Below are 49,495 nucleotides of genomic sequence, written 5' to 3'. Positions count from 1 at the left end.
ATACGACAACTACCTGTCCGAGTTTACCGGGACAAACTACCGTTGTAATTAATCCTTTAGCAGATGCTGGGAATGATGGAACATTGGATATTTGTTCTAATCAAAATGCTGTAGATTTATTTAATTCTTTGTTAGGAACACCTCAAGCCGGAGGAACTTGGTCACCAGCTTTAGCAAGTGGTAGTGGGACTTTTAATCCTGCAGTAGATCCTTCAGGGGTTTATACATATACAGTTGCAGGAATTGCACCTTGTGTTGATGATACAGCCACTGTTACAGTTGTAGTTACTCAAGGTCCTGAAGCCGGAAATGATAATTCACTTGTGATTTGTATAAACAATCCTGCTCAAGATTTATTTTTATTATTAGGTCCAAATGCTGAAGTAGGAGGAACATGGGTGCCAGCTATGGCGAGTGGATCAGGAGTTTTTGACCCAGCAGTTGATCCACAAGGGAATTATACCTATACTTTGTCTGGAACAGCACCTTGTTCAAATGACATTGCTACAATATCGGTAACAGTGAACCCAATTCCGGATGCTGGGACAGATGGAACTAAAACATTTTGCTCAAATGGTTCTCCCGAAGATTTATTTCTTTCTCTTGGAGGAACACCACAAACAGGTGGGATTTGGTCACCAGCTTTAGCCAGCGGAACCGGATTTTTTGATCCAACAATTGATACAGCCGGAACGTATACATATACCGTTGGAAGTACTTGTATTACACCTTCAGCCGCAACAGTAACTGTTTCTATAACTCAAGCACCAAATACAGGTGGAGTTGGACAAACATTAAACACTTGTGCGAATGTGACTTCTCTTGATTTATTTACTGGTTTAGATGGAACTCAGGATGCCGGAAACTGGAGTGATGATGATGCTACCGGTGCATTGATAAACAATTTTTTTAACCCATCGGCAGTTGGTGTTGGAACCTATCATTTCACTTATACAGTATTGGGAACTTCTCCTTGTGCAGACGGAACTTCAACGGTAACTGTGATTGTAAATCCGTTGCCAAATGCGGGTGATGCAGTTACAATTCCTCCGGTTTGTACTTCGGTTGGAACTATTGATTTGAATACTTTATTAACAGGTCAGGATGCCGGAGGCACTTGGTCTGCAACTACACCAGTAGATATTTCTGCTTTTGTTGCCGGAACTTATACCTATACTTATTCGGTAACAAATTCATGTGGAACTGATACACAAGATGTACAGTTTACAGTGTTGCCAAATCCGATAATAGCTTCTTCTAATATTACCATTTCTCCGATTTGTATTGGTTTAGATGTGACCGTGAATTTAACCGGAATGGTAGATGGTACATACACTTTGAACTATGATTTAAGCGGAAGCAATACACTTGCAAATCAGAACGTAACGGTAGTAGTTTCTGGTGGAAATGGTAGCTTTACTATTCCTGCAGCCAACGTTCCTAATATCGGTACAACCACAATTACATTCAATACTATTCAAGATCTAACAACGACTTGTTTAATAGCTTTGAGCAATGCGGTTGGAACAATTGTTATCAATCCGATAGTTCAAATTGATAATGCCAATATTGCGGTTTCTACTATTTGTATTGGAAGTGTAGCAACCGTTGTAATATCAAATGCAACGAATCTTCCGGATGGTGTTTATCAATTCAATTACAGCATTCCGACAGGAACTCCAGCAACAGGTAACTCAGGAGACATTACCATAACAGGTGGAAATGGTCAGTTCACAATTCCGGCTTCGGTTTTTGCAACAGTTGGAAGTTATACAATTACTATTAGCAGCATTACCACCACAACAGGTTGTTCTAATATGAATGAAGATGCGAACATTACATTTGCCGTAGTTGCTCCATTAACAGCAGGAACATTTACAGGTTTAACATCTGTTTGTCCATCAGTCGGAATAATTGATTTAGCCGCACTTTTAAATGGTGAAGATGCTGGTGGAGTTTGGACAGATAGTGCTTCTGTGGTAGTAACTTCACCGATAAACATCAGCGGTTTTTCGGCAGGAACTTACACTTATACTTATAGAGTAGACAATGCCTGCGGTCCGGATACGGAACAGGTGCAATTTACAGTTTATGCTAATCCACAATTAACAACACTGAACATTTCGACATCACCAACTTGTATTGGAACTAATGCTATTGTGAATCTGAACGGAATGGTTGATGGAACCTACACTTTAAATTATGATTTGAGCGGAAGCAACACTTTAGCAGGTCAATCTGTAATAGTTACCATTGCTGCCGGTATCGGAAACTTTACGATTCCAACAGCATCAATTCCGAATGTAGGAACAACAGTAATTTCATTTACCAGTATCACTAACAATGCAACAACTTGTACCAACATACTAGTAAACGTTGCTATACAATTAATTATAAGACCATTAGCAGATATCGATAATGCAAATCTAAGTATTGCCAATGTTTGTCTTGGAAATGGTATAACAGTGAATATAAACGGTGCTATAAACTTACCTGATGGAGTTTATCAATTTAATTATTCTATTCCGGGCGCAACTCCGGTAACAGGAAATTCGGGCGATGTTACTGTAACGTCAGGCGTTGGACAATTTGCGGTTCCGTCAACAGTATTTACTACTGCAGGAAATTATACGTTAACCGTTAACGGAATAATAGCCGCAACAGGTTGTACTAATGCTGGTGAGAATGCTACGGCTAATTTCACTATTAATCCAATTCCAAATGCCGGTACAGCTACTGTTTCAGCTCAGGATACTTGCCCTAATTCGGACAGTAATGTTACCATAACCGGAATTAGTAATTTACCTGATGGAACTTATTCATTGACTTATCAGTTATCAGGAGCAAATTCAGGAACAGCTACTATTTCGGTAACCTTTACCAATGGTGGTGCAACATTCATAATACCTGGTGCAAGCATACTAAATAACGGGCAGACAACAATTCAAATTACTGACCTAACTTCTCCGAGCAATACTTGTGGATTAAATGGAGCAGCTGCATTAGCAGGGAATTTCGATGTCGTATCAGACCCTGCACCGGTGTTAATTGATAGAGGAGAGCTTTTCTGCGGAACCAATGTCCCTGCGCCAACCATCGCCGACTTATCAGCAAATATTGTTGGAACGCCAACTATGATTTGGTATGATGCATTAACAGGCGGAACAGCTTACAATCCTTCTGACTTATTGATAAATGGAGTAACATATTATGGAGCAGTAGTTTCTGCAACCGGTTGTGAAAGCCTGCGTCTTTCGGTTACTGTTGATTTAACGGTTTGTGATGTTATCATTCCGGATGGTTTCTCTCCAAACAACGATGGTATAAACGACACATTTGAAATTCCGAATCTTGCTATTCTTTATCCAAATTTCAAATTGGAAATATACAATCGCTACGGAAGCTTAATCTATACAGGAAACAGAAATAAAGAGAATTGGGATGGAACAACCACGGAAGGCGGTTTGAATTTAGGCGATAAATTACTACCAACAGGAGTTTATTTCTACATCTTAGATTTCAGAGATGGAACAAGAAAAGCTATTCAAGGCAGATTATATCTAAACAGATAAAGTACAAATGAGTGCAACTATGAAACATAAAATTATTAAATACCTCTTAGTACTGCTTGTTGTTTTTTTAACATCAAAATTAAGTGCACAACAAGATCCGCAGTTTACTCACTATATGTATAATATGAGCGTCATGAATCCGGCTTATGCAACAGATAATGCTGATGTTATTAATATGGGAGGATTATATCGCGCACAATGGGTTGGAATAAAAGGCGCACCAACAACCCAAACCTTTTTTGCCCACAAACCTTTATCTAAGAGAGTAGAAATCGGTATCTCTGTTGTTCATGATGAAATTGGAGATGTTGTGAAAGAGAACAATATTTTTGCTGACTTTGCCTATGTTTTACCATTAGGAGAAACTACTAAACTTTCTTTCGGATTAAAAGCCGGAGTTACTTTGTTTGATACTAATTTCAACGGATTTGTACTTACTGATCCGGTTCCCGATCCTGCGTTTCAGAATAACATAAACCAAACGTTTCCGAATATTGGAGCCGGTACTTACCTGTTTGGCTCGAACTATTACCTTGGGTTTTCAGCACCAAACTTAATGACATCAAGGCATATTGAAACCATAAACGGTCACGCCGGAAGTGGTGTTGAATCGGTTCACTTTTTTATGACTGGTGGTTATGTGTTTACGTTTAACGGAAATGATAACTTCAAACTCAAACCTGCCTTTATGGCCAAAGGAGTTGAAGGCGCACCGGTTGCATTAGATTTGACAACCAATGTTTTAATCAACAATAAATTTGAAGCCGGAGTTGGATACCGAATGGGAGATTCGGTTAGCGGTTTAGCTAGTTTTTATGTAACGCCAACATTGAGAATAGGTTATTCTTATGATTATACGCTTTCCAATTTGGGAGCGTTTAATTCGGGTTCACACGAAGTTTTTGTACTATTTGATTTAGATTTAGGTAAACTCTCCGGTAAAGGTGCAGGTTACGATAAATCCCCACGATTCTTTTAAAAATGAAAATGATGAAAAAATACTACTACATACTTTTTGTTTTTTGCAGTATCACCACTCTTTTTGCCCAAAAGAAAGTCAGTGTTAAACAAGCCAATTCTTTGTTTGCAAGTAAGTCTTATGTCAAAGCTGCCGAAGCTTATGAACAAATTATTCAGACCAAACAAACCAAACAAGTGTTGCAAAATTTAGGCGATTGTTACTATTACAATTTCCAAATGACAAATGCCGTTCGAGCCTACGGACAACTATTTTTCACCTTTAAAGACAGTGTAAAAAAAGAAGTTTTTTTCAGATACGCTAATGCACTTAAAGGAACAAAAGATTTTGACAAAGGCGATGCAATCATGTCGGAGTATTTAGGTTTTGAGCAGAACACACCAAAATTCATGAAAAATGTAACGCGAAATACACCAAATAGTTTCAAGTTGCAAATCATGTCAAAAAACAAAACCAACGGCGATTTCGGAATTGCTTTTTATGGCGATAAAGTAACTTTTGCTTCCACCAGAAACGCCGCTGAAAAAGCTTATGGCTGGAATGATAAACCGTATTTGGATTTATTTTCGGCATCAGTCGACAGTCAAGGACAATTAGTAAGTGTTGAACCGTTTCCGCCAATTATCAATACTAAAAAACACGAAAGTTCGGCAACATTCAGCGCCGATGGAAAAACAATGTATTTCAACAGAAGCGGTGAAAAACAAGTTCAGATTGGCGACGAGAAAGTAGCTATGATTAAAATCTATAAAGCTGAATTTGTGGACGGGAAATGGACTAACATAACGATGCTGCCATTCTCAAGTGATTCGTATTCTGTCGAGCATCCATTCCTAACCAAAGACGGAAAAAAACTTTACTTCGCCAGCGATATGCCGGGAACAGTAGGTTCAATGGATATTTTTGTGGTCGATGTAAATGAAGACGGAACTTACGGCCAGCCAAAGAATTTAGGTGAAACGATTAACACAATCCATAGAGAACAGTTTCCTTTTTTAACCGAAGAAGGAACGCTTTATTTTGCTTCCGATGGTCATCAGGGTAATGGAAATTTAGATGTTTTCATGAGTTTAAAATTGAGTGATACCGAGTTTGATAAACCGCTCAACTTAGGCTCAACCATCAATAGCGAAATGGATGATTTCAATTTCATTTTGGATGAGAAAAACGACAAAGGTTATTTCGCTTCCAACCGAACCGGTGATGATAATTTATACACTTTCATTCAGGAAGAGAACAAATTGCAATACTTAGTTGAAGGTGAAGTACGGGATTTAAAGTCAACCGAACTTTTGCCCGGCGCAACCGTAAAATTATTTGATGACAAAGGCAATCTTCTTGAAGAAGTTTTGGTAGGTAAAGATGGTTCCTTCACTTTCAATACCGAGCCAAATAAGAAATACAAAATCATGGCTTTCAAGGATTTTTATATTCCTGCCGAAGCCGAGTTTGATACCAGTCAGAAAGGAAAAGTATACATAGATTTACAAATGAAAGTAGAGTCATACTATGATGCGGAAGATATTATCAATAAAAAAGATGACGGAACAGTTCTTATCGAGTTAGAAAATATCTATTTCGATTTGGATAAATGGAATATCAAACCACAAGCAGCACAAGTACTTGATGTCTTAGTAGGCTTGTTGAAAAAATATCCATACATGGAGATTCAGATTGGTTCACATACCGATTCACGTGCATCAGCAGTTTATAATTTAAGATTGTCAAACAAACGTGCAGCTTCAGCATTAGAATATTTGGTTCAAAACGGAATTGATAGAAAAAGACTGCGTTCTATAGGTTATGGCGAAACCAAACCATTAATTATTTGTCCTAAAAATGATTGTACCGAAGCAGAGCATGCCACAAATCGTAGATGTACATTTATGATTTTGAAATAGGAGTTAGTTGTTGTTAATAAATATTGGGATTTTTTAGCAAAATGCACACTTTAATCGGTGTGCATTTTTTTTGTAAACTATTCATCCCGAATCTGTATTTTTGTAATGCAATTTTATATTATGAAAAAGTTTCTTCCTCTCGTATTTCTGTTTCTTATTTCAAATTTAACCGCACAACAAAGGCCAAAACTTGTCGTTGGAATTGTAGTTGATCAGATGAAAACGGAATACCTCTATCGCTTTCAAAGTGATTTTTCTGAAAACGGTTTTAAGCGTTTGATGAATGAAGGCTACACTTTTTACAATATGCATTATAATTATATGCCAACGTATACAGCACCAGGACATGCTTCAATTTATACAGGAACAACTCCGGCAATGCACGGAATCGTAAGTAATGAATGGTTTAGTAGAAAAGCTGGAAAAGAAGTTTATTGTACAGATGATGCTTCGGTAAAAACACTTGGCGATGGTAGCAAAGAAGAAGGAGAAATGTCACCAAAGAATCTCCAAACAACAACCATAACAGACGAGCTTCGTTTGTCAACGAATTTTAAAGGGAAGGTGATTGGCATCAGTATGAAAGACAGAGGCGCTATTCTTCCTGCCGGACATTTTGCGAATTGGGCATTTTGGTACAGCAAAACCGGCAACTTTATTTCGAGTACTTTTTATGGAGAAAAAATGCCGGATTGGGCAGCCGATTTCAATGCGCAAAAAGGCTATATGAAGTATATTAATCAGGGTTGGAATTTATTAAAACCAATCGCAACCTATGATGAAAGTTTGCCAGATGATAATCCGTATGAAGGGAAATTATATAAAGTGGAGAGACCTGTTTTTCCGTATGATTTAAAAACAATGCTCGAAAAAAACAATCCGGGGATTTTGAGAGCAACACCTTTTGGGAATGATTATGTTGCCGATTTTGCTAAACTGGCCATCGAAAAAGAATCTTTAGGAAAAGACACTACTACCGATTTTTTAGCGGTTAGTTTTTCTTCAACCGATTATGTTGGACACATTCTTGGTCCACGTTCAATAGAGTTGCAGGATACCTATCTGCGTTTAGATTTGACGATTGCCGATTTTCTTAACTATCTTGATAAAACCGTTGGAAAAGGGAATTATTTAGTTTTCCTGACTGCTGATCATGCCGGAGCTGAAAATGTCCGTTTCTTAAATGATAACAAATACGACGTAACCAATATTGATAGTAAAGAAAGCAACAAGAATCTGAAGAAATTCTCAACGGATACTTTTGGAGAAGATTTGGTCTTGAACTACGAGAGTTTTAATTTGTTTTTTGATAAAGAAAAAATTAAAGCAAAAGGCTTGGATTTGGTTAAGGTAAAACAAGCTTTCAAAGACTTCTTAATGACACAAAACTATGTAAAACGAGTTTATACGGAAGAAGAAATTTTAGCCAATTCAGGTGCAGATTATCATTTGAATTGCATAGCGAAAGGATACGACGTAACGCAAAACGGCGATATGATTGTACTTGATAAACCGGGTTATATCGAATACGGTCCAACCGGAACATCACACGGAACGACTTATAGTTATGATACTCATGTGCCGTTATTGTTTTATGGATGGAATATCAAAAAAGGAGAATCTCACGATAGAAAGGTAATCACTGAGATTGCGCCAACACTTTCCCAAAAACTTAAAATATCCTTACCGAACGGAACCGAAAGCGAAGTGCTTTTAGAGATTCTAGAGAAATAACTTTTTACTTAACGTTTGGCACTATTCGTTTCTGTCTAATTTTTTCAATTGTTTTAGCAACAAAATTGTTTAATAGTAACGAAAATCCTATCAATGCTATAGTATAAGTTAAGCCTAATACAAAACCTGTTGAAATATTCAGTGCTTTTACTATAGTTACTATCAATATATGAGATATGTAAATTGGATATGACAATTCACCAATGTATGCATCTTTTTTCCAGTTTTTTGTTAAAATAAAAATAAACGGTAAGGCAATAAAGAATCCGGCCAGATATAAAGAATCTTTACATGGTATCGGAAGAAAGTTATGAAATATAGTAACTCCCAGAACGCTAAACCAGATAAGTTTCAGATGTGTTTTTTTTATTGATAGGTTTTGTAATTTTTTGTATCCATGATAAGAAACAATTCCTAAAAGAAAAAATACCAATTCTGTTGGAAAAAAACGATAAGTCCACGGATCGTAATTTAAGTTAAAATAGTAGTATAGTATTGCTCTCAGCATCAAGGAAAGCAAAATTAAAAGAATGATGATTTTGAGTTTTCTTCGTACAAGAAAGGGTGCGATTAAATAAAAAGTTATTTCAATTCCAACTGTCCATGCTTGTGGTATAATTAAAAAAGTATAAAGTTCAGGAGTATTGTTACGAAAATTGGAAGTAAAAAAAAGATGTCCGTCACTTGTATCCAATCCTAAAAACATAATGGTGTCCTGCAGAAAAAGGAATACATTGGTAAACACTAAGTAAATAAAACTACCCAAACTCATAACATTCCAATACGCTGCATAGCATGCAAAACTCCCTAAATCATTCCCATTCGTATGAATTGATAGAAAGACAGAATATGAAATTGTTAGGAGAAGTACAATCCAGTAAATTGGAAACAATCTCAAAAGTCTGTTGGTTATGAATAATTTATAGGAACTGTTTATTCCAATATATTTTTCATTAAGGATTAAGGCCATATAAAACCCGGAAATTATATAAAAGGACTTTACGGCAAGCTCTGTATCAAAAAGATGAAATCCAAAAATTGAACTGGAATGAGCAAGTGCAACTGATATTGCCAAAAGAAACCTTAATAAACCCATATGTTTTTATGGTAATAGTGTTACGACGCTACTAATATACAATTCTACTAAAAGAGATGGTAATTATTAATAAAAAAATCCCACCAAAGCGGGATTCTATATTACAACTCAACCTGATTAGGCTAACTTTGTCGTTACTTCCCAATCACCAGTTGAACAGTATAAAGCACCCTAACAATTTGGTCCTTTATTTTTCCGGGATTCCATTTTGGCAGGTTTTCTAATATTCGGATTAATTCCTTGGCTTTATCAGCATCAACGCCACGAAGGATTTTCACATCGCTAAGCGAACCATCTTTTTCTATCACAAATATGGCATATACTTTTCCTTTTATTTCTGCCGGATATGTTTTTAAGTAGCTTTCATTTACAAGCGATTTTAATTTATCCAATCCTCCGGGAAATTCTGGTTTCGTATTGAGTCCGGCGGTGTTGTAAATGTTGTTGTCCTCAACCTTTTTTACAGTTTGCGAAAAGTTATCAATGGAATAAAATAGAAGAAGTAAGGTGATTATTTTTTTCATGGTTGTTTCTTTGTTTTTTCTAATTGTAGAAGCTCTGACTTTTTTATATCAAGTTCCTTTACTAAGCTATCATTTTTCTTTGTTAAGTCCTTGTTTTCAAAAAGTAAATCGATTTTTTCTTTGTCAAATCTATTTTCACCGAAGTATTTTCCAAGATAAAAAGAACCGCCAATAAGAGTTAAAATTATACCTCCAAGCGCAAAATAATTTATTCTTTCCCACAGACTTTTCTTTGCCTTAACGGCATTGAGTTCTTCTGTTAGTTCATTTATTCTTTTATAATCTTCAACTTGAACTATCTTTTCAACTATTTGAACGTTCTGACTTTTCTCTTTTGGCTTAACTGAAATTAATTTTGCTTCTTCGATTCTTGTATCAAGCAAATTAATCAGCTCTTGGTTTCCACGTTTCCATGCGTCAATGTTTGGCTGATTGCCCATGCCAGACACGTAAAATGACGGATAAAAAGATATTCTATCAACTTCTCCAGCGTAAGTGAATTTGCCAGGAAATATTTTTTCTAAATATAACTTAGTTTTACGTTGTATATCGTCAAGTTCATTCTTGTCATTATACATTAGTTTTTCAGCTCTACTTTTTAAATCCTCTAATTTTTCTATCACGATTTTGTAGTTTTATAATTTCGCATAACGAGCAGCAGCTTGTAGCAGCTGCGATAAATTTAACACTAACCTTTCCAAGTACAAAACTCCTTTTGAAAATCCGCAGGATTTTCCAGAGAAGCCCAAACCAAGCAGTTGCTACAAACTGCTGTTATGGGCTGCCCTAGTTCATTTAGTTAAAATTCGTCTTTATTTTGCTTAACAAATTCTATGTTCAGATTATTTAAATCGTCCTCGTAAGCATAGAATCTTTGATCAAGTTTTTCCCAAATAAGGTCTGCAGAATCTTGAATCTTTTCCAAAATATTTTGCCTTTCTGTCCAATCTTGAGGAACATTCCCGTTTGGAAATTGGTCAATAGCATTTTGTAAAATTTCTGCGGTTTTGTTTGCTCGAATTGCAAGTAAGGATTGAACTGTCAGATGAGCATAGTTTCCACTTGAATTAAAGAAATATTGATTAAAACCACCATTACTTATTTCTCTCTCTAAGCATTGATTATAGTAAAATTGTATTTGAGGCTCGGTAAGTTTATTCATTTCGTTTCCATATGAGCATAATGCACCAATATAGTTGTCAAGTTCGATTATGCTACTGTTTATGTCTTCAGATAAAAGTAATTTTTCAATATCGAACTTTTTATTCTCCGCGATGTTTTCTGATTTTTCAGAAAGGCCAAATAATTTTCTAAATATGCTCATTTGTTGTTTCGTTCTAGGGTTGCCCATAACTCACATATATCCGCAAGTCACATTTTTCAAAATCTAATTTACTAAAAAAACCACGTTACATACAATTCTCACAATAAAACTTACAAACAATAAAAATCCCGCCGAAGCGGGATTCTATATTACAACTCAACCAAAATCTGATTTTGCAATAAATCATCAAAGGTTTCTCGTTCTCTTATCAAATGACCTTTGCCGTTTTTCCATAACACTTCGGCTGGTTTAAAGCGTGAATTATAGTTGGAAGCCATAGAGAAACAATAAGCACCTGCGTTTCTGAAACAAAGAATATCGCCTTCATGAATTTCAGGAATTCTTCGGTTGTTGGCAAAGGTATCGGTTTCGCAGATATAACCCACAACAGTATAAAAACGCTCTTTTCCTTTTGGGTTTGAAATGTTTTCAATATTGTGTTGTGAACCGTAAAACATCGGACGAATCAAATGGTTAAAGCCACTGTCAATTCCGGCAAAAACGGTCGATGTGGTTTGTTTTACTACATTCACTTTTGCCAAAAAATGACCGGCTTCACTAACCAAAAATTTTCCCGGTTCAAATGCCAATGTCAGTTCGCGACCATATTCCTTTTCGAAAGCCAGAAATCGCTTGGTTAACTTTCTTCCTAATTCTTCAATATTAGTTTCGATATCACCTTTTTTATAAGGCACTTTAAATCCGGAACCAAAATCAAGGAACTCTAAATTTTTAAATTGTTTCGCAGTATCAAACAAGATTTCCGAAGCATACAAAAACACTTCAATATCCAAAATATCAGAACCGGTATGCATATGAATTCCGTTGATATTCATCTTGGTATTCTCAACAATGCGCAGCACATGGGGAATCTGATAAATAGAAATCCCAAATTTACTATCAATATGACCCACAGAAATATTCTCATTTCCACCAGCCATTACATGAGGATTGATGCGAATGCAAACCGGAACTTTAGGATGTTTGGCGCCAAAATGCTCCAAAACGGAAAGGTTATCAATGTTGATTTGAACACCCATTTCGGCCACTTCTTCAATCTCTTCAAAAGAAACACCGTTTGGTGTAAAAATAATTTTATCCGGAGTAAAACCGGCATGAAGTCCAAGCTGTACTTCCTGAATAGAAACAGTATCCAATCCGGAACCCAAATTCTTCAGTAGTTTTAGAATTGAAATATTAGACAAGGCTTTCATCGCATAGTTGATGCGAAGCTTTTCAACTTTAAAAGCATTCGTCAAACGGTTGTACTGAAATTCAATTTTTTCAGCATCATAAACATATAACGGATTTCCGAATTGTTCTGCTAAGTCTAGTAATTCTTTGGGTTGCATGGTTTTAATTTTTTGGCAAAGATAGTCTATGATGTCAGTAATGACAATAGTTTTATGATTTTATGTGAATGTTGATATGATTACAAACTAGGTAAATCGCCATTTCCTTTGGTTGGTAAATTGGTGTAACCCATCAAATAATTATCAACCTCTCTAGCGGCTTCTCTTCCTTCTGAAATGGCCCAAACAATTAGAGATTGTCCGCGTCGCATATCGCCGGCAGTAAAAATATTCGGAATGTTGGTTTGATAATTTTTGGCTTTGTAATTGTTTCTGGCATCAATTTCAATTCCTAATTGGTCACTCAACGTCTTTTCAGGACCTGTAAAACCAAGTGCTAATAAAGCCAATTCACAAGGCCATATTTTTTCTGAACCTTCTTTTTCGATGAGTTCAGGGCGTTGTCCCGGAGTCATTTTCCAAGCCACTTCAACCGTTTTTAATCCGGTTAATTCTCCTTTGTCATTAGAAATAAACTCTTTGGTGTTGATAAGCCAGTTTCTGTCACAGCCTTCCTCGTGTGAAGAAGATGTTTTTAATTGTAAAGGCCAAAATGGCCACGGTGTTGTTTCACTTCTATATTCAGGTGGCTTTGGTAAGATTTCAAAATTGGTAACCGATTTTGCACCTTGTCTGTTTGATGTTCCAATACAGTCAGAACCTGTATCGCCACCACCAATTACAATAACATTTTTACCGGTTGCTGTTATTTGATTTGGAATAGTTTCTCCGTATAATACTTTGGTTTGTTGCGTCAAAAACGTCATGGCTTGCACAACGCCTTTGCTTTCGATACCTCTTGTTGGCAAACTTCTTTTATCGGTTGCCCCACCACATAAAACAACCGCGTCAAAAGAATTAAGTTGTTTTATACTGTAATTTACGCCCACATTGACATTCGTTTTAAACACAATTCCTTCGGCTTCAAGAATAGCGATGCGTCTGTCGATGATGGCTTTTTCCAGTTTAAAATTTGGAATTCCATAACGAAGCAAGCCGCCAATAGCATTATCTCTTTCAAAAACGGTAACCAAATGACCGGCGCGGTTTAATTGCTGAGCTGCTGCTAATCCGGCTGGACCGGAACCAATTACGGCTACTGTTTTTCCGGTTCTTATGGCTGGTGGTTGTGGTTTTATCCAACCTTCGGCAAAACCTCTTTCCACTATGTTTTTTTCAATATTTTCAATGGCAACAGGTTCGCTGATAATGCCTAAGACACATGATTTTTCGCATGGCGCAGGGCATAATCTTCCTGTAAATTCAGGGAAATTATTGGTTGATTGCAAAATTTCTAAAGCACTTTGCCATTCTTCCTGGTGCACCATGTCGTTAAAATCGGGGATTAAATTCCCTAACGGACATGAGCTATGACAGAATGGAATACCACAATCCATACATCTTGAACCTTGCTCTTTTATTTTTTGCCTGCTTAACGGAATTGTAAATTCGTTATAGTTTGAAACACGTTCCTTAACGACCAAATTGCTTTCGTCGGCTCTTTCGTATTCTTTAAATCCACCTAACTTTCCCATCTTAATTTGCTATTAATGCTGCTATTTGTTTTTCTTCTGATAATCTCTGCAATGCTTTTTTATAATCGGTTGGCATTACTTTGATAAAATGTTTCTGCTGATTTTCCCAATCGTCGAGCATCAGTTTCGCTAATGGACTATTGGTGAAAAGTGAATGTCGTTTTATTAATCTTTTAAGTTGAGTTAAATCATTTTCATCCAATGTCTCGAGTGCAACCATTTCCATATTGCACAATCCTTTTTCAAATTGCTTTTTCTTGTCGAAAACATAGGCAACACCACCGCTCATTCCGGCAGCAAAATTACGTCCTGTTTTTCCTAAGACAACGACAGTTCCGCCAGTCATATATTCACAACCATGATCTCCAACGCCTTCGACAACAGCAGTTGCTCCTGAATTTCTAACACAAAAACGCTCACCTGCCATTCCGTTTATATAAGCTTCGCCGGTAATAGCGCCATAAAGTGCTACATTTCCAATTATGATATTTTCTTCGGGTTTGAATGTTGCTGTTGGTGGAACTTTGATAATCAGTTTTCCACCCGAAAGTCCTTTGCCTAAATAATCATTGCAGTTTCCGTGAATTTTAAACGACAGACCATTCGTAGCAAAAGCACCAAAACTTTGTCCGGCTGAACCTTCAAAATCTATTAAAATAGTGTCTTCGGGTAAGCCTTGTGCTCCATATATTTTTGAAATTTCATTACTTAATATGGCGCCAACAGAACGATCTGTATTTTTAATTTTGAAATTAATTCGGGTTCTTTCTTTTCTGTAAATTGAAGGAATTGCCGCTTTTATAATTTCAAAATCAAGCACATGTTCTAAATGATGGTCTTGCGATATTGTATTGTGATTTGGAACTTCTTTAGCTTTTTCAGGTTTGTAAAGTATGGTCGATAAATCTAAACCATTGGCTTTATAATGTTGGATGGCTTTGTTGACGTTCAGTTTTTGTGATTGTCCTACCATTTCTTTCAATGTTCTGAAACCTAATTGTGCCATGATTTCACGTAATTCTTCAGCAATGAAATACATAAAATTAATGACGTGCTCCGGAGTTCCTTTGAAGTTTTTACGCAATTCAGGATCTTGAGTTGCAATACCAACAGGACAAGTGTTCAAATGGCAGGCACGCATCATAATGCAACCCGAAGCTACTAAAGGCGCCGTAGCAAAACCAAATTCTTCTGCGCCAAGCAGAGCAGCAATGGCAACATCGCGTCCGGTTTTTAATTGCCCGTCACACTCAAGAACGACACGACTTCTCAAGTCATTCAGAATTAAAGTTTGTTGTGCTTCTGCCAACCCAAGTTCCCACGGAATTCCGGTATGTTGCAACGATGTTAATGGTGCGGCACCAGTTCCACCATCATAACCTGAAATCAGGATTACATCAGCTTTTGCTTTGGCAACTCCGGCAGCAATTGTTCCTACACCAACTTCGGAAACCAATTTTACATTAACTCGTGCTTCTCGATTGGCATTTTTTAAATCAAAAATCAGTTGTGATAAATCTTCAATCGAATATATGTCGTGATGTGGCGGTGGAGAAATCAATCCAACATAAGGTGTTGAATTTCGGGTTTCTGCAATCCAAGGCACTACTTTTTCGCCAGGCAATTGTCCACCTTCTCCAGGTTTTGCACCTTGAGCCATTTTGATTTGAATTTCTTTGGCATTGGTCAAATAATTGATTGAAACGCCAAATCTTCCTGAAGCTACTTGTTTGATAGCACTATTTCTGGAATCTCCGTTTTGATCTTTTTGATACCGTTTTGCATCTTCGCCGCCTTCACCTGAATTGCTTTTTCCGCCAATTCTATTCATGGCAATGGCTAAATTTTCATGTGCTTCCTGACTGATGGAACCATAAGACATAGCTCCGGTTTTGAATTTTTTTACGATTTCTGTCCAAGGTTCCACTTCATCAATCGGAATTGGGTCGTAATTGTTAAATTCAAATAAACCACGAATTGTCATGAGGTTTTCACTTTGTTCATTCACCATTTTAGAATATTCCTTATAACTTTCAGGACTATTCAGTCTAACGGCTTGCTGAAGTTTTGCAATGGTTGTTGGATTGAACATGTGTTTTTCACCATTTCTTCGCCAACGGTAAATGCCTCCAATTTCGAGCGGTAATAAATTTGATATTTCTGAATTTGGAAATGCTTTTTGGTATCTTTTTTTGATTTCTTTTTCCACTTCCATCAACCCAATTCCTTCAATTCGCGAAGGCGTATTTGGGAAATACTTTGAAGTGAAGGTTTTATTTAATCCCAAGATTTCAAAAATTTGCGCTGCTCTATACGAATGCAAGGTCGAAATCCCGATTTTATTCATGATTTTCAGTATTCCTTTGGCAATTGCTTTATTGTAATTTTTAATGGCATAGTCTGCTTTTACTTTGGTAATAAACCCTTGTGTTACCTGGTCATGAATAATTTCATTTACCATGTATGGATTTATCGCGCTGGCACCATAGCCAAACAAAAGCGCAAAATGATGTGGCTCTCTTGGTTCGGCTGATTCAATTAAAATTCCAAATTTAGAGCGTACTTTCAGAATGTTAAGTGAATGATGAATATAGGAACAAGCCAAAAGCATCGGAATTGGCGCCATTTTTTCGCTCACATTTCTATCCGAAAGAATTACAATATTGCAGCCTTCGGAAACCGCTTTGAAAGTGGCCTGCACGCATTTTTCTAAACCGCGTTCCAAACCATTGACACCTTTTTCAATTTCATACAAAGTTGAAATCGTAACCGATTTAAAATCGACATGATCGATATTTCTGATTTTATCCAAATCCTCGTTGGAAATAACCGGATTTTGTATTTTTAGTTTTTTGCAATGCTTTGGTTCAATGTCAAATATGTTGAAATCGCCACCAATGGCCAGACTAATATCGGTGATAATCTCTTCGCGTATTCCGTCTAAAGGCGGATTGGTAACCTGTGCAAATTGCTGTTTAAAGTAGTTGTATAATAATTGGGGCTGGTCTGATAAAACGGCCAGCGGCGTGTCATTCCCCATAGAACTAATGGCTTCTGCGCCGTCTTCTCCCATTGGGTTTATGATGGTTTTTAAATCTTCAATGGTGTATCCAAACAAGCGTTGTCGGGTTTCGAAAGCTACCGTTTCAACAGGAATAGGATTATTAGTGTATGGTATTTTAGCCAGTTGAAGCAAATTCTCGTTTAACCATTTTTTGTATGGACGTTTGGTAACTATCGCTTTTTTAACCTCTTCGTCTTCAATGATTCTGCCCTTATTCATGTCGACCAAGAACATTTTTCCGGGTTCTAATCTTCCGTGTTGTACCACGTCTTCCGGTTTTATATCGAGTACACCAATTTCTGATGACATAATTACAAAACCACTTTTGGTTACGGTATATCGTGATGGGCGCAAACCATTTCTGTCCAACAAGGCACCAATTACATTTCCATCGGTAAACGGAATGGATGCTGGTCCGTCCCAAGGTTCCATGATACACGAATTGTATTCATAGAATGCTTTTTTGTCTTCTGACATGGTTTGGTGCTTTTCCCAAGCTTCGGGTACAACCATCATCATAGCTTCGGGCAAAGAGCGACCTGTCATCAGTAATAATTCGATAACCATATCCATCGAAGCAGAATCTGATTTTCCTTCTAAGATTATTGGGAACAATTTCTTTATGTCGTCACCAAAAACATCACTTTTCATTAATTCTTCACGAGCACGCATACGGCTGATGTTCCCGCGAAGCGTGTTAATTTCTCCATTGTGACACATATAGCGAAATGGTTGCGCCAATTCCCATGACGGGAAAGTATTGGTCGAAAATCGTTGGTGCACCAAGGCAAGTCGGGTAACCAAATCGTCATCCTCTAAATCAGTATAATAGCGACTGATATCTTCAGGCATTAAAAGCCCTTTGTATATTATGGTTGTAGTTGATAAACTGGTAAAATAGAAGCGATGGCTTTCTGAAATTTTGGAATTTATAATGACGTGTTCGGCAATTTTTCTGGCAGCAAATAGTTTGGCATTGAATTGTTGCTCTGTCAGGTCTAAGTCATTTTTACTCACAAAAACCTGTTTGATTGTTGGTTCTTTTTCTGCGGCTATTTGCCCGAGATTGGAAACATCTACAGGAACATCGCGCCAGCCAATAATTTTTAGGTTTTGCTCGGCAATCGCATTTTCAAATGTAGTTTTACAAAAAGCAATCTGGTTGACACTTTTTGGTAAAAATACCATTCCTACCGCATATTCTCTAGGCTCAGGAATTTCAAAAGAACACACTTTTTTAAAGAAATCATGCGGGATATCAAACAAAATTCCGGCACCATCACCGGTTCTGCCATCTGAACTTACGGCACCGCGGTGTTCTAATTTTATTAGAATATCGAGTGCTTTGTGGATTATATCGTTTGTTTTTATTCCGTTTAAATTGCAAATAAATCCTGCGCCACAATTGTCATGCTCAAATTCGGGTAGGTAAAGGCCTTGTTCTTCGACTTTCATTATTGATAAATTTTTACTAAATTATCAAAATGATTAAATATAAAATAACAAATCTAAATAAAGTGTTAACTTTTATCAATATAATAATTAATTAGTTATAGAATTATTAATTATATATTTTTCGATTGTTATTTTGTCATTTACGCAAAACAGGGTAAAGGAAATTACTTAATAAACTAGAGAAGTGTTCTTGTCTAAACCTTACAGGTTTTTAAAACCTGTAAGGTGTAATAAAGATTATTTGGTGTATTATTGAAAGTATTAATACAAACTCGGAAATTTATCCGGTTTTGCTTCGTGCATAATTGCATAGACTTTTTCAAAGACATCCTCTACTGATGGTTTTGAGAAATAATCTCCATCTGTTCCGTATGCCGGACGATGTTCTTTTGAGGCAAGGGTTTGTGGTTGGCTATCCAGATATTGATATCCATTGTGTTCTTCTATAATTTGCTGCAAAATATAAGCAGATGCACCGCCGGGAACATCTTCATCAATTACTAATAAACGGTTAGTTTTCATAATTGATTTTACACAGTCTTTATTAATATCAAATGGTAATAACGATTGCGCATCGATAATTTCTACATCAATACCAACATCCAGTAGCTCTTTTGCTGCTTGTTCAACAATTCTGAGTGTTGAGCCATAAGAAACAATAGTAATGTCACTACCGGTTTTGATGGTTTCTACCACGCCAATCGGAGTTTTAAATTCACCAAAATTGGTTGGTTTTTTTTCTTTTAAGCGGTAACCGTTCAAACATTCTATAACCAAAGCAGGTTCATCAGTTTCTAATAGAGTGTTATAAAAACCAGCAGCTTTAGTCATATTTCTCGGCACCAAAACGTGAATACCGCGAACTGCATTGATGATCATTCCCATTGGTGAACCCGAATGCCAGATTCCTTCTAAACGATGTCCACGTGTTCTGATAATCAAAGGTGCTTTTTGTCGGCCTCGCGTTCTGTATTGTAGCGTTGCCAAATCATCACTCATGATTTGAATAGCATATAATAGATAATCTAAATATTGAATTTCGGCAATTGGGCGTAAGCCACGCATTGCCAGACCAATTCCTTGTCCGAGTATGGTTGCTTCACGAATTCCGGTATCGGCAACACGAAGTTCTCCGTATTTTTCCTGCATGCCTTCCAATCCTTGGTTTACGTCGCCAATGTTTCCGGCATCTTCACCAAAGACCAATAATTCAGGGTATTTATTAAATAGTGCGTCAAAGTTATCACGCAATAACAAACGCGCATCTACTTCTTCGTCAGTATCATAAGTTGCAGCAACTTCAAAAACACTTCGTACATTTTTATCCGATTGAGAATATAAATGAGAACTGAATTTTGGTTGAATTTTGTCCAAGTAATTTGTTATCCAGGTAGCCAATTCCTGTTTGCCTTTTTCATTAACTAGCAATCGCAAAGCTTTGCGGGCAACTGTTAAAATCTCTTTACGGATAGGTTCCTTTATTGCAGCTAAATCAACAGCTATTTTTTCGATGAAAATTTTATTTGTACTTGAACTTGCTACGCTGTTTAACACCGAAATTAATTCCAGTTGTTCTTCTCTCATTGGGGAAATGAACGCTGCCCATGCCACTTTTTTACCTTCTATAACTTCTTTTTTTGAGTTGGCTTGAATGGCATCTAATTCTTCGGCTGAAGCCAAATCATTTTGAAGTAACCAAGTTCTCATTTGAGCCACGCAATCAAACTCGGTTTCCCAAGCTAAACGGTAAGCGTCTTTATAACGTTCGTGTGAACCAGAAGTCGAATGTCCTTGCGGTTGCGTCAATTCCTGCACATGAATTAAAACCGGAACATGTTCTTCGCGGGCAATTTCAGCTGCTTTTTCGTAGGTAGCCACTAAAGAAGGATAATCCCAACCTTTGACAGTTAAAATTTCGTAGCCTTTAGTATTTTCATCTCGCTGAAAACCTTTCAAGATTTCGGAGATACTTTCTTTAGTAGTCTGATGTTTGGCATGAACTGAAATTCCATATTCATCATCCCAAACACTGATTACCATCGGAACTTGTAAAACGCCGGCTGCATTAATGGTTTCAAAAAACGGGCCTTCAGAAGAGGAAGCATTTCCAATGGTTCCCCAAGCAACTTCATTTCCATTGTTTGAGAAATTGGTAAAGTTTTCTAAACCTCGAACGTTTCTGTATATTTTTGACGCTTGTGCTAATCCCAATAATCTTGGCATTTGACCGGCAGTTGGAGAAATATCAGCACTTGAATTTTTTTGTAGGGTTAGGTTTTTCCAATTCCCATTTTCATCGATGGAATGTGTAGTAAAATGACCGCCCATTTGTCTTCCGGCACTCATTGGATCGTGCTCTAAATCGGCGTGACCATATAAACCGGCAAAAAATTGTTGAATAGTTAACTCACCAATCGCCATCATAAAAGTCTGATCGCGATAATAACCGGAGCGGAAATCACCGTTTTGAAATGCCTTTGCCATGGCTAATTGTGGCACTTCTTTTCCGTCACCAAAGATTCCGAATTTTGCTTTTCCTGTTAGTACTTCCTTTCGACCTAAAAGACTACATTCTCTACTTATTGTGGCAATTTTGTAATCATTTAAAACCTCTTGTTTGAAGTCTTCAAATGTAATTTCGGTTTTGGATGTTGTTTCAGACATAAATAAGGAACTATTTCGTGACGTAACAAATTTAAATAAAAAGAAGCAATAAATTGTATTATGACCCGAAAATATAATTTAATTATCTGTAATTTTTATGTTTTAAAAAGAAGTTTAGATGAGAAATATTTAACAAAAAATAGAATATTCAGATAAATATTCAATATAAGTTTGAGTCAACTTGTTTTTAAAACCATTTTCTGGTAAAAAGTGTAATCAGCGTTTCCGGTCTGAAAGCTACGATAAATCTGATTCTTTCTCCATAATTTTGTTGGCCAATTTCCCATCCGTTATTAGAATAAACCGGAAAATACAATTCGAAATAATCGGTTACCAAATTCAAACGTATTCCATTGTCATAAACAAATTTTGGTGCTGCATCAGCATTTTTTATAAAACCTATATCACCATACACTTCAATCCAGTTCCAAATGCTATATCCGGCATTAATGGTTGTCATCCAACGATTAGCAGTTCGGGTTTCGAGCATTGATTTGAAAAAACCATCAGAAATAATGGATTGCTGACTAAATAATCCTTTGGTTTCGGAACGACCTAAATATTCGCTTTCAAAAAGATAATCGGTTGGTCTGTCTAAGCCAAAATCAAAATAAGTTGATTTGGTTTTGTTGTGTAAAAAGGTTCCGGCAAATAAACGAACATTCAACGAACGATTATTATCAAAGAGTCTGCGGTATTGAATCTCTCCTGCAAGTTTTCCAAAATCGGGAGCATATTGAAAATCTCCCATAAAAGAAAGATGGTTGGTAACTTCTGTTTTTGTATTGATATATTTTGTGTTGAAAACCGCATAGTTTTCACTTTTATCTGCTACTGTAAATGCTGTTTTTTCCTTGCTGACAACAATTTCTTTTACAACAAATACTTCTTTTCTGTTGTCTCTTAAATCTTCTGGTCTGATGTTGAAAAATATTGTTGGCGCCAACTTAGTATAGTAAGCATCGGGAGCGTAATGCAGATAATGCCCACTCATCATATAGCGAATATGATACAAATTACTATTGCGATTGAATTGATTGTAATATAAAAAACCTTTACCTGAAAGACTATGAGCTTTGGTTGAAACTGTCGGATTTAAATCGAAAGTGAACGGTTTGTCTAAAATGGTTTTGTTGTGAAAGCGGATTCCCGGTAAAAACCCATCATATAAGTTGTACTCTAAAGTTGGAATATAAACAACTTGATTGTAGTATGGATCTTCTAGATCTTTAAAAAAAATGAATTTTATCGGACGATTGGTAACACGCAAACTGCTTAAGGAACGCCAATTATTTCTCAGATTATATTCGGGAACTTCATTTTTGTAATTGATGACAATTTTTTCAGCATCATTTCTCGAAATAGTATAAATGCTGTCTTTAGCAACAGTATCAAACCATTTTTTAAAAACAATATTTTTATCTTTTACACCATAAACAGCAATTGGAACATTGGTTTCGGTTTTGTTTTTTAATGAAAAACTAATACTGTCTTTAGTTCGGGAAACCTTATCGAATTTGAAATCAATAATGTCACGGGAATCGATTATTTTATCAAAAAACCAATCAATTTTTTTAGATGAATTACTCTTTACAATACTTTCAAAATCCTTACTGTTTGTTTGCTGTGTTTTATTTAGGACAATGAATTGTCTGATGCTGTTTTGAACACTATTGTTTTCCAAATAACTGTCAAGATATCTCAAACTCAATCCGGCTCTGTATTTAGAGGCAATTTTCTCGTTGAATTTTATCAAAGCGTTTTTTGGATTACTCAGCTTTTGGTCTAAGTTTTTTCGTGCCATCAGCATGTAGAAATAGCTGTACTGACCATTAAAATCAAGACTTACCAGATTATAGCCTTTCAGCAATTTTAACTTGGCAACACTTCCCATCATTTTGCTGTCCGGATGGTGCTCGTCTATATATTTCATCATGATATAGACCTGAATTCCGTCATAAATCCAGTTGTCTTTTCGCGGATCGAGCTGTAAAGTGTTGTGCAAATAATTGTTTAGATAGGTTTTAAGAAACTTAATTTCATACAAAAATTCATCGGGAAACGGACTGATAAAAAGGGGCAGCTGATTTAATCCGTAAAAAGGATTTCTGTCATAATCAGCCTGAGCAACAGTTACTTTTGATTGTGGAAATTTACCCAGATTTTCGGAAACATAATTCACAATTCTATCAATAACAATGGCTCTTTGAATATCGTTTAACCTATCGTCTTTTAAATTGGAAACGACTTCTATGTTGCCGTTTTTATAGATTTCGAAATCTTTTCTTTCATCCACAAACAGATTGAAATCCAATCGATTTTCACCTTTTAAATGATAGCTGTTTAAACCGTTTGCTGTTTCTCTTTGTGCTTCATTCAAATCTGAAAACAAATCAAATTTTTGAGGAACTTTTACAATAATATCATAGTCAGAAAGCGCGTTGGTACAATCGTCTAAATTTAAATTGTCATACTTGGCAAATACTTTATTTTCATATCGCGTCGGAATAAGAAAGCAGTTTTTGAGATACATTTTGCCGTTTTCGCCATAGCCATATTTTGTGAATTTATCGCTTGGAATTTTCACAGTATAACTAAGCACAAAGTTCGTTTTTTGATTGGGCAGCAATTTTTCTTTAAGCCGAATTTGTATGACGTCGGGATAGTTTTTATCTCTTTCCCAGGTCAACAAAGTTTGATTTCCATCACTGATAATAATATTACTGGTTCGGCCTCTTTCTTTTTCTTTTGCCAGATGAAAACTCCTTCCAAACTCATCTGAAAACCTTGCTGCTAAAGGCGTATTCTTTGATGTGTAACCATTCATCCAATCATTCAAAACGATATTAGTCAAAGTATCGTTGGTTTGATTGAAGTAGGTCAATTCCTGATTAACTGTCAATTCCTTCTTATCATTGTCGATTTCCACAATCATTTTGGAATGATGTTGTGCAAAAGAGATAAAGCTGAAAAGAAAAAATATGTAGTTTAGTTTTCTCAAGGTTTTGATTTGGGTTTAAAAAAGGCGTTGAAAACTACCTTAGTAAATTCAATCGCGCCGTCTTTGTTCATGTGTCCACAGGTTGAAAAATACTTATCTTCGGTTACGGCATTTTCAAACCGATGGATTTCAGGATATACCGAATTGATATGATTAAAATAATCCCTATTGATAGTACTCATGCACATTGGTGTTGTTATCGCAATTAAATTGATTTTATTCTTTTTGCAAATGACTTTGATTTCTTCGTAAGCTTTGTTTCTTTTTGGATAATATTTCGATAAATCAGCCGCTATCATTGGTCTTTGATTCTTTAGCAAAGCATTAAAACCATCGTTGTACAAAGCATTTGTCTCTTTATGAACAAGTGACGCGTACATTTCCCTAAATCCAACCCGAGAATCGTAATGCATATATCGGTAAAACGGAATAAAAAGCAACTTATTATACTCCGGAATTGCCGCATAATGTTGTCGAATTGTTTCCGATTGGTGAATATAAGGCATAAACAAAGAACGTATCGCTTCGGAATGATCATTTGTGTTAATATTCAAATCTACCTGCAGGATGAGATTTTTAATCTTATAGTTGCGTTCTATCATCAACTTTAACATTAATGCAGATTCTTCCAGTCGTGAACGCGTAATCCCGTAGTTGAATGTTTTATAGCCTTGGTCATTGAAAATTTTGGGAACAAAATGATTGTTTACTCTTGATGAACCAAGGAAAACCACATCGTATTGTTGGTTTTTGGTATTGAATAAAAAACTGATTTTATTTCGGTTATCGGTTTTTCTGTAAACCACAGTATAAAATACATCAAGCAGTATCATTGTGAGCAACAATACCGTCAGACCTTTTACTATGAATAGAAAAAACTGCTTCATCAGAATTGGAAATAAATAAATTCTTTATAATCCGAAAATACACCAAGTGCCAGTATCGCTGCCATACACAAACTTACTTTGAGCCAACTGTATTTCCCCGAAATCGGTTCTATTTTAGTTCGGCTGTTCCATTCGGTCAAAATGAAAATCAGCAGCAAACTCCACAATTCGAAATTATATCTCTCGATACTTAAATACTGTTCCGAAAAATGTAAATCAGTAAACATTCGTTTGATATATAAAATCGCATCGTTGATTGTTTTGGCTCTAAAAAATATCCAAGCCAAACAGGTAATTGTAAATGTTATTAGAATGTTGGAGAGAATCTGAAATGAATTCAGATTAAAAGAAAGTCTAAACGCATCAATATTGTTTCGGTTTCGGTTTAAAACCAATAACGGAATAAAATATAATGCATTAATCAAACCCCAAGCAATGAATGTCCAGCTCGCGCCATGCCAAAATCCACTGACCAAAAAGATGATGAATGTGTTTCTGATTTTCATCCATTTAGAACCTTTGCTACCACCTAACGGGATGTATAAATAATCTCTGAACCATGTCGTTAAGGAAATGTGCCAACGGCGCCAAAATTCGGCTATATCTCTTGAAAAATAAGGAAAATTGAAGTTTTTCAATAAATCAATTCCGAAGAGTTTTGAAGTCCCTAGGGCAATATCGGAATAACCGGAAAAGTCACCATAAATTTGGAAAGCAAAATAAATTGCGCCTAACATCAGCGACAGCGAATTCATAGAATTGTAATTGTCAAAAATGGTATTGGCATAAACAGCGCAAGTATCAGCAATAACCACTTTTTTGACCAAGCCCCAAATGATTTGGTAGATTCCTTCTTTGGCTTTCTCGAAATTGAATTTGCGTCTTTTTTTTAATTGAGGTAAAAGATGTGTCGCGCGTTCAATCGGTCCGGCAACAAGCAACGGGAAATAGCTTACGAATAAGGAGTAATCGACAAAGTTTTTCTCCGATTTTATTCGGCCATAATAAATATCAATGATGTACGATAAACCGTGAAACGTATAAAACGAAATCCCGACCGGCAATATTACATTCAGTAAAATCGGACTGGTATTAAAACCAAAGGATTGGAACAATTCGGCAAATGAATCCGCAAAAAAGTTATAGTATTTGAATACGCCTAAAAACCCTAAGTTAATAGAAATACAAAGCCATAACCAAAATTTTCGGGACTTTTGAGTGTCGCTTTTTTCAATTTGTATCGCCGATAAATAATCGAGCAGGGTGGAGAAAACCAACAAAAACAGAAAACGCCAATCCCAACAAGAATAGAAGTAATAACTCGCCAAAATCAAAATATAATTCTGATTGATCTTTGACTTATTGCCCACAAACCAATAGAACAGAAAAACTATTGGAAGGAAAATGGCAAATTGTAGCGAGTTAAAAAACATGGCAAATTAAAAATCAAAAATTAAATTCCAAATTCCAATTAAAGTTGTTTTGGAATTTGGAATTTCAGTATTGGAATTTTATTAAAAATTCGGACTTAAGTTGTATTTCTTGTAGAAATTATCCAAAGCTTCAACTACTTCGTCTTCGGTATCCACAATTTTAATCAGATTCATATCATCCGGATTGGCATTGTGTTCTTTCTCAATCATCACCGTTTTTATCCAATTGATTAATCCGGACCAATATTCAGAACCAACCAATATGATTGGGAATTTTCCAATTTTTTTAGTTTGGATAAGTGTTACCGCTTCAAATAATTCGTCCAAAGTTCCGAAACCGCCGGGCATCACAACAAAACCTTGCGAATATTTAACAAACATCACTTTGCGCACAAAGAAATAGTCAAAATTCAGGTTTTTATCTTTATCGATATACGGATTGTAATGTTGCTCAAAAGGCAATTCAATATTCAAACCAACCGATGTTCCTTCGCCATTATGCGCGCCTTTGTTTCCGGCTTCCATAATTCCGGGTCCGCCACCAGTGATAACGCCATAACCGGCTTTACTGATTTTGTACGCAATTTTTTCGGCTAATAAATAATACTTGTTATCAGGTTTTGTTCGGGCTGAACCGAAAATAGAAACGCAAGGTCCAATTCGAGCCATGGTTTCGTAGCCATTTACAAACTCGGACATGATTTTAAAAATCGCCCAAGAGTCGTTAGTTCTTATTTCATTCCAGGTTTTTTGTTTTAATTTTTCCTGAATTTTATCATCTTCATTTTGAAAATCGTCTCTCATTTTTTTGTCTTTTATTAGGAGCTTTTTCCGGCTTTCCATTACAATCTTTTCCAAAGTTTGCAACTGTGCAAAAGGATTTTCATTGCAATCCGGGCTAAAAATAGCGTGCTAAAGTAATTCTTTTTTATGATTTGGAGGTTAAAATTTTAGTCTTGGTTTTTCTCCCATTCCCATTTTAACAAGGAATAACATTCGGAGTCTTCGTTTTTTCCGTTTACAAGATAATCTTCGCGCATCGTTCCTTCTTTGGTAAATCCGTAGCGAAGTAATAATCGTAGTGATGGTTCGTTTTCGGCAGCAATCAAAGCCTCTATTCTGTGGAGGTTTAATTCGGTAAATCCAAATTTCAAAACGGCTTCCAGAGCTTCGGTCATATAGCCTTTTCTTTTGTCGGATTCATTTCTCAGAAGATAAAAAACTTCGGTTCGGTTGTGTGTTTTATTCCAAGTATGAAAACCGCAATCGCCAATTGGTAAACCTGTTTCCTTGTTTATCATCAAAAAAACAAACAAAGAAATTCGGTGGGTTTCCATTCCTTTTTCGTGCATTTCACGATGATGTTCCAATCCGTTTTCATCAAACCCAAAATAAGCCATGATTTCTTCATCCGATTTGGTGTTGAAAATCTCGTGAATGATAGCAGGCGTAATGCTTTTCAGAATTAACCTTGGTGTTGTGATTTCAATTTGGTTAGTCATAGCTGGTTTTTATGCTTACTCTAATTCCTTTTTTAAAAACAATGAAGTATAACTTTTTTTGTTTTTGATAATTTCTTCCGGAGTTCCTTCGACTACGACTTGTCCGCCGCCTTTTCCGCCTTCGGGACCAATATCGATAATATAATCCGCCAATTTGATAACATCCATATTATGCTCGATTATCAAAATAGTATTGCCTTTGTTTACCAATTTATTAATCACATCCATCAATACACGAATGTCTTCAAAATGTAAACCGGTTGTGGGTTCGTCCATGATATAGAAAGTGTTTCCGGTATCTTTTTTGGATAATTCAGTTGCGAGTTTAATTCGCTGTGCTTCACCACCTGAAAGCGTTGTGCTTTGTTGTCCGAGTGTGATATAACCCAAACCAACATCCTGAATCGTTTTTACTTTTCTATAAATTTTTGGAATGTTTTCAAAGAAAGGAACTGCTTCATCAATTGTCATATTCAATACATCCGAAATGGATTTTCCTTTGTATCGAATTTCTAAAGTTTCTCTGTTAAAACGTTTGCCCTGACAGGTTTCGCATTCTACATAAACATCAGGAAGAAAACTCATTTCAATCGTTCGCACACCCGAACCTTCGCAGGTTTCGCATCTTCCGCCCGAAACATTAAAACTAAAACGACCCGCTTTATAACCGCGAATCATCGCTTCCGGAGTTTGCGTATACAAACTTCTGATTTCCGAAAAAACATCAGTGTAAGTTGCCGGATTCGAACGTGGTGTTCTTCCAATCGGACTTTGGTCAATATCAATTACTTTGTCAATATGTTCTAAACCTTCAATTTTTTTATACGGTTGTGGTTTTTTAACACCGTTAAAATAATAGGCATTCAAAATAGGATACAGCGTTTCATTAATCAACGTCGATTTTCCGCTTCCCGAAACTCCGGTCACGCAAATCAGTTTTCCTAATGGTAATTCAATAGAAACATTTTTCAGGTTATTTCCGGTTGCACCAGTCAATTTCAGAAATTTTCCATTGCCTTCGCGACGTTTTTTTGGAACCTCAATTTTCTTTTCACCGTTCAGATACATTGCCGTCATGGTATGTTCTTTGTGCAATTCAGCCGGAGTTCCTTTGCTGATGATTTCGCCGCCAAATTTTCCGGCTTTTGGGCCTATGTCAATCACATAATCGGCACGTTCTATCATGTCTTTGTCGTGCTCAACCACTAAAACAGAATTTCCAATATCACGTAATTGTTCTAACGAATGAATCAGTTTTTCGTTGTCTCTTTGGTGTAAACCAATACTTGGTTCATCCAAAATATATAAAACGCCAACCAATTGCGAACCAATTTGTGTTGCCAAACGAATACGTTGTGCTTCACCTCCGGAAAGCGATTTTGAACTTCGGTTTATCGATAAATAATTCAAACCAACATTCACCAAAAAGCGCAACCGATCTTTGATTTCTTTGACGATTTCGGTGGCGATAATTTTTTGCTTTTCATTTAAATAATTGTCCAAATCCTCAAACCAAGCCGATAATTCTGAAATATCCATAGTCGATAAATCGAAAATGTTTTTCTCGTGAATTCGGAAATACATGGCTTCCTTTTTCAAACGAGAACCTTCACATTCCGGACAAGTTATTTCGTCCATAAATTCTTTTGCCCAACGTTTTATGGATGTTGACGGACTTTCGTCATACTGATTTTTAATGAAATGCGAGATGCCTTCAAACTCAATTTTGTATTCTTTGGTGATGCCTAATGTTTTTGATTCTACAGAGAATTTTTCTTTTCCGCCATGCAAAATGATTTCCATCGCTTCTTCAGAAATAGTTTCGACTGCATCGGTTAAGGCAAAGCCAAATTTTTCACCAATAATTTCCAATTGCTTGAAAATCCATGAACTTTTATATTCACCAAGCGGAGCAAAGCCACCATTTTTGACAGACAATTTTGGATTTGGAATAATCTTTTTCAGATTGATTTCGTGCACGGTTCCCAAACCTTTGCAGACTTCGCACGCACCTTTTGGTGAGTTGAATGAAAATAAATTCGGTTCCGGATTTTGATACGAAATTCCGGAAGTTGGACACATCAAATTCCGACTGAAATAGCGAACTTCATTAGTATCGTGATCTAATATCATCAACACATTTTCGCCATGATACATAGCAGTTTTGATGCTTTCGGTTAAGCGTTTTTCATTCTCTTCGGTATTCTCAATCACCATTCTATCGATGACAATTTCGATGTCGTGTGTCTTGTAACGATCGAGTTTCATTCCGGGAAGCAAGTCTTGAACTTCACCATTAACGCGTACTTTTACAAAACCTTGCTTGGTAATCTGCTGGAACAATTCGGCGTAATGACCTTTTCGGGCACGAATAATCGGGGCTAAAATATTGATGCGTTTTCCGGTAAAATTTTTAATAATCAATTCCTTGATTTGTTCATCGGAATAAGAAACCATTTTTTCGCCGGTAACATAACTATAGGCTTCGCCACCACGGGCATAAAGCAATCGCAGGAAATCATAAATTTCGGTAATGGTTCCAACGGTAGAACGTGGACTTTTACTGGTGGTTTTTTGTTCGATGGCAATTACGGGAGACAATCCATCAATTTTATCTACATCAGGACGTTCCAATCCGCCAAGGAATTGGCGCGCATAAGCCGAGAAGGTTTCGATGTATCGACGTTGTCCTTCGGCATAAATCGTATCAAATGCTAAAGACGATTTCCCCGAACCCGAAAGTCCGGTAATAACCACCAGTTTTTCCCTCGGAATAGTGATGTCTATATTTTTCAGATTGTGCACTCGTGCACCAAGAACTTCAATAGTATTTTCAGTATCTAGCATAGCATTTTTTGCAAAACGCAAAGATACAATTTTACAGGGAATTTTTAGGTAGAGAGTTGAGAAGTTATTGTTATAATAAACTAATCAATAATCATTTCTTTTAAACGCTGACGATAGTTTTCGAGCACATCGATTTTGGATAAGAAACCAACATATTTTCCTTTGTGAATAACCGGTAAAATAAGTGATTTGGATGTTTCGAACAGCGTCATTATTTTTTCGGGTTTGTCTTCAAAAAGAATTAACTCTTTGGGCTGGCTGATAATTTCAGTCATGCTCATAAATTTCACATGGTTCGGATTAAAAATAAAAGCTTTGACTTCATCAAAATCGATGAGACCAATAAGTACTTTATTTTCATCGACAATCGGAATTATTTTTTGGTCGGTGGAAGAAAAAATAGTTACCGCTTCTGCAGGTGAATCTTGTAGTGTGAGCGTTTTGTAATTCTGTTGTACCAAATTATAAAAATTGATGCTTTGCAAAATATTTTTGTCTTTATCACTTGTAAATACATCGCCTTTGTCGGCCAATGCTTTTACATCCATTGAATGTTTTTCGAACTGTTTGGAAACGGCATAACTCACAGAAGAAACTATCATCAATGGAACCATCAAATCATATCCGCCGGTAATTTCACCGATAAGGAAAATAGCAGTTAAAGGCGCGTGAAACAAACCACTCAGAATTCCCGCCATTCCTACAATGGTAAAATTGGCTATTGGCAAATGATGCGTGAAGTTAAGAAGATTAACTGTCTTGGCCACAAAAAAACCAAGATACGAACCCACAAACAGCGAAGGCGCAAAGTTACCGCCGTTACCACCACTACCTAAAGTTAGTCCGGTGGCAAATGCTTTTAGCAACATTGTTACACCAACAAACGCCAATAAAATCCATTCGCTGCTTTTGAATGGTTCGAGCATGGTGTTGTTTAATAAAATGTTTGGGTTTTTGGATGCCAGTGTTTTGATGCTTTCATAACCTTCACCAAACAATGTTGGAAAAAAGAAAATTAAAACTGCTAGGATAGTAGCACCAAATAAAGCTCTGCGATAGCCTTTGTTTTTAAAAGTGCCGAAAAACTTTTCTATCTTCTGGAAATTTCGGGCATGATAAATTGAAGCAAAGCCAGCCAATATTCCCAGTAAAATGTAATATGGTGTGTTGTGGTAATCAAATTTTAAGGTCTGTTCAAAATTTAGGATTGTGTCCGAACTCAATGTTACTTTCGAAATCAAAGCTCCGGTTGCTGCCGAAATAATAATGGGAATAAAAGCCGAAATCGAAACATCGGTCAGAACCACTTCAATAGCGAATAAAACTCCGGCAATCGGCGCATTAAAAGCTGCTCCAATTCCGGCTGCGACACCACAAGCTAAAAGTAAAATTCTATCCTTTTGCGACAAATGATATTTTTGCGCGAAGTTGGAACCAAATGCTGCACCGGTAATTACAATCGGACTTTCTAATCCGGCTGAGCCACCCAGACCAACGGTTAAGGAACTCGTTACAATTTGGGCATACATCTGTTTCTTAGGGACTATACCACCTTTTCGGGCAACGGCGTAAAGTATTTTGGAACTTCCTTTTTCCAAACTGTTGCCAAGGAAATTCCGAATTACAAAAACAGTCAGTAAAATTCCGGCAATTGGCAGTAAACTATTTATGTAGGGAAGTTTTAAAAACCCATTGATATTGTTAGCCCAAAGGAAAATATTGTGTGCAAAACTTTTAAGAATAATTACAGCTAATGAACACGTAATTGCTACAAGCACACTCGCCACGTAGATAAAATTCCGCTCGCTTAGTCTGTCTTTCAGAAGGTAAATTAAATTCTCAGCTCTTCTGAAAACACTTCTGAATATGATTTTAAAAAAGGAAGCTTTGCTCGTTGACATTTATTCAATCTTTGAATTTGCTAAAATACATCTTGAAATCGGTATTTTGTATCATTAAGCTCATAAATTATCTGTTTAACTCTTTTAATTTTTCCTTGCAATGCTGACGCAATTCTTCGAAAAACAGTTTGAATTCTGTTTCGAATTCGGTGTAATATTTATGCAGTTCAACTATCGATTCGTGCATGTCAACACGGTTTTTGGTGCGATGATCCATTTGAAACATTATCATTTCCAAACCGGCAATAGTCGAATAACTTACGAACCAGTTTCGGGCAATCATATAAGGCATCATTCCTTTTACTCTTTCGGTGAGTATATCGTAGTTTTCTTTTAGCAATAGATAGAAGTTTTCGGCATAATCCTGCAGGTTTTCACTCGAATAATCGCTCCAGTTTTTGGCCAAAAAATGATCATAAAAAATATCCATAATCACACCTGAATAATGGCCGTATTTTTCATGTAAACGATGTTTGCTTTGCCTATAAATGGGATGCATATCGGTAAAACTATCTATAGAACGATGCAGTAGAATTCCTTTTTGAATTTCCATTGGATATACATCATAACTATGTCCACGAATACTATCCGCCATAAAGTTCCCGATTTTTAACAAATCGTTGTCGCCTGAAAGATAGATGTGCGCTAGAAAGTTCATGTTTGTTTTTTAGGCGCTGAGGTTCTAAGGTTCTGAGGAACTAAGAATTGCTCTGTGTTGTTTTGTAAATATAGAAAAAGTTTGCCTTTTAAGCACAAGCATTTAAAAACTTAGCACCTTAGTACCTTAGTACCTTAGTAACTTTTTTATATTTGTACTCCTAAACAAAACACAAAATGACATTAATAAAATCTATATCGGGAATTCGCGGTACCATTGGCGGAAAAGTTGGTGATAATTTAACTCCGGTTGACGCAGTGAAATTTGCTTCGGCTTATGGAACTTTTTTAAAAAACAGCATCAATAGCAATGACAATAGAAAATTAAAAGTTGTAATTGGAAGGGATGCGCGTATATCGGGACCGATGATTCATAATTTGGTGGTAAATACTTTAGTCGGATTAGGAATTAATGTTATCGATTTGGGATTATCAACTACACCAACTGTTGAGATTGCCGTTCCAATGGAAAAGGCTGATGGTGGAATTATCCTTACGGCTTCGCACAATCCGAAACAATGGAATGCTTTGAAATTATTGAATGCCAAAGGCGAATTTTTAAGCGGAAAAGAAGGTGAATTGATTTTAGAAATAGCCGAATCAGAAGCTTTTGATTTTTCGGATGTGGATTCGTTGGGTGAAATTACGGTGAATGATGCCTATATGGATATTCATATTGATGAGGTTTTGGAATTGCCTTTGGTTGATGCTGAAGCTGTAGCCAAAAGAAAATTCAAGGTTGTTGTTGATGGGGTGAATTCTTCGGGTGGTATTATTATTCCGAAATTATTAGAGCAAATGGGAGTGGAGTGCGTGAAATTATACTGCGAACCAAACGGACATTTTCCACACAATCCGGAACCTTTGAAAGAGCATTTGGGTGATATCTGTAAATTGGTTGTAGAAGAAAAAGCCGATTTCGGAATTGTGGTTGACCCTGATGTTGACCGTTTGGCATTCATTTCAAATGATGGTGAAATGTTTGGCGAAGAATATACTTTGGTGGCTTGCGCCGATTATGTATTGAGTAAAACTCCCGGAAATACGGTTTCCAATATGTCATCTTCCCGAGCTTTGAGAGACATCACCAACAAACATAACGGAAGCTACCAGGCGAGTGCTGTTGGCGAAGTGAATGTTGTCGAATTAATGAAGAAAACTAATGCTATTATAGGTGGCGAAGGAAATGGTGGAATCATTTACCCTGAATCACATTACGGCAGAGATAGTTTGGTTGGTGTGGCTTTGTTTCTGACACATTTAGCAAATCTTGATATGACTGTAGCCGAATTAAGAGCATCGTATCCGCAATATTATATGAGCAAAAACAAAATTGAGTTGACGCCACAAATTGATGTTGACGCCATTTTGGTTGCGATGACAGAAAAATATAAAAATGAAGAAATCAATACCATTGACGGAGTGAAAATTGACTTTGCTGAAAATTGGGTTCATTTAAGAAAGTCAAATACAGAGCCAATTATTCGTATTTATACTGAAGCGGGAACGCAAACTGAAGCAGATAAGTTAGCATTGCGAATTATTGATGAGATAAAGGCTGTGGCCGGATTATAAAAACAAAACCCTTTCTAATTGGAAAGGGTTTTTTATTATTTCTTATTCATCTCCATATAATCCAAAACCAAATTGCAGGTTGCTTTTAGTCCGGTTTTAAAGGCGCTGTCATCTATTATGAATGAAGGAGTATGATGAGGACCTGCAGCTTTAACATCGGTTCCTTTTGGCATACCACCTATAAAAAAGTAGATGCCCGGCACTTTTTGTTGAAAGAAAGAGAAATCTTCAGCACCGGTAACGGCAGGGGCTAAATTGACATTTTCTTTGCCTGCAGCTTTTTGTAGTGAAGGCAACATAGCAGCCATTAATTTTTCGTTATTGAAAGTCACCGGATAGTAATGTTCGTATGGCAGAATAACTTCTGCAGTTGCTCCGGCTGCTTCTGCAGTTTTTTCGACAATTTGTCTGATTCGTGCATATACCAGTTTTTCATCATCTTCGGTAAAAGTTCTTACCGTGCCTAACATTTCAACATTTTCCGAAATGATATTATCTCTATTTCCTCCATGAATGGAAGCAATAGTAACCACAGCAGCGTTTTGTGTGATATTGACATTACGGCTAACAATAGTCTGCAGATTATTGATGATTTGTGCAGACACAACAATTGGATCAACGGAAAACCAAGGATAGGCGCCATGCGATGGTTTCCCTTTTACGGTTATTTTGACAGTGCCGACAGCTGCCATAAATCCACCGGGACGATAATTAATTTTACCTACTTCAGTTTGGGCGCTCATATGCAAGCCAAATATAACATCTACTTTTGGGTTTTCGAGTACGCCTTCTTTTATCATTAAAGCTGCGCCGCCTTCTTCTCCGGCTGGAACGCCTTCTTCGGCAGGTTGAAAGATGAATTTCACAGTACCTTTTAAATCTTTTTTCATACCCGAAAGCATTTCAGCAACACCCATTAATATCGCCACATGTGCATCGTGTCCGCAGGCATGCATTACGAAAGTTTCTTTACCGTTGTACATGGTTTTCACTTTGGAACAATAAGGCAAATTGTTTTTTTCTTCCACAGGCAACGCATCCATATCGGCGCGAAGTGCTACAACCGGTCCGGGTTTGTCTCCTTTTAAAATTCCGACTACACCAGTGATTCCAACTCCGGTTTTTACTTCAATACCCAATGATTGTATATGTTTGGCAATTAAAGCTGCAGTTCGAAATTCGCGATTTCCGAGTTCAGGATGTTCGTGAATATCGTGTCGCCAAGCAATAACTTTGGATTCGATTTTATCAGCAGCCGTGCTTATAGCAGTAGCATAGTTAGCTTTTTGAGCATTTATATTGGATAAGCAAATAAAGAGAAGTGCAAATAAAACAAGTTGGTTGGTTTTCATGGTTGTAAAGTTTTGTATGCTAATATATTAAAAAAAAGGCATTCCTTTCGAAATGCCTTTGTGGAACTTGTTTATTATTCTTATTTCTGTGGTGTTTCATCAAAGTTTATCATCCAATGAATACCAAACTTGTCAACGAACATTCCAAAATATGCTCCCCAAAATGTTTTTTCCATATCCATTATAATATGTCCGCCAGCTGAAAGTCCGTTGAAAAGTTTATCTGCTTCGGCTCTGCTGTCTGTGTTAAGCGACATCGAAACATTGGTTCCAATAACCACATCGCCGCTTTGTGACGTGCTGTCACTTCCCATCAAAATACTACCATTTCCGATGGGTAAGGAAACGTGCATGATTCTGTTAGCATCTTCTGCCGATGGTGGTGGACAGTTTGGATCTTCTGAAGGCGGCATGTCGCTGAATTTTCCAATATAAGGAAACTCGCCTCCAAATACAGATTTATAAAATAGGAATGCTGCTTCGCAGTTTCCGTTGAAAATTAAATAAGGGTTGATTGATGCCATTTTTATTAAGTTTAAAAGGTCATATTTTATTTAAGAGGGATAAGGGATAAGGCAAAAGGGATAAGTTATTTAAAACTTACTTATCCCTTATCTCTATTCCCTTATCCCTTATTTTCAAGATATTTTTTAAAGTTGTCTAATATAGATTGCCACCCACCTCTTTGTAGTTCGATGGAATGAATGTTTTCGGGTTCAAAGTTTTCGGTAACAATTACATGATTATCCAATACGTCAAACTTAACCGTTACTTTTCTTCCATCTGCAATGGTGTAAACGAATTTTTTCATTGGAATAACTTCTGAATAGGTTCCGGTAAAATCAAAACTCACTGAGCCATCTTTCGCGGCCATAGTTGCCGTAAATGTACCACCCACTTTTAAATCGTTTTCAGATTTTGGGCAATGCCAATCGTCTGAAGCATTGTTCCAGTTGACTATATGTTCCGGTTTTGTGAAATGATCCCAAACTTTTTCAAGATTTTCATTTGTAGAAATTCTGACTGTAATAGATTTTGTTTCGTTTTCTGCTATTTCTTTAAGTTTCTGTAAAGCTTTTGGAAAAGTTTCACTGAAATAATCGGCAAATTGTTCTACTACATCAATTGTTACAGTAACTGTTGTAATACCATTATTTTCACTTAAATCATAGCGCTCTTCTGAACCGGACCACGATTCTGATTCTTTAGTAATTGGAAGTTCCTTAAAATCCTTTATCTCGGTCATGTGCTTAAAGGACATGGTGTGAAAAGGTTTTTTGATACTGATTTTGGAGCTCATTCCACCGCTTCCACCTGGCCCTAAAAAATAAATCTTGCTTCCTTCATTCCAGTCAGAAATGGCATGCGAACCTTCGGAAAAAGCACTTGTCCAGTTTTGATAATTTTCGTCATCCCAAAGTGAGTACCATACTTTTTCTTTGGGAGCGTTGATGTCAATTGAAAAGTTTATTTTTTTCATTATTGTTAATATTATCTATTCTAACATTCTTTCACGAATATATTTCACAGGCGAACTACCAAAACTCAAGAATTTTTCATGAAAATCTTTCAGGCTGTATTTGTCGCCCATTTTCTTTTGATAATCATCTCTAAGCTGTTGAATGGCTGTAGCTCCGCTATAGTAAGAGCAAAGCTGCACCTGCGAAACGGTAGCTCTATGATACTTTTCTTCAACCTGTTGATCGGTTTGAAAACACTCTTTTGACAATAATTTTACGATGTCTTCTTTTGGTTTATTCAGACATTGAATATCATAATCGATAATCACATTAGCCAATTCGCGAAGTTTCCAAACACCTAAAGCCAATTCGATTTCAGGCTGGTGATTGCCCCAACCATTTTCTACCATCATGCCTTCAGTATATACAGCCCAGCCTTCAATCATGGCTCCGTTTTGGAATACTGAGCGCAATACATCGGGTGATTTTTTATTGTTGTAAATACCTTGTAAGCAATGTCCGGGAACAGCTTCGTGGATGGATAATATCTGCGATGAATACGTATTGGTTTCGCGTAAAGCACTTTCAGCTTTAGCCGGCGGATATTGCGTTAAGTCATCAATATTGTAATAAGTTGTTCCTTTTTTTTGATACGGCGGCACAAATTCGGCACTTGCCAATGCAAATCCTCTGGCGTATTCGGGCATGTATCTCACCTTGATTGGTGGAGAAACAGTATCAAAATCGAATAAGTCTTTTTCGATAATGAATTTTTTCAAATCGGTTACTTGTTTTTTTAACGTTGTATAAAAATTAGCCGGTGTAGCGTGATTGTCCTGCATTTTGCTCAATACCATCCGGATTACTTCTAAACTGTCTTTTGGTTTGGCTTGTGTTGGATAGTATTTTTTCCAAACTTTATCAGCTGTAACATACATCTTTTTGTGCCACATTTTTTTATCGGCTACAGCCTTATCATAAATCTGTTCCGGAGAAAAATCGGCAGCTATATCGTACTTGAATTTTTCGGCAAATAGTTTTTTACCAATTCGGAAATCCTTGAATTTAAAGTTTTTATCCTCGTCAATTTTTTCCAAACCAGTTACATAATCTTTCATGGCAGTAAGTGCTTTGACAATATTTTTTTCCAATGCATCTTTCTCAGCCTGGCTTAAATGTGAAGCTGCAATAGAATCGAAAATCGATTTGCCAAACAACTGCATTCCGCCTCTGTTTTGATTGATAGCCATTTCGATATGTTCTTTGGTTGGCTGCTTCAAATTTTCTAAAGCTGCTTTGTAATAGGCATCAGTATTCTCCAGATATTTAGTTAGGATTTTCAAACGTTCATCCAAAGGCGCATACGGCTGATTGATGATATAATCACAAGAGCCACTGATGTTATAAATCGATGCATCCCATTCCTGTTGTTTAAAAACGGTAGTGTACCAAATATCGCTTTCGAGTTGGTTTTTGATGATGTTGGAGCTTATCTTATTGTTATCGCTAAGTTGGTCATAATCCAAAGCATCTAAATCGGCCAACCATTTTTTGGAGAAAGCCACATTAGCTTCAAAAGTAGCAGCGTTTGGTATAACCAGTTTGTCATAATACTTTCCATAACCTTGAATAATGGAAAGTGATGGATATTGTTTCCAATAAGCATCTAAAAATTTGGTTTCAAATGATGCGAAGTTGGCGTCGGTGTTATCGTTGTTTTCTTTTTTATCAGATTTGCAACTAGTGATTGTAATGACTAGCAAAGCAACAAGTGCAACAAAGGATTTTTTCATGAGATTGGTTGGTTTATTTTTGGATAACGAATTTACAAAAAAAATCCGTTCTATTTATGCCGAAAAAATTAAAGCAACTTCACTTTTCCTAAAACATTTTTAATAACACTATTAATATCACCCGAAAGATTGGCTTTGTAAACCAACCCAACATATAGTATAGTGACTAATATTGATTTCAAGATGATATTGAGGATAGGGTGAAACGGGAAATCCCAATAATAAAAGCCGAAGAAACACAGTAACCCAATCAATAAAGCATATATGTTTTTTAAGGTAAAAGGGAATAGTTTCATCCGAATAACAACAAAAAGTAATTTTGCAAGACTATATAATGTAATCGAAATGAGTGTAGCAATTGCGGCACCGTTTATACCATAAATAGGGATGAAAATCTTGTTGAGTGTTATCGCAAAAAAAGCTAAAAACAATCCCAGAAACAATACCGCTCTATAGTATTTGGAATTGAAAATGATGGCATTGTTATTTCCTAAAACCAAGTCGAAATATTTAGACAATCCAATAAGAAAAACCACCGAAATACCACCTCGATAATTTTTGGGTAATAAAGTATATACTTCATCGATGTTGACCAAAATACCAACTAGCACCAATCCGCCAACGATTTGCAATGTAATAGAGGTTTTCTTGTATAAATCGTTTAGTTCGTCGTGTTTCCCTTCGGTCATTAGTTTTGCCGTAATAGGATAGGTAATTTGATGCATTGCACGACTTGGAACAGCAATAACCGTAGCAATAAATATTGCCACAGAATAGTAAGCTATGTTTTCAATTTTTACATATTGGTTAAGCATTGTTTTATCAATATCCAAAAGCATATTGGCAACACTGCCCGAAAGAATAATAAAACTAGAATAGATGAGTATGGCTTTAGAATTATGAGGGAATTTAAAATCAAAGGAAATAGCTTTTACTTTGTTTGCATAAAACAACATGATTATGGTGCTCAATAAATAAACAAGCATCGTGGCCGTAATAAATTGTTCTACAGAAAGCACTCCAAAATAAACCGCAAAAAGGAAAATGGAAATCAGAACACGCAAGCCAATCTCTTTGATAAAGTTCCCAAAAACTGATTGTAAATGTACTTTTACCCATGCATAGAAAATCTCAAAATAACCCATGCACAAACCTATAATTGGTATTTGCCAAACATAATCATGTACAATATCATTTTTAGTGGATAAAAATTGAGCAATACCATCATAAAAAACAGTTCCGATAATGGCGATAGGAATAATTGCTAATAATGGAAGTGCCAAAACAAAGCTTAGAAACTGCGTTTTTTCTTTTTCGGATTTGTATTCAGAGAAAAATTTCACCAGTGTATTGTGAACACCAAACGCCATTAATGGAAAAATAACATTAGCAGACGATAAAATATAACCCGTTAATCCATAAAATTTTTCACCTAAAAAATGCGGGTACATGAACAACGCATTAGCAGCTCCAATCACAAAACCAATATAGGTAATGATGGTGTTTTTGATGGATTGGTTAATTACGATTCCCATTTGAAATTACGAATTACAAATTACGAGTTTCGACAACTGCTCGGTCAAACTTTTTCTCGAATATTGCTGCAAACCAATGGCATGCACTTTTAAATTTTGATTTTGATATCCCAGATAGTATTTCAAAAGTAAGGCTTTTAGCTTTTCCTTTTCATAATAAGTAAAGAAAACACCAGTGTTTGTAGAAGTGATAATTTCAGCAAAATCAGAACCTTCAGGACCAATTGCAATTATTGGTCTTTCGGAAACCATGTATTCAAAAAGTTTTCCCGGAATGATGCTTTTAGTGTCTTCCGAATCGATTTCGATTAGTAATAAGACCTGTGATTTTCGTTGGTGTTCGACAGCTTCCTGATGCGAAACATAACCCAAATTTTGAATGTAATCATGCAACTTGAATTCGGAAATGGTGTCTAAAACTTCCTGACTTACAGCGCCGATTAATTTTAAACGGAAATCGTTTTTAAAATCCTTATTTTCCTTGATAAGTTCCTTTAAAGCGCTCCATAAAATTCTTGGATTTCTTTCCGATAGAAATGAACCGATATGTGCTAAAGTAAACTTTTCGTCTAAAGGTTGCTTTTCGACTTTTTCGACATCATAACCATTTGTAATCACTTCAATTGGTTTGGAAGTAATGGCTTCGAATTCGGTCTTGGTGGTTTTTGATGTTACTATTATAGTGTCGGCAGCATTCAACACTTCACGTTCTAATGCTTTGTGTTTTTTTTCAGCGGAAGAGGACAATTTCAAAGCTTTGTGATAGCCAATGGTTGTCCACGGATCACGAAAATCGGCAAACCATTTTACGTTTAAATCCTTTTTTAATTGTAAACCAATTAAGTGCAAACTGTGTGGCGGACCGGAAGTTACTATCGTGTCAATATTGTTTTCTTCGATGTATTTTTTTAGATATTTTACGGACGGTTTTACCCAAAGAAAACGCGCATCAGGAATAAAGAGATTCCCACGAACCCAAAGCAATGTCTTTTCTAAAAAGGATTGTTTTCTTTGATTTGGAATAATTCCCGAACTGATTTTCTTGGTTTTGTTTTTGCCAAAAAAAGAAGCTAAACCATAAGGTTCAAAGATTTTGTTTTTGAGGATAATCGCTTTATCCGAAACTTCGCTTTTCAAACCGTTATCTATAATTGGATAGGTTGGATTTTCCGGAATATAAACTATCGGCTGAATATTAAAATCGGGTAAATATTTCACAAACTTTAACCAACGCTGCACTCCGGGTCCACCGGCTGGCGGCCAATAATAAGTGATGATTAAAAGTTTTTTAGGTGCTGACATTACGTCTTTTTTCTGTTGTCGAAATAGACTCCGGCAATAATTACCAATACCATAATTATGAAACTAATCAGCGCAATCGTACTTCCTGTTTTTACAACTTGTGGTTCAAACTTGAATTCGATGGTGTGTTTTCCTTTTGGGATATGCATTCCACGTAAAGTGTAATCTACTTTGTCGATTATCGCTGCGTTGCCATCAATAGTTGCTTTCCATCCAAATTTATAATAGATTTCGGAGAAAACTGCATAACCATTATGTGGATTGTTTGAAGTATAAATTAAATGGTTTGGTTTGTATAAATCGAGTTTAATAGAAGCTAAACTGTCTTTCACAAATGGCAGAGAAATTTCTAACGACTTTTCATCTTTTTCTTTTTGTCTGACTGCAACTTCTTTAGTATCAATTTTACCTAACGCATTGATTTCTTCATCGGCGGAATTGACACTCTGAATTTTGGTTACAAACCACGCATTGCCATTATGAAACGGATTGACAATTGGAATATCGCCTTTCTCGGTGCCAACAATCAAATATTTAATATTAAACGCATTGATGACAGGGATGCTTTTGGTAATCGAAAGTGTTTGCGGGTCAATAATACTTCCCAAATCGCCCATGCTTTTTTCGAAAAGATGCTCATACACTTCTTTAAAACGTCTTGGCATAACCGCACTATAACCACCTATTGATTTATGGAAATAAGAAGAACGCGGACTATAAATGCCACCGGCTAATTCATAAACCCTAAAGTGAGTTGTGTCCTGAAGTATCAGCGAATCGGCTTGTGTTGGCTGATACGGATTGTCAATTTCATAGGCACTTCGGAATTGCTTTCCGTCGTTACTTAGATAATTTTTATCTACAAAGAACAAATCACCAACCATAAATAATCCAACTAAAATTACTGCAGTATTTGCGGCTAATTTATTTTTAATGTAGAAGTAAAGCACCCCAAAACTAATAGCAATCAAAAAACCCGAACGCAATAAATCGGCCGAATACAAATCTTTTCGGTCTTCTCTTAATGCATCTATGAATTGGGTTCCAAATGATTTGTCAGGATGCTGTTTCAAAGCATCAATTAACTGGCTATCAATTTCGCCGACAAAGTTGAACATGCTTTTACCTACAAACAGCAATACTATAATTCCCAAAGTTGTAGCTCCGGTTTTCCATAAGCTTTTCCAACGGTTTTCTTCATCCATAAAGAAAGACTGTAAACCCATAATTGCCAAAACCGGAATGCATAATTCCAATAAAACCTGAATAGAAGATACGGCTCTGAACTTGTCATACATCGGAACATAATCAATAAAGAAATCCGTCAGGAATGCTAAATTTTTTCCCCAGGAAAGGAGCAATGAGAATATGGCTCCGGCAAGAAAAGCATATTTTATTTTGCGTTTATCATGATACAATGCCAAGACAAAAAGGAAGAAAACCACCGCGCCAATATAAGCCGGAGCAGCTACCTGCGGTTGATTACCCCAATAGGTTACGGCATAATTATCGGTAAGTTCTCTTGCTTCTTCCGGAGATGCACCATAGTTGAGCATGAAATTATAGACATGCGAATCATCGGTAAGTTTTTCGTTGTTGCCACCGCCAAATAATCTTGGTGCAAATAAATTTAGACTTTCTAAAATACCATAACTATATTCTGTGATATAACTTCGGTCCATTGCGATGTTGCTTTCTTTTTTAGAGCCATCAGCATTGAACGTTAACTCGCTTTTGCCACGTGTACTAAAATCAGCATATTCTTTGGTTGCCATCAAACTCGTGGCATTGACACCAACAGCAAGAATAACTGCAACAGCAAATGTTCCTATTATTTTCGGTAATGATTTTAAATCCTTTTCCTGTACAAGGCGGTATAAAAAATAGCCACTCATCACTATCAAAAGCAGCAACAAATAGTAGGTCATCTGAAAGTGATTGGCCGTAATTTCTAAAGCAACGGCGAGCATGGTTAAAATTCCGCCATGCAAATATTTCTTTTTGAAAACTAAAATAAACCCAGCAACTACTAACGGCATATACCCAATGGCGTGTGCTTTGGCATTGTGTCCGACACCAATAATGACAATCAAATATGTTGATAATCCAAAAGCGAGTGCGCCAAAAAATGCCTTTAAAGGATCGACTCTAAAGACCAGCATCAAAGCATAGAATCCCAAGAAATATAGAAATAAATAATCCGCAGGACGAGGTAAAAACCGAATAGCATTATCCAGCATTCCGATATAATCATTCGGATAATTAGCACCCGATTGATACGTTGGCATACCGCCGAAAGAGGAATTTGTCCAATACGGTTCGGCATTATTTTCGGATCTGAAATCGATTTGCTCTTTCGCCATTCCGGTATATTTTGCAATATCGGATTGGTAAATTTTTTTGCCTTGCAAAATAGGATAGAAGTAAACTAATGAGATAACGATAAAACCAATTATGGCTAATAGATGCGGGTAGAACTTTTGAAGTTGCTTCATGTAATTTGGTTGATGGTTTATAGTTGTCTGTTATCTAAAACAGCAACACTAATTTATTCTATTTCTTCAAAATCAACATATTCACCAACGATTTTTTTCTCTTTTGGCTTTTCGGTAGTTTGATTTTGAGTAGTATTTTGGTTATGATAATTCTCTTGTTGTTGCTGATATTGTTGCGATGCTTTTTCAACTACTTTTTTGGCTAGGACAGGTAAAAACAGACGCGCTAAAAACTTAAAAATATAGTAAAAAGCTAAGATATAAAGTATGGCTTTTAACAAACCGTTGAAAGATGCAGTTTCCATTGAATATATAATTTTTGTCAAAAATACTAAATTCCATAATTTAAATTTCGCTTTGACTTCTTAAATAAATAATAAATTATACTACTTTTGAAAGACTAAGAAGTAACGCTTAAATTTCTTGATTTATGATGAATATAAAAAAAGTTCTTTCGATTGGTTTTTTGCTGATTTCGACTACTCAGTATGCACAGTATACCGACATAATTAATTCGAACAGACCTGGAAAATCGATGTCGGCATTTTCAGTGGGAAAAACGGTAATTCAGGCAGAAGCGGGATTGTATGGCATAAAAGAAGAACACAATTTATCGCGTTATGAGGCCAATGGTTTCGGAACAGAACTCGATGTTAGATACGGTGCTTTTTTTGATCAATTTGAGTTTGCTTTAAATACACAATACCAATACGATTGGTACACAGCACCATTGATTAATGATACGCGTGGCGGCTTCAAACAAATAACAGTTGGAGCGAAATATTTGATTTATGATCCGTTTATCAAACAAGACAAGCCAAACATTTATAGTTGGAAAGCTAATCACAAATTCAATTGGAAACAATTTATTCCTGCTGTTGCGGTGTATGCAGGTGTTAATTTTAATTTGGGAAATAATCCGTTTACGTTTCCGACAGACAGAACTATAAGTCCGAAAGTGATGGTTATTACCCAAAATCATTTCGGAAGCAAATGGGTTTGGGTTAACAATATTATTGCTGATAAGTACATGACCGATTATCCGACTTTGGGAATCATATCCACTATGACAAGAGGATTTAATATGCGTTGGTCCGGATTTTTAGAATTCCAGGGCTACAAAAGTGATTGGTATGCAGATACTGTTTTCAGGCTAGGTGCCGCTTATTTGGTTCGCGAAAATATTCAATTGGATGCGTCTTTTACCAAAAATGTGAAAGACACGCCTTCTTTGGTTTTAGCAAATGTTGGAATGGCATGGCGTTTTGACAGCAATTATGAAACAAATTACAAAAGGATAAAAAACGATAAAAAGAAAGACAAGAAAGATAAAAAATCGAAAAAAGATAAAGGAAAAAAACGTAAAGACGAAGTCGAATTAGAAAAGACCAAATAATGATTGCCATAGTTGAAGCCAATTCGAAAAAACTGCTCAGAGAGTTTGTCAAGTTTCCGTTTGCCTTATATAAAAACCATCCTTATTGGGTTCCACCGTTAATCAATGATGAGTTGGAAACCTTTGATAAAACTAAAAATCCGGCGTTTACATCTGCGGAGGCGAATTTCTATTTGGCCTACCAAGACAATAAAGTGGTTGGCAGAATTGCGGCTATCATTAATTGGGATGAAGTCAATAAGCAACAAAAGAAGAAAGTGCGTTTTGGCTGGTGGGATGTTATCGATGATATAGAAGTGACAAAAGCTTTGCTGGAGAAAGTCTATGGATTGGGCAGGAAGAACAATCTGGAATATGTTGAAGGACCAATGGGTTTTTCAAATTTGGATAAAGTAGGAGTACTTACTGAAGGCTTTGATGAAATAGGCTCGATGATTACTTGGTATAACTATCCGTATTACAAAGATCATTTGGAACGATTGGGTTATGTAAAGGAGAAAGAATATCTCGAAAACAGATTCCCTTTTTCAAATGTAAAAACAGAGTTTTTTGTAAAACCGAATGAACTAATAAAAAGACGCTACCAACTTACTGCACTTAACTTTACGAATACCAAAGACATCATGCCTTATGTAGACAAGATGTTTGATTTGTTTAATGCTTCCTATGCCGGCTTGTCTTCTTTTGTTGCGATTACCGATGTTCAAAAAGATTACTTCAAGAAAAAATACATAAGCTTTATCAATCCGGAATACATCAAATTTGTAATGGATAAAGATGACAATATGGTTGCTTTTAGTATAGTGATGCCAAGTTTTTCAGAAGCATTGCAAAAAGCAAAAGGGAAGCTGTTTCCGTTTGGATTTTATCATTTGCTTAAAGCAAAGAAAGAAAGTAAGGATGTACTTTTCTATTTAATAGGTATTGCTCCCGAATATCAAAGCAAGGGAGTTACCGCTATTATTTTTAATGAATATTATACTGTTTTTTCAAAGAAGGGAATTCAAAACTGCATCCGAACTCCTGAACTTGAAGACAATCATGCCATACATAATATGTGGAAGCATTTCGACCCTGTTACCTTTAAAAGAAGAAGGACTTACAAAATAGATTTAAAGTAAAAAGTCATTTTGTTGTTATCTATTTTAAAAGGAATAGAAAATAAACTTTTGAGTATTTACAGGACTTTCCGGCCCTCGAATGAGTTTCCGTTTCAATCGAAAGTAATTGCATGTGCTTCTGTTCACACTTATAAATAGATTTCAGACTTTACTATTACAATAAAGCTTATATCAATTTGTGATGGCGATTTAGCGCTGGTAATAACCCATTGTTTTCAATATAATTTAGTTAACTAAAACCTAAATTAACTTAAATTGAAATTTGCTTTTAACCAATTTTATGCACTTTGTCGATGAAAATGATTTGTTCGTAGAAAACTTACGTTTTTTTTAACGTTTATTTATAATTCTATCTAATTTTAACATCCCATTTAAAATCTACTTTAATTTTAAGTGATTGAATAATTTGATTTTCAAGTCTTTTAATCATTTCCCAAATTACTAACCTGACCCTATTTGTGATGTGGTATTTACTTAATAAATACTTAACATTATGAAAAAAAGTACATTACTACAATTTCTAGGATTTCCCTGTTGTGACAGTTATGTCACAAACGAAGGAGAAAGTGGTCTTAAGTTTGATTTTTCGAAATCAAACACTACGGATTGTAACTGCCTTGATGACAGAGGCAACAAAAAAAATAAAGGTATAATTAGCATTGCGATGTTATTTGTACTTTTTTTATTTTCTAACTTTTTAACAGCGCAAACCATCACAGTTGATGGTAATCCGGCAGATTGGTCAGGAAATGCAAGCACGTTACACGTGCAGGATGCTTTTGGAAACGGGCAAGTGGATAACCAATTCACTACGGGTTCCAAGGATTTTTTCTTTGCTGCGGATTTGCAATGGTCAATCAGCCAAACCAAGGCTAAAAATGATATAGCAAATGGTGCTTTTCAACTTGGTAATCAGGTAAGATACGTAGATGCCAATAATGTAACACAAACACTTAATGGTACCTTTTTAGTATTTGCGGGAGACAGGACTTCTAATAATGGGGATGCCCAAATTGGATTTTGGTTCTATTTGAATGGAACACATCCTGTTGACGAGAATGGCCTAAAGAATTTTAAGCCACCACATGTTCGTGGAGATTTATTGGTATTGGCCGATTTTACCAATGGTGGTAGATTGGGTACAGTAAATGTATATAGATGGGTAGGAGGAGAGCCTGTTACTCCGGGTTCTTCATATGTGCCTAATTCAAATAATAATTTAGAGACTACAAATATTGCCAGTGTTGTTGCAGAGAATAATGCTGTGGGTTATCCGGTTCCTACTGGTTGGGGATTTTTACCAAGAACTCCTTTAAATTATCAAGTAAACGAATTTTACGAAGGTTTTGTAGATTTAAGTACAATTGGAGGTAACACGAACTTTACATGTTCTGCAACAGTTTTACTTGAAACAAGATCATCACAATCAATTACAGCTTCTTTGGATGACTTTGTTGGAGGTACTTTAGGACAAGTTCCGGTAGTAACAGTTAATTCACCATCGATTACTTGTGCTGGAGGAAGTGCTCAGGTTACGGCAACTGTTGATCCGGTTGGAACATATACTTATGTGTGGACAGTGCCACTAGGTGCGATTAATCCGGGGAATGTAGCTACTTTTAGTGCTAGTGTACCGGGAACTTATTCTGTTATTGTTACAAATGAAACGGGTTGTGAATCGAATCCTGGTTCAGGAATCGTTTCGACTCCAACAGCTGTTGAACTAACCGCTCAGGGAACTAATCCACTATGTTTCGGAGGTACCGGTTCAATCACGTTCAGTGCTACAGGCGGAACAGGAGCTATAACCTATACTGTAAACGGCAATGCAGCTACATCACCGGCAACGGGATTAGCAGCAGGAGTTTACACTATCGTGGCTACAGATGCTAACGGATGTACAGATACAGAACAGGTGACTATTACCGTTCCAACAGCAGTTAACTTAACCGCTCAGGGAACTAACCCATTATGTTTCGGAGGTACAGGTTCAATCACGTTCAGCGCAACAGGCGGAACAGGAGCTAAAACCTATACA

General features: G+C 36.3%; 32 protein-coding genes. 8 read left to right on the top strand and 24 right to left on the bottom strand.

Annotation, left to right across the window (positions count from 1 at the left end):
- The 4 genes from L1S35_RS12790 to pafA form a co-directional block, all read left to right on the top strand.
- On the top strand, window positions 1-3,572 hold a 3,572-nt coding region (locus L1S35_RS12790; RefSeq protein ID WP_236401307.1), incomplete at its 5' end, for a T9SS type B sorting domain-containing protein.
- 19 nt (window positions 3,573-3,591) lie between these two features.
- Entirely contained in the window at window positions 3,592-4,551 is a 960-nt protein-coding gene (locus L1S35_RS12785; protein WP_236401304.1) for a PorP/SprF family type IX secretion system membrane protein, read from the top strand.
- An 11-nt stretch (window positions 4,552-4,562) separates the two neighbouring features.
- Window positions 4,563-6,452: an OmpA family protein gene (locus L1S35_RS12780; protein ID WP_236401302.1), complete on the top strand. Its 1,890-nt coding sequence runs from the start codon at window positions 4,563-4,565 to the stop codon at window positions 6,450-6,452.
- Between the two features lie 120 nt (window positions 6,453-6,572).
- A complete protein-coding gene (pafA, locus tag L1S35_RS12775; RefSeq protein WP_236401300.1) occupies window positions 6,573-8,186 on the top strand; it encodes an alkaline phosphatase PafA in 1,614 nt (537 codons plus the stop codon).
- Between the two features lie 4 nt (window positions 8,187-8,190).
- Here the strand turns inward: pafA and L1S35_RS12770 are convergent, their stop codons facing one another.
- The 16 genes from L1S35_RS12770 to L1S35_RS12695 all read right to left on the bottom strand — a co-directional run bounded on the left by L1S35_RS12770 (window position 8,191) and on the right by L1S35_RS12695 (window position 33,429).
- On the bottom strand, window positions 8,191-9,282 hold the full coding sequence (locus tag L1S35_RS12770; protein ID WP_236401298.1) for an acyltransferase family protein: 1,092 nt from the start codon (window positions 9,280-9,282) through the stop codon (window positions 8,191-8,193).
- A 134-nt stretch (window positions 9,283-9,416) separates the two neighbouring features.
- Window positions 9,417-9,806, bottom strand: a complete 390-nt coding sequence (locus tag L1S35_RS12765; protein WP_236401296.1) for an energy transducer TonB — start codon at window positions 9,804-9,806, stop codon at window positions 9,417-9,419.
- The gene (locus L1S35_RS12760; protein ID WP_236401294.1) at window positions 9,803-10,429 is read right to left on the bottom strand and encodes a hypothetical protein; all 627 of its coding nucleotides are present in this window, start codon (window positions 10,427-10,429) and stop codon (window positions 9,803-9,805) included. The genes L1S35_RS12765 and L1S35_RS12760 overlap by 4 nt, the downstream gene beginning before the upstream one ends.
- A gap of 176 nt (window positions 10,430-10,605) precedes the next feature.
- Window positions 10,606-11,130 carry a DMP19 family protein gene (locus L1S35_RS12755; RefSeq protein ID WP_236401293.1) on the bottom strand — a complete coding sequence of 175 codons (525 nt, stop codon included), beginning with the start codon at window positions 11,128-11,130 and terminating at the stop codon, window positions 10,606-10,608.
- A 149-nt stretch (window positions 11,131-11,279) separates the two neighbouring features.
- A complete protein-coding gene (lysA, locus tag L1S35_RS12750; RefSeq protein WP_236401291.1) occupies window positions 11,280-12,482 on the bottom strand; it encodes a diaminopimelate decarboxylase in 1,203 nt (400 codons plus the stop codon).
- 80 nt (window positions 12,483-12,562) lie between these two features.
- Window positions 12,563-14,017, bottom strand: coding sequence for a glutamate synthase subunit beta (locus L1S35_RS12745; protein WP_236401289.1), 1,455 nt, complete (start codon window positions 14,015-14,017; stop codon window positions 12,563-12,565).
- Window position 14,018: 1 nt separating this feature from the next.
- Complete coding sequence (gene gltB / locus L1S35_RS12740) at window positions 14,019-18,536, bottom strand: glutamate synthase large subunit (protein ID WP_236401287.1); 4,518 nt, start codon at window positions 18,534-18,536, stop codon at window positions 14,019-14,021.
- A gap of 261 nt (window positions 18,537-18,797) precedes the next feature.
- Complete coding sequence (locus L1S35_RS12735; RefSeq protein WP_236401285.1) at window positions 18,798-21,200, bottom strand: alpha-ketoacid dehydrogenase subunit alpha/beta; 2,403 nt, start codon at window positions 21,198-21,200, stop codon at window positions 18,798-18,800.
- A 187-nt stretch (window positions 21,201-21,387) separates the two neighbouring features.
- Entirely contained in the window at window positions 21,388-24,201 is a 2,814-nt protein-coding gene (locus tag L1S35_RS12730) for a gluzincin family metallopeptidase (RefSeq protein WP_370641070.1), read from the bottom strand.
- Window positions 24,198-25,088: a hypothetical protein gene (locus L1S35_RS12725; protein WP_236401283.1), complete on the bottom strand. Its 891-nt coding sequence runs from the start codon at window positions 25,086-25,088 to the stop codon at window positions 24,198-24,200. Before L1S35_RS12725 ends, L1S35_RS12730 begins: the two co-directional genes overlap by 4 nt.
- On the bottom strand, window positions 25,088-26,521 hold the full coding sequence (locus L1S35_RS12720) for an MBOAT family O-acyltransferase (protein WP_236401281.1): 1,434 nt from the start codon (window positions 26,519-26,521) through the stop codon (window positions 25,088-25,090). The genes L1S35_RS12725 and L1S35_RS12720 overlap by 1 nt, the downstream gene beginning before the upstream one ends.
- An 81-nt stretch (window positions 26,522-26,602) precedes the next feature.
- Window positions 26,603-27,325 (bottom strand): LOG family protein, encoded by a 723-nt coding sequence (locus tag L1S35_RS12715; RefSeq protein ID WP_236401279.1) that lies wholly within the window; start codon window positions 27,323-27,325, stop codon window positions 26,603-26,605.
- Window positions 27,326-27,471: 146 nt separating this feature from the next.
- Window positions 27,472-28,023 carry a GNAT family N-acetyltransferase gene (locus L1S35_RS12710; protein WP_236401277.1) on the bottom strand — a complete coding sequence of 184 codons (552 nt, stop codon included), beginning with the start codon at window positions 28,021-28,023 and terminating at the stop codon, window positions 27,472-27,474.
- Between the two features lie 15 nt (window positions 28,024-28,038).
- Entirely contained in the window at window positions 28,039-30,870 is a 2,832-nt protein-coding gene (gene uvrA, locus L1S35_RS12705) for an excinuclease ABC subunit UvrA (protein WP_236401275.1), read from the bottom strand.
- Window positions 30,871-30,950: 80 nt separating this feature from the next.
- Window positions 30,951-32,771: a chloride channel protein gene (locus tag L1S35_RS12700; RefSeq protein WP_236401273.1), complete on the bottom strand. Its 1,821-nt coding sequence runs from the start codon at window positions 32,769-32,771 to the stop codon at window positions 30,951-30,953.
- 67 nt (window positions 32,772-32,838) lie between these two features.
- Window positions 32,839-33,429: an acyl carrier protein phosphodiesterase gene (locus L1S35_RS12695; protein WP_236401271.1), complete on the bottom strand. Its 591-nt coding sequence runs from the start codon at window positions 33,427-33,429 to the stop codon at window positions 32,839-32,841.
- A gap of 176 nt (window positions 33,430-33,605) precedes the next feature.
- Here L1S35_RS12695 and glmM point away from each other — a divergent pair, with 176 nt between their 5' ends.
- Window positions 33,606-35,003: a phosphoglucosamine mutase gene (glmM, locus tag L1S35_RS12690; protein WP_236401269.1), complete on the top strand. Its 1,398-nt coding sequence runs from the start codon at window positions 33,606-33,608 to the stop codon at window positions 35,001-35,003.
- 35 nt (window positions 35,004-35,038) lie between these two features.
- Here the strand turns inward: glmM and L1S35_RS12685 are convergent, their stop codons facing one another.
- The 8 genes from L1S35_RS12685 to L1S35_RS12645 all read right to left on the bottom strand — a co-directional run bounded on the left by L1S35_RS12685 (window position 35,039) and on the right by L1S35_RS12645 (window position 45,245).
- On the bottom strand, window positions 35,039-36,355 hold the full coding sequence (locus L1S35_RS12685; protein WP_236401267.1) for an amidohydrolase: 1,317 nt from the start codon (window positions 36,353-36,355) through the stop codon (window positions 35,039-35,041).
- A gap of 80 nt (window positions 36,356-36,435) precedes the next feature.
- Entirely contained in the window at window positions 36,436-36,879 is a 444-nt protein-coding gene (locus L1S35_RS12680; protein WP_236401265.1) for a VOC family protein, read from the bottom strand.
- Between the two features lie 101 nt (window positions 36,880-36,980).
- Window positions 36,981-37,835, bottom strand: a complete 855-nt coding sequence (locus L1S35_RS13345) for an SRPBCC domain-containing protein (protein WP_370641069.1) — start codon at window positions 37,833-37,835, stop codon at window positions 36,981-36,983.
- A 15-nt stretch (window positions 37,836-37,850) separates the two neighbouring features.
- Window positions 37,851-39,608 (bottom strand): DUF885 domain-containing protein, encoded by a 1,758-nt coding sequence (locus tag L1S35_RS12665; protein ID WP_236401262.1) that lies wholly within the window; start codon window positions 39,606-39,608, stop codon window positions 37,851-37,853.
- Between the two features lie 68 nt (window positions 39,609-39,676).
- The gene (locus tag L1S35_RS12660; RefSeq protein WP_236401260.1) at window positions 39,677-41,143 is read right to left on the bottom strand and encodes a lipopolysaccharide biosynthesis protein; all 1,467 of its coding nucleotides are present in this window, start codon (window positions 41,141-41,143) and stop codon (window positions 39,677-39,679) included.
- A gap of 6 nt (window positions 41,144-41,149) precedes the next feature.
- On the bottom strand, window positions 41,150-42,445 hold the full coding sequence (locus tag L1S35_RS12655; RefSeq protein WP_236401258.1) for a glycosyltransferase family 4 protein: 1,296 nt from the start codon (window positions 42,443-42,445) through the stop codon (window positions 41,150-41,152).
- Window positions 42,445-44,940, bottom strand: a complete 2,496-nt coding sequence (locus tag L1S35_RS12650) for a YfhO family protein (protein WP_236401257.1) — start codon at window positions 44,938-44,940, stop codon at window positions 42,445-42,447. Before L1S35_RS12650 ends, L1S35_RS12655 begins: the two co-directional genes overlap by 1 nt.
- 53 nt (window positions 44,941-44,993) lie before the next feature.
- On the bottom strand, window positions 44,994-45,245 hold the full coding sequence (locus L1S35_RS12645) for a DUF4834 domain-containing protein (protein WP_236401255.1): 252 nt from the start codon (window positions 45,243-45,245) through the stop codon (window positions 44,994-44,996).
- Window positions 45,246-45,370: 125 nt separating this feature from the next.
- Between L1S35_RS12645 and L1S35_RS12640 the strand changes: the two genes are divergently transcribed.
- From L1S35_RS12640 to L1S35_RS12630, 3 genes are all read left to right on the top strand, one after another.
- Window positions 45,371-46,336, top strand: coding sequence for a transporter (locus L1S35_RS12640; protein ID WP_236401253.1), 966 nt, complete (start codon window positions 45,371-45,373; stop codon window positions 46,334-46,336).
- A complete protein-coding gene (locus L1S35_RS12635; RefSeq protein WP_236401251.1) occupies window positions 46,336-47,457 on the top strand; it encodes a GTP cyclohydrolase in 1,122 nt (373 codons plus the stop codon). The genes L1S35_RS12640 and L1S35_RS12635 overlap by 1 nt, the downstream gene beginning before the upstream one ends.
- 493 nt (window positions 47,458-47,950) lie before the next feature.
- Window positions 47,951-49,495: SprB repeat-containing protein (locus L1S35_RS12630; RefSeq protein WP_236401250.1), on the top strand; the 1,545-nt coding region annotated here is incomplete at its 3' end.

The sequence above is a fragment of the Flavobacterium anseongense genome, from assembly GCF_021608185.1.
Lineage (GTDB): Bacteria > Bacteroidota > Bacteroidia > Flavobacteriales > Flavobacteriaceae > Flavobacterium > Flavobacterium anseongense.
Note: the sequence above shows the minus strand (reverse complement) of the source record. Positions and strands in the feature narration are given on the sequence as shown.

Excerpts from the sequence above, each read along its gene's own strand:
- L1S35_RS12785 (WP_236401304.1), top strand. The coding sequence starts at position 3,592 with ATGAAACATAAAATTATTAAATACCTCTTAGTACTGCTTGTTGTTTTT.
- L1S35_RS12780 (WP_236401302.1), top strand. The coding sequence starts at position 4,563 with ATGAAAAAATACTACTACATACTTTTTGTTTTTTGCAGTATCACCACT.
- pafA (WP_236401300.1), top strand. The coding sequence starts at position 6,573 with ATGAAAAAGTTTCTTCCTCTCGTATTTCTGTTTCTTATTTCAAATTTA.
- L1S35_RS12770 (WP_236401298.1), bottom strand. The coding sequence starts at position 9,282 with ATGGGTTTATTAAGGTTTCTTTTGGCAATATCAGTTGCACTTGCTCAT.
- L1S35_RS12765 (WP_236401296.1), bottom strand. The coding sequence starts at position 9,806 with ATGAAAAAAATAATCACCTTACTTCTTCTATTTTATTCCATTGATAAC.
- L1S35_RS12755 (WP_236401293.1), bottom strand. The coding sequence starts at position 11,130 with ATGAGCATATTTAGAAAATTATTTGGCCTTTCTGAAAAATCAGAAAAC.
- lysA (WP_236401291.1), bottom strand. The coding sequence starts at position 12,482 with ATGCAACCCAAAGAATTACTAGACTTAGCAGAACAATTCGGAAATCCG.
- L1S35_RS12745 (WP_236401289.1), bottom strand. The coding sequence starts at position 14,017 with ATGGGAAAGTTAGGTGGATTTAAAGAATACGAAAGAGCCGACGAAAGC.
- gltB (WP_236401287.1), bottom strand. The coding sequence starts at position 18,536 with ATGAAAGTCGAAGAACAAGGCCTTTACCTACCCGAATTTGAGCATGAC.
- L1S35_RS12735 (WP_236401285.1), bottom strand. The coding sequence starts at position 21,200 with ATGTCTGAAACAACATCCAAAACCGAAATTACATTTGAAGACTTCAAA.
- L1S35_RS12725 (WP_236401283.1), bottom strand. The coding sequence starts at position 25,088 with ATGAAGCAGTTTTTTCTATTCATAGTAAAAGGTCTGACGGTATTGTTG.
- L1S35_RS12720 (WP_236401281.1), bottom strand. The coding sequence starts at position 26,521 with ATGTTTTTTAACTCGCTACAATTTGCCATTTTCCTTCCAATAGTTTTT.
- L1S35_RS12715 (WP_236401279.1), bottom strand. The coding sequence starts at position 27,325 with ATGAGAGACGATTTTCAAAATGAAGATGATAAAATTCAGGAAAAATTA.
- L1S35_RS12710 (WP_236401277.1), bottom strand. The coding sequence starts at position 28,023 with ATGACTAACCAAATTGAAATCACAACACCAAGGTTAATTCTGAAAAGC.
- uvrA (WP_236401275.1), bottom strand. The coding sequence starts at position 30,870 with ATGCTAGATACTGAAAATACTATTGAAGTTCTTGGTGCACGAGTGCAC.
- L1S35_RS12700 (WP_236401273.1), bottom strand. The coding sequence starts at position 32,771 with ATGTCAACGAGCAAAGCTTCCTTTTTTAAAATCATATTCAGAAGTGTT.
- L1S35_RS12695 (WP_236401271.1), bottom strand. The coding sequence starts at position 33,429 with ATGAACTTTCTAGCGCACATCTATCTTTCAGGCGACAACGATTTGTTA.
- glmM (WP_236401269.1), top strand. The coding sequence starts at position 33,606 with ATGACATTAATAAAATCTATATCGGGAATTCGCGGTACCATTGGCGGA.
- L1S35_RS12685 (WP_236401267.1), bottom strand. The coding sequence starts at position 36,355 with ATGAAAACCAACCAACTTGTTTTATTTGCACTTCTCTTTATTTGCTTA.
- L1S35_RS12680 (WP_236401265.1), bottom strand. The coding sequence starts at position 36,879 with ATGGCATCAATCAACCCTTATTTAATTTTCAACGGAAACTGCGAAGCA.
- L1S35_RS13345 (WP_370641069.1), bottom strand. The coding sequence starts at position 37,835 with ATGAAAAAAATAAACTTTTCAATTGACATCAACGCTCCCAAAGAAAAA.
- L1S35_RS12665 (WP_236401262.1), bottom strand. The coding sequence starts at position 39,608 with ATGAAAAAATCCTTTGTTGCACTTGTTGCTTTGCTAGTCATTACAATC.
- L1S35_RS12660 (WP_236401260.1), bottom strand. The coding sequence starts at position 41,143 with ATGGGAATCGTAATTAACCAATCCATCAAAAACACCATCATTACCTAT.
- L1S35_RS12655 (WP_236401258.1), bottom strand. The coding sequence starts at position 42,445 with ATGTCAGCACCTAAAAAACTTTTAATCATCACTTATTATTGGCCGCCA.
- L1S35_RS12650 (WP_236401257.1), bottom strand. The coding sequence starts at position 44,940 with ATGAAGCAACTTCAAAAGTTCTACCCGCATCTATTAGCCATAATTGGT.
- L1S35_RS12645 (WP_236401255.1), bottom strand. The coding sequence starts at position 45,245 with ATGGAAACTGCATCTTTCAACGGTTTGTTAAAAGCCATACTTTATATC.
- L1S35_RS12640 (WP_236401253.1), top strand. The coding sequence starts at position 45,371 with ATGATGAATATAAAAAAAGTTCTTTCGATTGGTTTTTTGCTGATTTCG.
- L1S35_RS12635 (WP_236401251.1), top strand. The coding sequence starts at position 46,336 with ATGATTGCCATAGTTGAAGCCAATTCGAAAAAACTGCTCAGAGAGTTT.